The sequence below is a fragment of the Myxococcales bacterium genome (assembly GCA_016712525.1).
Classification (GTDB): Bacteria; Myxococcota_A; Polyangia; order Polyangiales; family Polyangiaceae; genus JAAFHV01.
The window spans coordinates 1892791-1950461 of sequence record JADJQX010000001.1; the positions used below are offsets into that span (position 1 = coordinate 1892791).

The 57671-nt window shown below is 69.1% G+C and carries 47 protein-coding genes and 1 pseudogene (2 of these 48 only partly in view); 28 read left to right on the forward strand and 20 right to left on the reverse strand.

Annotated features, from left to right (window positions below):
- The 10 genes and pseudogenes from IPK71_08060 to IPK71_08105 form a co-directional block, all read right to left on the reverse strand.
- Positions 1-574: pseudogene (locus tag IPK71_08060) on the reverse strand (type I restriction endonuclease subunit R) (it extends 3444 nt beyond the left edge of the window).
- 3 nt (positions 575-577) lie between these two features.
- A complete protein-coding gene (locus tag IPK71_08065) occupies positions 578-1870 on the reverse strand; it encodes a restriction endonuclease subunit S (protein MBK8213690.1) in 1293 nt (430 codons plus the stop codon).
- 43 nt (positions 1871-1913) lie between these two features.
- The gene (locus IPK71_08070; GenBank protein ID MBK8213691.1) at positions 1914-2171 is read right to left on the reverse strand and encodes an SAM-dependent DNA methyltransferase; all 258 of its coding nucleotides are present in this window, start codon (positions 2169-2171) and stop codon (positions 1914-1916) included.
- On the reverse strand, positions 2168-2767 hold the full coding sequence (locus tag IPK71_08075; protein ID MBK8213692.1) for an ORF6N domain-containing protein: 600 nt from the start codon (positions 2765-2767) through the stop codon (positions 2168-2170). The genes IPK71_08070 and IPK71_08075 overlap by 4 nt, the downstream gene beginning before the upstream one ends.
- Positions 2757-4559 carry an N-6 DNA methylase gene (locus tag IPK71_08080; protein ID MBK8213693.1) on the reverse strand — a complete coding sequence of 601 codons (1803 nt, stop codon included), beginning with the start codon at positions 4557-4559 and terminating at the stop codon, positions 2757-2759. The genes IPK71_08075 and IPK71_08080 overlap by 11 nt, the downstream gene beginning before the upstream one ends.
- A gap of 394 nt (positions 4560-4953) precedes the next feature.
- Entirely contained in the window at positions 4954-5139 is a 186-nt protein-coding gene (locus IPK71_08085; GenBank protein ID MBK8213694.1) for a hypothetical protein, read from the reverse strand.
- Positions 5140-5283: 144 nt separating this feature from the next.
- The gene (locus tag IPK71_08090; protein ID MBK8213695.1) at positions 5284-5688 is read right to left on the reverse strand and encodes a hypothetical protein; all 405 of its coding nucleotides are present in this window, start codon (positions 5686-5688) and stop codon (positions 5284-5286) included.
- Positions 5688-6086: a hypothetical protein gene (locus IPK71_08095; protein MBK8213696.1), complete on the reverse strand. Its 399-nt coding sequence runs from the start codon at positions 6084-6086 to the stop codon at positions 5688-5690. The genes IPK71_08090 and IPK71_08095 overlap by 1 nt, the downstream gene beginning before the upstream one ends.
- Before the next feature lie 123 nt (positions 6087-6209).
- Entirely contained in the window at positions 6210-7490 is a 1281-nt protein-coding gene (locus IPK71_08100; protein MBK8213697.1) for an FHA domain-containing protein, read from the reverse strand.
- 127 nt (positions 7491-7617) lie between these two features.
- On the reverse strand, positions 7618-7935 hold the full coding sequence (locus IPK71_08105; GenBank protein ID MBK8213698.1) for a hypothetical protein: 318 nt from the start codon (positions 7933-7935) through the stop codon (positions 7618-7620).
- Positions 7936-8127: 192 nt separating this feature from the next.
- On the opposite strand from IPK71_08105, the gene IPK71_08110 reads away from it, so the two are divergent.
- The 4 genes from IPK71_08110 to IPK71_08125 are packed head-to-tail and all read left to right on the forward strand — an operon-like array spanning position 8128 to position 12216.
- Positions 8128-8661, forward strand: coding sequence for a sigma-70 family RNA polymerase sigma factor (locus IPK71_08110; GenBank protein MBK8213699.1), 534 nt, complete (start codon positions 8128-8130; stop codon positions 8659-8661).
- Entirely contained in the window at positions 8658-9368 is a 711-nt protein-coding gene (locus IPK71_08115; protein MBK8213700.1) for a hypothetical protein, read from the forward strand. Before IPK71_08110 ends, IPK71_08115 begins: the two co-directional genes overlap by 4 nt.
- Positions 9365-10507: a hypothetical protein gene (locus IPK71_08120; protein MBK8213701.1), complete on the forward strand. Its 1143-nt coding sequence runs from the start codon at positions 9365-9367 to the stop codon at positions 10505-10507. The genes IPK71_08115 and IPK71_08120 overlap by 4 nt, the downstream gene beginning before the upstream one ends.
- Positions 10504-12216, forward strand: a complete 1713-nt coding sequence (locus tag IPK71_08125) for a hypothetical protein (protein ID MBK8213702.1) — start codon at positions 10504-10506, stop codon at positions 12214-12216. The genes IPK71_08120 and IPK71_08125 overlap by 4 nt, the downstream gene beginning before the upstream one ends.
- An 8-nt stretch (positions 12217-12224) precedes the next feature.
- Here the strand turns inward: IPK71_08125 and IPK71_08130 are convergent, their stop codons facing one another.
- Both IPK71_08130 and IPK71_08135 read right to left on the reverse strand, forming a co-directional pair.
- Positions 12225-13085 (reverse strand): hypothetical protein, encoded by an 861-nt coding sequence (locus IPK71_08130; GenBank protein ID MBK8213703.1) that lies wholly within the window; start codon positions 13083-13085, stop codon positions 12225-12227.
- Positions 13086-13315: 230 nt separating this feature from the next.
- Positions 13316-13693, reverse strand: coding sequence for a hypothetical protein (locus IPK71_08135; GenBank protein MBK8213704.1), 378 nt, complete (start codon positions 13691-13693; stop codon positions 13316-13318).
- A 218-nt stretch (positions 13694-13911) separates the two neighbouring features.
- On the opposite strand from IPK71_08135, the gene IPK71_08140 reads away from it, so the two are divergent.
- The 6 genes from IPK71_08140 (at position 13912) to IPK71_08165 (ending at position 22941) form a co-directional block, all read left to right on the forward strand.
- Positions 13912-14106, forward strand: coding sequence for a hypothetical protein (locus IPK71_08140; protein ID MBK8213705.1), 195 nt, complete (start codon positions 13912-13914; stop codon positions 14104-14106).
- Positions 14103-16430, forward strand: a complete 2328-nt coding sequence (locus tag IPK71_08145) for an AAA family ATPase (GenBank protein MBK8213706.1) — start codon at positions 14103-14105, stop codon at positions 16428-16430. Before IPK71_08140 ends, IPK71_08145 begins: the two co-directional genes overlap by 4 nt.
- Complete coding sequence (locus IPK71_08150; GenBank protein MBK8213707.1) at positions 16427-18772, forward strand: DEAD/DEAH box helicase; 2346 nt, start codon at positions 16427-16429, stop codon at positions 18770-18772. Before IPK71_08145 ends, IPK71_08150 begins: the two co-directional genes overlap by 4 nt.
- Before the next feature lie 193 nt (positions 18773-18965).
- Positions 18966-20183 (forward strand): hypothetical protein, encoded by a 1218-nt coding sequence (locus tag IPK71_08155; protein MBK8213708.1) that lies wholly within the window; start codon positions 18966-18968, stop codon positions 20181-20183.
- 121 nt (positions 20184-20304) lie between these two features.
- Positions 20305-21168 (forward strand): radical SAM protein, encoded by an 864-nt coding sequence (locus IPK71_08160; protein ID MBK8213709.1) that lies wholly within the window; start codon positions 20305-20307, stop codon positions 21166-21168.
- Between the two features lie 699 nt (positions 21169-21867).
- Positions 21868-22941 carry a virulence RhuM family protein gene (locus tag IPK71_08165; protein MBK8213710.1) on the forward strand — a complete coding sequence of 358 codons (1074 nt, stop codon included), beginning with the start codon at positions 21868-21870 and terminating at the stop codon, positions 22939-22941.
- A gap of 50 nt (positions 22942-22991) precedes the next feature.
- Here the strand turns inward: IPK71_08165 and IPK71_08170 are convergent, their stop codons facing one another.
- The gene (locus IPK71_08170) at positions 22992-24872 is read right to left on the reverse strand and encodes a hypothetical protein (protein ID MBK8213711.1); all 1881 of its coding nucleotides are present in this window, start codon (positions 24870-24872) and stop codon (positions 22992-22994) included.
- Between the two features lie 174 nt (positions 24873-25046).
- Here IPK71_08170 and IPK71_08175 point away from each other — a divergent pair, with 174 nt between their 5' ends.
- Complete coding sequence (locus tag IPK71_08175; GenBank protein ID MBK8213712.1) at positions 25047-25760, forward strand: response regulator transcription factor; 714 nt, start codon at positions 25047-25049, stop codon at positions 25758-25760.
- A complete protein-coding gene (locus IPK71_08180; GenBank protein ID MBK8213713.1) occupies positions 25760-26878 on the forward strand; it encodes an ATP-binding protein in 1119 nt (372 codons plus the stop codon). The genes IPK71_08175 and IPK71_08180 overlap by 1 nt, the downstream gene beginning before the upstream one ends.
- A gap of 74 nt (positions 26879-26952) precedes the next feature.
- On the opposite strand, the gene IPK71_08185 is transcribed toward IPK71_08180, so the two are convergent.
- A complete protein-coding gene (locus IPK71_08185) occupies positions 26953-28194 on the reverse strand; it encodes a hypothetical protein (protein ID MBK8213714.1) in 1242 nt (413 codons plus the stop codon).
- Positions 28195-28366: 172 nt separating this feature from the next.
- Here IPK71_08185 and IPK71_08190 point away from each other — a divergent pair, with 172 nt between their 5' ends.
- From IPK71_08190 to IPK71_08225, 8 genes are all read left to right on the forward strand, one after another.
- A complete protein-coding gene (locus tag IPK71_08190) occupies positions 28367-32146 on the forward strand; it encodes a tetratricopeptide repeat protein (GenBank protein ID MBK8213715.1) in 3780 nt (1259 codons plus the stop codon).
- Position 32147: 1 nt separating this feature from the next.
- A complete protein-coding gene (locus tag IPK71_08195) occupies positions 32148-32849 on the forward strand; it encodes a class I SAM-dependent methyltransferase (GenBank protein ID MBK8213716.1) in 702 nt (233 codons plus the stop codon).
- The gene (locus IPK71_08200; GenBank protein MBK8213717.1) at positions 32846-34030 is read left to right on the forward strand and encodes a FliM/FliN family flagellar motor switch protein; all 1185 of its coding nucleotides are present in this window, start codon (positions 32846-32848) and stop codon (positions 34028-34030) included. Before IPK71_08195 ends, IPK71_08200 begins: the two co-directional genes overlap by 4 nt.
- Positions 34027-34593 (forward strand): hypothetical protein, encoded by a 567-nt coding sequence (locus tag IPK71_08205; protein ID MBK8213718.1) that lies wholly within the window; start codon positions 34027-34029, stop codon positions 34591-34593. Before IPK71_08200 ends, IPK71_08205 begins: the two co-directional genes overlap by 4 nt.
- A 2-nt stretch (positions 34594-34595) precedes the next feature.
- Positions 34596-35678 carry a pyridoxal phosphate-dependent aminotransferase gene (locus IPK71_08210; protein ID MBK8213719.1) on the forward strand — a complete coding sequence of 361 codons (1083 nt, stop codon included), beginning with the start codon at positions 34596-34598 and terminating at the stop codon, positions 35676-35678.
- 76 nt (positions 35679-35754) lie between these two features.
- Complete coding sequence (locus IPK71_08215) at positions 35755-38268, forward strand: glycogen/starch/alpha-glucan phosphorylase (GenBank protein ID MBK8213720.1); 2514 nt, start codon at positions 35755-35757, stop codon at positions 38266-38268.
- An 85-nt stretch (positions 38269-38353) separates the two neighbouring features.
- The gene (locus IPK71_08220) at positions 38354-38863 is read left to right on the forward strand and encodes a hypothetical protein (protein ID MBK8213721.1); all 510 of its coding nucleotides are present in this window, start codon (positions 38354-38356) and stop codon (positions 38861-38863) included.
- Between the two features lie 82 nt (positions 38864-38945).
- On the forward strand, positions 38946-39803 hold the full coding sequence (locus tag IPK71_08225; protein MBK8213722.1) for a hypothetical protein: 858 nt from the start codon (positions 38946-38948) through the stop codon (positions 39801-39803).
- Between the two features lie 219 nt (positions 39804-40022).
- Here IPK71_08225 and IPK71_08230 read toward each other — a convergent pair whose 3' ends face one another.
- From IPK71_08230 to IPK71_08245, 4 genes are all read right to left on the reverse strand, one after another.
- A complete protein-coding gene (locus tag IPK71_08230) occupies positions 40023-40205 on the reverse strand; it encodes a hypothetical protein (GenBank protein MBK8213723.1) in 183 nt (60 codons plus the stop codon).
- Positions 40202-40918, reverse strand: a complete 717-nt coding sequence (locus IPK71_08235) for a hypothetical protein (protein ID MBK8213724.1) — start codon at positions 40916-40918, stop codon at positions 40202-40204. The genes IPK71_08230 and IPK71_08235 overlap by 4 nt, the downstream gene beginning before the upstream one ends.
- Before the next feature lie 183 nt (positions 40919-41101).
- The gene (locus tag IPK71_08240) at positions 41102-41716 is read right to left on the reverse strand and encodes a hypothetical protein (protein ID MBK8213725.1); all 615 of its coding nucleotides are present in this window, start codon (positions 41714-41716) and stop codon (positions 41102-41104) included.
- A gap of 295 nt (positions 41717-42011) precedes the next feature.
- Positions 42012-43562, reverse strand: coding sequence for a hypothetical protein (locus IPK71_08245; GenBank protein MBK8213726.1), 1551 nt, complete (start codon positions 43560-43562; stop codon positions 42012-42014).
- 305 nt (positions 43563-43867) lie between these two features.
- Between IPK71_08245 and IPK71_08250 the strand changes: the two genes are divergently transcribed.
- From IPK71_08250 to IPK71_08260, 3 genes are read left to right on the forward strand one after another with little or no spacing between them, the layout of a single operon-like run.
- Entirely contained in the window at positions 43868-44584 is a 717-nt protein-coding gene (locus tag IPK71_08250) for a hypothetical protein (GenBank protein MBK8213727.1), read from the forward strand.
- Positions 44581-45945 carry a hypothetical protein gene (locus tag IPK71_08255; protein MBK8213728.1) on the forward strand — a complete coding sequence of 455 codons (1365 nt, stop codon included), beginning with the start codon at positions 44581-44583 and terminating at the stop codon, positions 45943-45945. Before IPK71_08250 ends, IPK71_08255 begins: the two co-directional genes overlap by 4 nt.
- Before the next feature lie 41 nt (positions 45946-45986).
- Positions 45987-47315 (forward strand): hypothetical protein, encoded by a 1329-nt coding sequence (locus IPK71_08260; GenBank protein ID MBK8213729.1) that lies wholly within the window; start codon positions 45987-45989, stop codon positions 47313-47315.
- A gap of 93 nt (positions 47316-47408) precedes the next feature.
- On the opposite strand, the gene IPK71_08265 is transcribed toward IPK71_08260, so the two are convergent.
- Entirely contained in the window at positions 47409-51833 is a 4425-nt protein-coding gene (locus IPK71_08265) for a hypothetical protein (GenBank protein MBK8213730.1), read from the reverse strand.
- A gap of 1 nt (position 51834) precedes the next feature.
- Positions 51835-53826: a BamA/TamA family outer membrane protein gene (locus IPK71_08270; GenBank protein MBK8213731.1), complete on the reverse strand. Its 1992-nt coding sequence runs from the start codon at positions 53824-53826 to the stop codon at positions 51835-51837.
- Between the two features lie 214 nt (positions 53827-54040).
- Between IPK71_08270 and IPK71_08275 the strand changes: the two genes are divergently transcribed.
- From IPK71_08275 to IPK71_08295, 5 genes are all read left to right on the forward strand, one after another.
- On the forward strand, positions 54041-54415 hold the full coding sequence (locus IPK71_08275; GenBank protein ID MBK8213732.1) for a hypothetical protein: 375 nt from the start codon (positions 54041-54043) through the stop codon (positions 54413-54415).
- 147 nt (positions 54416-54562) lie between these two features.
- Positions 54563-55564, forward strand: coding sequence for a metallo-mystery pair system four-Cys motif protein (locus IPK71_08280; protein ID MBK8213733.1), 1002 nt, complete (start codon positions 54563-54565; stop codon positions 55562-55564).
- Entirely contained in the window at positions 55561-56793 is a 1233-nt protein-coding gene (locus IPK71_08285; GenBank protein MBK8213734.1) for a di-heme enzyme, read from the forward strand. Before IPK71_08280 ends, IPK71_08285 begins: the two co-directional genes overlap by 4 nt.
- A complete protein-coding gene (locus IPK71_08290) occupies positions 56790-57305 on the forward strand; it encodes a hypothetical protein (protein ID MBK8213735.1) in 516 nt (171 codons plus the stop codon). Before IPK71_08285 ends, IPK71_08290 begins: the two co-directional genes overlap by 4 nt.
- A 241-nt stretch (positions 57306-57546) precedes the next feature.
- Positions 57547-57671: the start of an SCP2 sterol-binding domain-containing protein gene (locus IPK71_08295; GenBank protein MBK8213736.1), read on the forward strand. 205 nt of this gene lie beyond the right edge of the window; only the first 125 of its 330 coding nucleotides appear in the window; the start codon lies at positions 57547-57549; the stop codon falls past the right edge of the window.

Consider the following 57671-nt stretch of genomic DNA (forward strand, 5'->3'; position numbering starts at 1 on the left):
GCTGCGGGACCTCGGCCTTGTACGTGTGAAGCTGCTGAATGGCGTCCCACACGTCTTGGGTCGACTCGGGGCCTTTGAGCTCGAGCACGGCGAGCGGCAGCCCGTTCACGTACACCACGAGATCGGGAATGCGCGTGGGCAAGCTCGCCTGGCGCACGGTGGCCACCTCGAGCTGCGAGGCGACCACGTAGTCGTTCTCTTCCGGATCGTCGAAGTCGAGCACACGCAGGCGCACGCCCATGACACCGCCCCCGTCGCTCGCGGGGCGGGCCACGTCGACCTCGATGCCGTCCACGAGCAGGCGATGAAACGCCTGATTTCGCAGCACCAGGGTGGGCGCCTCGGTGCGGAGGAGCACACGGAGCCCCTCAGCGAGGGCCTCTTCGCTCGCCTCGGGGTTCAGCCGGCGCAGCGCTTCACGAAGGCGCCCAAGAAGAAACACGTCCGAAGCGCTCGCCCGTTCGTCGTACACGCTGCCAGGTGCGGTGTGGGCGCTCGGGAGGTGCTCGTACCCGAGCGAGCCGAACCACCCGAGGCACGCGTCTTCGAGGTCTTTCTCCGAGGCGAAGACCATGGGTCAGAGCGCTTTCTCGACGAGGCGCATGGCCTCGGGGACACGAAGGGAGCCCGAGAGGAGCTGGGGGAGAAGGGCGTCGCGAAGGGCGGCGATGGTCTGGCTGTTCTTTCGAACCGACAGCGAGCGTGCTGCAAGGGAAGCCAAGGCAGCGCCTCCAGATTGGAGCGTCTTGCCCGACGGAAGTGCCACAATCGCACGGGTCAGATGACCTCGCTGAATATGCCCCATGGTCGTCGCCTTGTCGGCAGCGATCTGACGGAAGTCCGCCAGATGATGGAGTAACCATCCATGGTAGAACCACGGGGGTGTCGTCTTGGAAGTTACCTTGAACAGATGCTGATTTAGCGCCCCCTCGCCGCCGCACCAGACTGCGACCTCCAAGGTGCCAGACCAGGAAAAGAGCAGGTCTCCATCTTTGACGACGTATTGCATGGGCACACTGCGACTTGCGCGGTCTGCTCCATCTACTGCCCCCTTGCGCAGCTGTGCAATCTTGATCACAGGCAGAGACGGCTCGCCCGGAGCGGCCGGGAACTTTTGGAGCGCGAGTCCGTTGAGGAAGTCGGCGATAGTGTCGAGTGGAACCGCTTTCCACCCCCGCGGGATCTTCCCCATCTCCGAGTCCTCGAAGTCGTCGGGGAAGAGGGCGGCGGTCTCGGCGTCCATGCCTTCCGGCTTGCGGCCCGCCTTCTTGGCGTGGACCGGGTCGAAGTCCACGAACCACGACTTGAAGAGCGCCCGCGCCATGGCCTCGAGCGTCTCGTTCGTGCGCCGGTTCAGCTCGATCTTGTCGTCGAGGGTGCCCAGGATGTGCGCGATGGCCCGCTGCTCGTCCGGCGGCGGCAAGGTCAGCAGGAACGACTGCTGATCGGTAAGACTGACATAGTCGGCAGCCATCGAGCCGTGTGTCTTTACCGCGCTGAGATTCGCCTGGAAGTCGGCTCCCTTTAGCAGGTAGTAGAGAAATCGCGAATCTATTCGGGCGGGGTTCAGCGATCGCCAGTAGCAGACCTGTGGGGCAAAAACCACGTTGGGTTGGTCTTTGCGTATGAACCCGACTCGTCCGACCGTGCCCTTGGTAATGAACGCCACATCGCCCGTGGCAGAGAGCTTCGCCCGAATTCTGTCGGTGAATTCTTCTCGAACGTGGTCAACAACGTTGGTGTCAATTTCACCATCGGTGCCGATGTCCCCGCCGCGCACGAATGGTGTACCGCTTTTCCCGAGCTCAGCATTGGTGACTCGATAGCCGTCGTTCAGAGCGAGCAAGCCTTCGCTGACGAGCTCACGCACGCGGGCTGTCCGCCAGTGCCCGCTTTTCGTGGAGGATGGCTGTTTAGCGCCCATACCCAAGCCCCCTCAAGTTCTTCCGAATCTCCGCGTCCAGCTTCGCTCCCTCCGCGAGCTGGGCCTCGAGCTGGGCCGTGAGGCGCTTCATCTTCGCCTCGAAGGGCTCGCCGTCTTCTTCCACCTCTTCGGCGCCCACGTAGCGGCCCGGGGTGAGCACGAAGTCGTGGCTCGCGATCTCGGCCAGGGTGGCGCTCTTGCAGAAGCCGGCCACGTCTCCTCGTGGAGTGGCGTCCCACGCGTTCATCGTTCGTCCTTTCGGAAGCCTACCGGTCGTTTCGTGGGGAGGACGGGCTGCATGAGGTCGCGGATGGCGTCGAACACCACGCGGAACTGGGCGTCGTACTTCTTCTCCAGGGCGGTGAGCCTTCTCTTGAGGCCGTCATGCTCCTGGAGGAGCCCGCGCAAACGAACGAAGGCGCGCATGATCTCGATGTTCACGGCTACGGCTCGCGGGCTGCGCAGCACCGAGGAGAGCATGGCCACGCCCTGCTCCGTGAACGCGTAGGGCGCCGTGCGTCGGCCGCCCCAGGAACTTGAGGTCGCAAATTGCGACCTCAAGTCGGTCACCTCGTCTTGCGTGAGCTGGAACATGAAGTCGGGAGGGAAGCGCTCGATGTTGCGCTTCACCTGCTCGTTCAGGCGTTTTGCGGGCACCTCGTAGAGCGCGGCCAGCGTCTCGTCGAGGAGGACGCGGTGGCCTCGTAGGGCGAGGATGCCGCTCTCCACCCGCTGGGTGACGCTCTCCGAGGGCGTCCCCTTCGTCGCAGCGCCGAGGGTCCCTGCCTTCGGCCCCGCGACCACTGTGCGACGAGCGCTGTCGGTGGCTTTTTTAGCGGCCATACCCAAGCCCCCTCAAGTTCTTCCGAATCTGCACGTCGAGCTTCGCCCCCTCCGCGAGCTGCGCCTCGAGCTGGGCCGTGAGGCGCTTCATCTTCGCCTCGAAGGGCTCGCCGTCTTCTTCCACCTCTTCGGCGCCCACGTAGCGGCCCGGGGTGAGCACGAAGTCGTGGCTCGCGATCTCGGCCAGGGTGGCGCTCTTGCAGAAGCCGGCCACGTCTTCGTAGGTGTCCGCGCCCTTCTGCCCGCGCCAGGCGTGGTAGGTGCCGGCGATCTTGGCGAGGTCCTCGTCGGTGAGCTCGCGGTGCACCCGGTCGACCAGGGTGCCGAGCTTGCGCGCGTCGATGAAGAGCACCTGGCCCTGGCGCTTGCGGAAGCGCTTTTCGGCCTTGTTCTTGGCCAAAAACCAGAGGCACACCGGAATTTGCGTGGTGTAAAAGAGCTGCCCGGGAAGGGCCACCATGGCATCGACGAGGTCGGCCTCCACCATGGCCTTGCGAATGGCCCCCTCGCCCGACTGTTGGGAAGACATCGACCCGTTCGCCAGCACCACGCCGGCCAGGCCGTTGCTCGGGTCGAGGTGGTGGGCGATGTGCTGGAGCCAGGCGAAGTTCGCGTTGCCCTCGGGCGGGGTGCCGAATTTCCAGCGAACGTCGGCCTTGAGCTTGTCGCCGCCCCAGTCGCTCACGTTGAAGGGCGGGTTGGCCAAGATGTAATTGGCCTTCAAGTCGGCGTGGTGGTCTTTCCGAAAGGTGTCGCCCCAGGCGATCTCGGCCTCGATGCGTCGAATGGCGAGGTTTAGCACCGCGAGGCGCTTCGTGGTCGCGTTCGACTCTTGCCCGTACACCGAGATGTCGCCGCGTTTGCCGCCGTGCGCCTCCAAGAACTTCTCGGATTGCACGAACATGCCGCCCGAGCCGCAGCACGGGTCGTACACGCGGCCGTGGGTGGGCTCGAGCATCTCGACCAGCGTGCGCACCACCGAGCTCGGGGTGTAAAAGTCGCCGCCCAGGCGCCCCTCGGCGGCCGCGAACTTGGCGAGAAAGTACTCGTACACGCGGCCGAGCACGTCTTTCGAGCGGTGGTCGTCGCCGGCCGTGAGCTGAATGCCGCTGAGCACGTCGATGAGCTCGCCGAGGCGGGTTTTGTCGAGCGTCGGGCGCGCGTAGTCTTTGTTCAGGTTGCCTTTGAGCGCGGGGTTTTCGCTCTCGATGGCTTCCATGGCTTTGTCGATCTTTTCGCCGATGCTCGGGTGTTTGGCGAACGACTGGAGCGTCTCCCACCGGGCGGGCTCGGGCACCCAGAACACGTTCTCGGAGACGTACTGGTCGCGGTCTTCGAGGTCGTTCTCGGGGTCGTCTTCGACGATGTCCTTGCGCCGGTCTTCGAAGGCGTCGGACAAGTATTTGAGGAACAAGAGCCCGAGCACCACGTGCTTGTATTCGCTCGAGTCCATGCTGCCGCGGAGCTTGTCGGCCGCGAGCCAGAGGGTCTCCTCGAAGCCGACCACGGCCTGGCTGCTCGCCCCGCCCTTTTTGCCTTTGCTCGAGCGCGGAGCTTCGGCCGAGGGGGGAGGCTCACTTGCGGGCGCCTGGGAGCGGGCGGCCTTGGTGGGCGCGCCGGAGGGCTTGCCGAGCAGCTTCTCGAGCTTGGCCATGTGCTCGGGCTTCGGCTCGGCCTTGCCGGTCTCCCACTGGGAGACTTGGGCCTGGGTGACGCCGAGCTTGGCCGCGAGCACGGCCTGGCTGATGGACTGCGCCTTGCGGGAGGAGGAGAGCCACGCGGAGAAAGACATGGAGGACCCGAGGGTATCGTGGGCTGGGTGAGCGATGGACGGAAAAAGCGAGGCGCGGTGTAGGCCGCGTCACGCCCGCGCGCACCCCGCGTCACGCCGCTGTGCGAGACGTGACCACGGGCCCGGGGAGCGAGCGGGAGCTGCGGTTCCTACGGGATGGACGCGGAGCCCCGGGGGTATCTGACGCGCTTTTTCGGGGGGCGTTGGGGCGGAGCGTGCCTCGTCGAGCGCCGCCGAGCTCGGACGTGGGGCGTGATCGGAGGTGCCCCGAACGAGCGTTCAGGCGCTGGGGGAAGGAAGGAGCTCGGCCACGTTCGCTTCGGGGAGGCAGAACGCGACATCCTTCAGCTTGAAGTCGTCCTCGGGCGGGTCCCCGAGGAGCTCCTTCACGCGGTCAGTCGTCGCAGAAGGGGCGCTTGTCACGCGGGCAGTGGATCACCATGCGCGCGGCACCCGTGTCGTCCGTCACGACGATGGGCCCCTCGCGTTCGGCGCGCGCAATCACAGCGCGGGTGTCACGCCGGAACTCGCTTCGCGTCACCGTGCGGGGCACGTTGGCTGCGTGTCGGCGCTCACCCATGCCTCTGAAGCTAGCCGTGGAAGGCGCCGAGGCAACATCCCTTTGTGGCGCGATCTCGGGAGGTTACGCAAGCCGTTGAAATGGCTCCATGAATCCGCGGGCCGCGATGCGCGGCGGGTAGGGGCATCGACGCCTGGAGCGCGGTCAGCCTGCCGTGAAGACGATGCGGGGCTGGCCTTTGGGCCCGAGCTCGCGTTGTACCATCACGGTCGTCGCGATGGCAGCTCCGATCGCCCCGCCCACCGCCGCGCCCACCGCCGCGCCTACCTTCACGCCGGTCGGCCCGGCGATGAGCCCGCCGATGGGCCCGCCGATGGCGGCCCCAGCCACGACGCCTCCGGCAGTCGAGAACAAGACGGTCTTGAGTATGTACCTGACCTCTTCGTCGGGGACTCCGTCTAGGATGGCCTCGGCGACTTTGAAGCCGAGGCGGACGAGCTCGAGAGCGACGTCAATCGCAAGGTCGGGGGCTACACTTAGGGTTGCTGGGCCCTTCGCGGCCTTGTTCGCGAACTCCTCGCAGACGGATGCCACGGTGCGGCGAGCCATCAGCCGACCTCGATGTCGTCGTCGTTGACCTCGCGCCCCTTGGCCGAATCGGCTTGCTCCGCCGTGGCGTTGGCGGCGAGCGTCGCTCCTATCGCGGCGACGGTGCCCGTCGCGGCTCCGCCGATCCCCGCGGCGGTCGTGACGAGCGCTACGCCGCCGGCCATCCCGGCGCCACCTGCGGCGATCGCACCACCGCCGAGGGCGGCAAGCCCGGCGCTCGAAGCCGCTGCGCCCGCGAGCGTGCCCCCCGCGACGCCGAAGCCGAGGCTCGAGACCAGGGCGCCAATCGCGGGCGCCGCCAAGCTCCCGGTCGCCACACCGACACCAGCGGCTACGGCGACCGCGAGCGCCCCCGTGCCGACCTGAATGAGTACCGGCTGCCTGCCGTACCACGTCATTGCACGCCCCTTCCAGCCTCGCATGAGAACCTCCAAAGCCGTCGGTGCCCGCATCGGACCCGAACGCCTGTGAGATGGACGCAGACGAGCTCCGAAGTCTGACAACGAAATCCGCGGGGGCTGCTACTGGCCCCTGCGGTAGACGAAGGTCACGGGCCCCACCGTGATGCTGTCTCCGTCGGCGAGGTCGGCTTTTCCGTCAACGGGCATCCCGTTCAAGAGGGTGCCGCTGGAGGAGTGGTCCTGGAGGACGGCCGGTTGGCCGTCGCGCGGACCCCGTATGGTGAGATGAGACCGCGAGACCACGTCGCTGTCTACTCGTACGTCGGCGTCGCGGTGGCGCCCGATGTGGAGCTCGTCTAGGATCGCGAATCGACGGAGCTTCGAAGAAGGAAAGACGACGGCGGCGGGCTCATCCACGGCCTCGATGTGCGCGACCGTCCAGTCGGATGGGAGCCAACGCAAGATGTCCCCCAGTTGACGCAGCACTTGGCGGCTTGCACGTCGCGCGTTGGCGTCCTCCGCTCCCGCAGAGCGCGTGGGGACTGTTCCAGAAGCGTCGAGCTGGTGCACGATCCGATTGCGAACCGCGACAAATCGACCAAGAACCGAGTCCGTAGCGGAAGCATCCGCATGCAGACCCTGCGCCGGACAGACCTCGTTCGGGGAGATGCGGGAAAGCACCAGGAGGAGAATGCCCAGGGAGCTTCGACCGAGAGAAAGCGTGCTCCCGGTCACGGCTCGCACAAGCTGATCGCCCTCCATACCGAGCTGGGCGCCGACAAGTTGTATAGACTCCCTGGCGATCACCTCGAGGCGCTGCGAGATTCGGAGAATGGTGCCGATGCACTCGACCCAGCCCCACGTACGCGCGATGTCTGCTTCGTATCTGGGCAGGCGCTCGATAAGGTCCGAGCGCGCTTTCTCAAGGGCGAGCTCGGAGGCTCGAAGAAGCGCCGCTTGGGTATCGTCTTCGGGCTCCAATGCGCATGGCGGCGCTTGTGGGCCAGGCGATGGGCCAGTCTGAGGATGCCCTCGATGGGCGAGTCGCTCCTGAACCTGCGCGAGCGACGAGCGGGCCGCTCGGACGACCCCCTTCGTGTCGATGAGCCGCTGAACGGCTGGGGCGACCTCGTGTCGTCGCGTAGCGATCAGCGCGAGACCGAGGAGTGCGTCACTGTTCGCAGTGGCGCAGAGCGCGCGAGCCGCCGCTGCGGACGTGGATTCGTCGCTGCAATGCACCAGCGCCAGAAGCAGATGGAGCGCCAGATCGTTCTGCCGCTGCGCGGCGAGTGTCAGTGCAACGAACGGTGGTGTCTCGTGGGCGCGCCAGCTCGCATCGCTGGTGCCGGCTGATGCACGAACCATGAGCTGAATGAGCTCGGCTTCCACTTCCGACGGCATTTGGGACTCTACGCGCCTCTCCTCACATCGCCTCCCAACCTCACGCGGAAGGAGATGGGCTTCGTGACATGGTACCCCGAACACATGAAGAGCGCCTGGCGGACCATCCGCGCGCAGCGTTTGCGGCTCAACGTGCCACGCCGGACGACCGTGGTGCCTCTTCGTACGCCCTGACGAGCGCGTCGACGGCACCCGGCAGCGTGTCGTACGAGGTCTCGTCGATGGTTCGGCCCCAGCGTGACGTCGAGGAGAGCGTGTAGCGCCCGTCCTCCGCGGCTACGCAGAAGCCACCGGAATAGACGAGCGGCGGTGGCCCTTCCGACTTGGAGGTTCCTCCCACGATGCGAAGCGGGCTCGCGCTCGCCACTCGGACGAGGAAGCCGGCGCGTTCGAGCGTGCGCTTAGCCTCGGCCACCGTGCCGTCTTCAGCGGCAGCCTTGAACATGCGAAGCCGCTCGAGCCCTCGCGCGGCGACGGGGGCCGACGCAAGCCGTGGGGCCGGTGCATCGCTCGGGTACAGGGAGGATGGGCATCGCTTTCGCTTCGGTTCAGCCTACCACTGGGCCAGGGGTCGTCCACACACCGCCCCCGCGGTTTCCTCTCGCCCTGCACGAGACGTCACTCGTAGCATGGCGGCGTGAGCACGGACGACGAGTGGCGCGCGGTCGTGGGCGAGCTTCGAGCCGAGGAGGCTCCGTACCAGTCGCCGGCGTTTGCGCGCCTCCATGCGATGGCCGAGGGGGATGCGCGGGGGCTGCTCGCCGGCTTCGTTCGCCAGGGCAAGCTCGACGAGGCCCGAATCCATGACCTCGTCGGAGACTGGTTGCTCCGCGATGGTCGGCTCGACGCGCTGCTCGCGTCCGATCAGGGGCGGCCTCGGCAGCTCTTCGCCACGTCGATCCTACGCACCGCGCTGAGCTGGATACGCCGCAAGGCAGGCAAGGTCGTCGAGCCTGGCGCTGGCGTCGAGCTCGGCGTGCCGCCGCCAGACCACGTGTTCTTGGTCCACGCGCGTCAGAGGCTCTCGGCCCTCGCCCCACGCGACCGCGACGTGATCGTGGCCGTGCACGCCGGCGAGGATCGCGAGGCGCTCGCGCGGTACTACGGAATCTCCCGCGCCGCGATCGATCAAATCGTGAGCCGCGCCCGGCGCACCCTGGGGGCCGAGTGAAGACGTACACGTTGAAGAACGGTCTCGTCGCGCAGGTCGAGCCGATCGAGCCGTGGGTCGTGCAAGACCACCTCTTTCGGCACGCGTTCGGCGTCGAAAAGGCCAAAGCGTGGGACTGCGAAGGCTTCACCGAGCTCGGCCTGACGGCGGAGGTCCGCGATGCCGCTTTTCGTGCCGTTCGGAAGCTCTACGACAGAGGGCGGGGATGTGGGTTCGGTGCCGTGCACGGCCGTCCGCCACCCAAGGACGGCGACTCCCGGCCTCCGCACCCATGCGGGACGTGCCCGGCCCCCGTGAGGGAGGGGTGCGTGGACGCTACGGCTGCCGCTCGTGGACGGTACCTTGGGCTCTTCGAGTCGCTCGTGGCCGAGCTCGCTTCCGACGAAGCCGCGGTGCTCACGACGGTCGACTTTGCGCGCCACAGCCTCGCGTGCCTGCGGAAGCCCCGAAAGGTCGAAGGGCTCGTCGTTGGCCGGCTCGGGTGGAGCACCACGCGAAAGGAGCCCGTCTTTCGCATCGTTCGCTCCGATGGCCTCCAGGTCGACCTTTACTACCGGGCTACGCTCACGTTTCGTACGCTGTTCCGCGATGCTCAGGAGGCCTCGCGGGGGCCCCTGCAGGTGCTTCAAAAAGGCGTGGTGCCCATCCCCGGAGAAATCTTGTCAGAACGAGCCGTGGTCTCGCGTCCATTCTGGGAGGGACCATGACCCATCCTACGTCTTATGTGTGCTCGCTTACGGTCGCGTCGCTCGAGGGCCTCGCCGTCGCGCTCTCCGAGAGCGTCGAGGAGGAGAATGCCGAGCAGAGCGTGGTGGCGCTGCGCGTCTACGGAGACGCGATTCGCCTCGGCCTCGAGGCTCCGGAGCCCGTGCGAACGTGGGCGGCGAAGCTCGGGGCCGCGCACATCGACCGCGCGCTGCGCACGACCGACGCTGCCCTCACGGGGCCCGCGTACCAACCGGAGGACGATGCGGCTGCGCGCGCGATGCTCGACGACGAGGGCGTCGAGCACGTGTTCGTCGAGCGCGACTGGGCCGAGAGTGTGCTGGTGGCCGCTCGCCGTGCGATGCAGGCCGACGGCTTCGAGCGGTGCCTCGGGCGCGTGGTCCTCATGGCGAGCCTCGATCGCTTCGATGCGCTGTGGGGGAAGGTAGTCTCCCGCGAGACGTTGTTCGACCTCTTGGGCGAGCGGGCGGCGTTCCGCCCGGCGTACGCGCTGCGCTACCCCGAGGCTTCGGGCGCCGAGCTGGCCGCAGAGCCCAAAGGAGACCCGCGCGCGGCGCTCGACGAAGAGCTCCCCTCCGACGACATGATCGCTCGGTACGTGCACGGCGGTGCGTTCGCCCGCACGGTCGAGGCCGCGGCGGCGCGTGATGCCGACTTTGCCGAGACGTTGGAGGCCATCTACGACGCGCAGCTCGAGATCGGAGAAGTCACCTCGATGCGCGCGGGAGCGTGGCGAAGAGCGCGGCGCACGCCGACGGCGCGCACCAAGGTCACCCTGACCGTGAGCGCCCCGCCGGTGCGCGCGGCCGCCGCGGCCACCCCCCTCGAGGACGAGAAGCATTGGGTTCAGCTCGGGCGTGACGAGACGTTGGGGTGCGCCTTCGAGCTCTCGGTCGAGGTTCTGGCCGACTCGCTCGTGGTGCACCTGGACCTCGCCGAGACCGGAAAAATCGCCGAAGTGCGCGTGGGTGACGTGAGCGTCGCCGTGGCTGCGGACCAGGACGAGGTCGAGCTGCGGGTCGCTCGTCGAACGGAGCTCGCGTTCGTCGTGCGCCACCGCGACGGCTCCGAGGTTCGGGAGACGTTCGAGCTCGTGCAACACGACGAGGCGACCCGTTGAACCGCCTCGAGGCGATCGTCGCCCAGCTCGAGCGTGTGGACCTCTTGAAACGAAAGGCGCTCGTGCGCGAGCTCGCGGGCCACGCTCTCCCCGAGAGCCTTCGGCGGCGCGCGAACGCCGTGCTGCCCGCGGCCATGGCCCTGCCCGAGCGGCTGCCCGAGCGGGTAGGGGAGACTTGGCTCCTGCTCGCCAAGGCCGACGGACAAGGGCTCGTGGCGCGGGTGGGGACAGGGCGCAGCCATAAGCCACTCGGAGCGGCGACCCTTCGCGCAGCCCGCGCAGCGCTCGTTCATGCTGCAGGTCACGCATGCCGAGCGCTCCCGAGCGACGCGCGCGATCTGGCCGAAATCTACGTTCAAGACGACCTCGACGCCGCCGTGACGGGCCGGTCGGCCGAGCTGTCGGCAGCCGTGGCGCTCATGTCCCTCGCCCTCGGCCGGCCTCCTCATGCGCACGTCGCCGGTACGGCTCGCCTCTCTCTGGAAGGCAAGCTCGAGCCTGTCCACCACCTGCGCGAGAAGCTCGAAGCGCTTCGGCTGGAATGGCCACTCGTGACGAAGGTGGTCGTTGCGCGCGAGCAAGGCGACATCGAGGACGCGTGTGGGCTCGAGGGAATCGAGCTCGTGCGCGCGGCCGACCTCGGGGAAGCGCTGCTCGCCTACGGGCTCGACCTGCGAGAGCTCGCGCTGTCCGACATCGACGACCACGAGTCGAGGGTGAGTAGGCTCAAGACGGAAGGCGAGAAAGAGGGCGCCGACTTCGAGCGCCTCGCGAAGGACGCGTGGGAGTCGGCCTCGGTGCTGAGCGACAGTCATTCCGACCTCGCCGCGAAAGCACGCGGGTATGCCGCGCTCTTTCGCCTTCATCTGGGGGAATCTCACGAGGCGTGGACAATGCTGTGTGGCGTCGAGCGCAAGAGCCTGGCGGACGAGCCGGAAATCCTTGCGATGGTCGACACGTTCGGCGCGAGCGCGGCGATCGACGTAGGCGACTTGGAGCAGGCGAAGTCTCTCGCGAGGACCGCGATGGAAACGCTCGGGGCGCCGCGTTCGCGCGAGCACGGGGCGATGCTGGCCTCGGCACGTGGCACCTATGGGCGCGCGTACCTCCACGCAGGCGAGTACGTCGAGGCGATAGACCATCTGTCGAGGGCGGTCGATCTCCACGGTACCTACGCACCCTTCGAGGTGCCGCGGTCGCGGGGCTACCTCGCCACGGCTCTCAGGCTCGCGGGCCGTCTCGACCAGGCGCGCACGACTCTCGACCTCGCCCTCGAGCAGAACGCGCGCGACGCGAAAAAGCGGAGCGCGAGCCGTCAAACCACGCCGTTCCTCGAGCTCGAAGCGGGGCGCCTCGCAGCCGCCGAGGGCCGCCTCGACGACGCGGAGCGGCACCTCGAGGCCGTGGGGGACGACCCGACGCGCTACCCGGATCTCGGTGCACTGCGGTCACGGGTGCTCGTGGCGCTACGAAGGAACGACACGGCGCGCGCGAGAGCCCTCGCGGAGACGTGTGTGACCCTCGTCGTTCCCGGGGCGAAGGCCTCGGCGCTCCGCCAGGTCGGCGCCGTCGGCTACGCGGAGCTCGTCGTCGCGGGCGTGGCCACACCGGACGAAGAGGCCCGTGCGCTCACGCTGCTCTCGCGGGCTTTTGGGAGGAGCATCGAGATGGGCGACGTCGCGGCGATCGTGAGTCGTCAGGTGTTCTGAGCCCGAAGCTACTCGGCTTCGTCGCTCGAGCCTTCGACCTCGACGCGATCGGCGAGCACGAACGCGGGTCCGCGGAGAGGCCTGTAGCGCTCGCCGACGACGCGCGCCGAGACGCCGACCTGCGCGATCTCATGAAGCAGCTCAGGTCGAACGTAGCAGGGGATTCGTGCCTGCTTGCCGAGCACGAGGAAGCCGCGATCCAGGTCAATGGCGCGAATCACGTCTTTGGTATCGAACGGCTCTGGCGTGGCGATGTCGCTCACCACCTTGAGTACGCGTGCCTCATGCTCCCCCCGGAGGACGGCTGGCACGGAACGCGAAAGTAGCTTGCCTCCGAACGACACCGACTTGATCGACCCGCGCGGAACGAGCCTCCGGACTTGCACGGCGGTACGCGCCCGGGTCACCGGATCGTCGATGCGCAGATCGGCGACGTCTGCCTCGCCGGCGGCCCATTCTGCGATCGTCACGAAGCTCGACAAGGTGTCGCGAACCCGATCGTCAGCGATCCAGTCGGCCTGTCGCGGAGGCGAACCGAGCTTGAGCGTGACTTGCCCCGCCGACCCGTTGGGGGGCGCGTAGACGACGTCGTCTAGCGCGAAGTCTGTCGCCTCCTCGATGCTCTTGCCTGCGCGGCCCGGCCCGGGGCGCTCTCGAGCACCGGCGCGCGTCGCGCGGCGAAACTCCTCATAGTAGCCGCTCAGGGCGGCCATGGACGGAGCGCGTTCGCTATCGAAGGTGAGGCGGAGCGCTACGGCGGCATGCTCGAACGGGTCCTCTTCGCGCAAGCTCTTGTGCTGCGCTCGGGTGAACTCGTCGAGCGCGTCACGGAAAGCGGTCGCGTTAGAGGCATCGACGAGCTCGAACAACGGCGATGAAGGAGCCCCAGGGAAGCGACGGAGCAAGAACGCTTGGTAGGCTTCGAGCACGGCCCTCGGGCTCGCGAGCTCTTGCGCAGGGCGGAGGGCGAGCGCACGAATCTCGTGCAACAGCAGGACCTGAAGCTCGACCGCCTCGTTCGAGCCCCACATCCGTGGCGCTGCCAGCATCTCGGCGATGCGGGAATCGGCCCACGCCGCGATCGTGCGGGCGAGGGAGCTCACGTTTCCTCCTGAATGCCCGGGTCTACCATCTCGACGTCCACGTCCTGTACGGTGAGCGCATCGGCGTACTCCCAGTGCGTGGCCAGGTACGACGCCGAGGGGCAACCCGACGCCCCGGTGAGCGCGTCGACCACGTGCCGGTGCGTGTCAACGAAGGTGTGACTGACCCATCGTGGTGGATCCGAATGCTTCGGAACGACGAACCTCGCCGCTCCCCTCGGCTTGATCTGTCGGCCTCGAGTGGAAGGGTCGCGCGAGATCCCGACCCTGGCTACGACCCGAGCAAGCGCCGCGCACTTGCCGCTCTCGACGGGGAAGCGCTTGATGGCGCCCTCGACCTCGCTTCGCTCATCGTCGTTCCAGTCCACGCTCATTTCGGACGAGTCTAGCGCTCGTCGCCCCTCCGTGGAGGGCAAACCAGCGCTCCGGACGTCGTTCGAAAGAAAATCCACGACTGCCGTCAGAAAGCGTCGGGGCCCCGCGTCCATCCTTTGAAGGCGCGACACGGTGACCGTGAGCGCGGGGTGGAGCCGCTCGGTGCGCGCTTCGCTCGACCACACCCACGCGCCGTCCGCGGCGCCAAGGAGCCCCCATGTCCAGATCCGGTGGGAGCGCGCGTGCTCGCGCGTCCTCGTATTCCGACGCGACCTCTCGCACCTTCGACGCCGCCGTGCGCAGGCTCGAGAAGGTCCTCCCTCAGCACCACGCAGCCCTCGCCGAGCTCGTGGACCAAGGGAGATTTCACGACTTCGACGCCATCGTCGCGGCGCTCGGGGGTGACCGATGAAGCGTCTGCGGATCGCCTCCGTGAGCGTGCGCGGAGTGCGCGGGGTGCGGGACACGGTGAAGATCGCCCTTGGAGAGCGCGGGCTCGTGCTCCGAGGGGACAACGGCACCGGCAAGTCCTCCATCGTCGAAGGGATACGGTGGGCCCTGCTCGGAGAGATGCCGGCCGCGGAGAACGAGGACTATCGCACGCATCTCCGCGCGGAAGGCGCGAGCGAAGTGTCGGTCGAGTTGGCCCCGCGGGGGACGATCGTTCTCCGAGACGGCACGCTCGACGACGAGGCGACCACGGACGAGGGGCGCGCGTTCATCGACCACTGCCGCCGATCGCGACCGTTTCTACGGCGGGCCGAGCTGCTCGCGCTCTTGCAGGGAGAGCCCGGCCAAAGGTTCCAATACCTGGCGAAGTTCTTCGACCTGGCCCCCGTCGACAGCCTCGAGCGCGACCTCGAAAAGGGGCTCGGCGAGCGACGAGCACGCATCGAACAGCTCGAAAATGCGGCTCGCCGCCGTCTCGAGACGGTCGTCGAGCCTGTCTCGTGGAAGGGAGCTGCCCCGGCGGGAGTCGACGAGCTCGAGCGCTACGTGCTCGAAGAAGCAGCGCGGCTGGGGCTTGCGCGAGGCGATGAGGGCGCTCCTCTCGACGAGCTCGCGGCGAGGGCGGCCGCGACGTGTGGAAGCGGCTCCCAAGCGGCCCGCCGCAGCGAGCTCCACGCGGCCGTCACCGAGGCCGACAAGATGGTGCCGCCGGATGCTCCGAAGACCGAGCTCGAGCCCTTGAGGTCCGCCGAGCTTGCGGCGACCGAGAACGGACTCCAGTCTCTCCTCGAAGGTGCGCTCGCCCACATCGAGACGCGTCCCTCGCGCACCGACTGTCCGGTCTGCGAACAAGCCATCGTCTCGGCGGACCTCGTAGCCCGACTGAAGGCTCGCCTCGCGTTGCTGTCGGACGTTCAGCAGGCGACCGCGCGTGTGTCTGCCCTGGCCGAGCACTGGCATGAGTTCCTTCGGGCGCTCCGTCGCCTCGAGGGGGTAGCGGGGTATCCCGAGCCTTTGGATCAGCTTTCCCGTTCACGCGACCTCCTCGAGCGCCTCGACCGAGAGACGAACCTGTCTTGGGATATCCACGGCCGCCTCGAACGGGTACGAACGTCCCTCCGCAGGCAGCACGATGCGATCCCGAACGATCTGCGAGCGAGCGAAATCGAGAGCTTTCGGCGCTGCCTCGAGCGATTCGTCACGGAGCGGGACGGCCTTCTTGCAAACGAGTCGGAGCGGGCGAAGCTCGTCGCTGCGACCGGGGCACTTCAGGCGGTGGCCGTTGCCGTCGCGGCGGCCCGCAAGGACCTCTCTGCGCTGATCCTGGAGGAGCTCTCCGACGCGGCCGGTGCCATCTACGAGCGAATCCATGGGGCCGACCTGGACGACGTGACCGAGAGCCCGCGCATCAAGTTCACGCGGCAGAGCAAGGGGCTCGCGAAGCTCGAAGGCCGGTTCGCAGAGAAGAGCGTGAAGGAGCCCAAGCTCCTCTACTCGGACGGGCACCTCGATACCGTCGGTATTGCCTACTTCCTCGCGATGCAGAAGCTCCGCGAGCGAGAGGACCCGAATGGCCCGCGCATCCTCGTGCTCGACGACGTCGTGCTCTCGGTCGACATGACCCACGCACGGGCCCTCGTGAGTGTGCTCGCCGAGCGGTTCTCGGACTACCAGGTGCTCATCGCGACGCACAACCAAGCGTTCGCCGAGCTTTGCAAGCCGCTCCACCTCCGCCGCCTCCACATCCGAGGTTGGTCGCTCGAAGCAGGCCCCGCGCTCGCCGACCACGTGCCCGGCACGAGTCGCCTCGAGCAGGCGCTCGCAACTACGGGGGATGTCGAGGGCCTGGCCGTGGTGACACGCCCGGTGCTCGAGGCCTTCTTCAAGGAGGCGAGTGCCAACTTCGGCGTCAAGCTCCCTTTCGAGGCCTCGGACCTCGGCTTCGCAGACTACTGGGACGGCCTACGCCCCAAGCTCGAGAAGCTCTCGTCCACCGGGAGAATCCCTGACGTGCGAGCCATCCTCGGTCGGCTCGGAGACCCGCTCTTCTTGAGGAACGCGCTCGGCGCCCACTCCAACGACTGGGCTCTCGTCGTCTCGCTCAAACAAGCCCAGACCGAGGCTCGCGCGGCCCTCGAGCTCATCGACGCCCTGACCTGCTCCGCGTGCGCCGCGATGGTGCGCCTGCCCAATCGCCGCGACGAAAACGCCCCTCTCGCATGCCGGTGCCCACGCGGCGCCGCGCCGACCCTCACCGTCCCGTTCGCAACCAAGGAGTCTGCATGATCGCCTCTGTTTCCTACGACGAGCGCCTCGCTCTCGTCGACGCCGCCGCCCCCATCGACCCCCACGACCACCAGCGCGCCACGTGGGATCGCCTCGACAGTGCGTTTCTCGACCGGAAGCGCTCGGCAGGCATGGTCGTCCTCCCGACCGGTGCCGGCAAGACCGTCACCGCGGCCCACTGGCTTCTGCGCCACGAGATCGCCAATGGGGGCCGCGTGCTCTGGCTGGCCCACCGGCAGTCCCTGCTTCGCCAAGGGTTCGATACCTTCAAGAAGCTCGCCAACCTCGCGTACCCCACGAAGAAGTCGCTCGACCTCATCGCGGTGTCCTCGGAGTTCAAGCGCTGGTCGAACGTGAGCCGCGAGCACGATGTCGTTTTCGCCTCGATCCAGTCTTCGGTGATGGAACAGAACCGAGGCTTCGTGAAGGAGCTTCTGGCCGACGCGCGGGCGGGCGCCACCGTCGTGGTCGACGAAGCCCATCACGCCGTCGCGCCGAAAACCTACGGTCTCCTGTCGGAGATCAAAAAGGCCGGGGTTCGGCTCCTCGGGCTCACGGCGACGCCCATCCGAATGGACCCGGACGAGGACAAGCGGCTCGGCATGCTGTTCGAGGACATCGTCCACCAGGTGAGCCGGCGCTCGCTCGTCGACGCAGGGATCCTCGCCGTTCCGGTTACCGAGACGGTGAAGACCGAGGTGAGCGTCGAGCGCGAGATGAGCGCCGAGGACCTCGCCTACCTCGATCGCTACGGCGAGCTCGCCCCGAGCGTGCTCGCGAGGCTCGGCAAGAACGCGCACCGAAACGCGCTCATCGTCGAGCACTACCTCAAGAACAGGGAGCGTTACGGCGCGACCATCATGTTCGCGGCCGACACGCTCCACGCGCAGACCCTCGCCCAAGAGCTCTCGAAGCACCCCGGCGTCCGCGCGGACTACGTAGACTACAGCCGTCGCGACGCGGCCTCCGTGATCGAGCGCTACGCTCGCAAGGAGCTCGACGTCATCGTGAACGTGCAGATGCTGACGGAGGGGTTCGACGCGCCACACACGCGGACGGTGTTCATCTGCCGGCCCACGCGCTCGGAGAGCCTCGTCGTCCAGATGGTGGGGCGCGCCCTGCGGGGCCCGCGGGCGGGCGGCAACGCGAAGGCGAACCTCGTCACGTTCTTGGACACCTGGCAGCAGTACGACGTGCTCGGGCCCGAGTATGCGCTCGACTGCATGGACGTGCCGCCCCCCGAGGAGGTGGCGCGGGCCCATACGCCCATGGTGCTCATTCCGCCGGAGCTCGTGCGCGATGCGTACCGGCTCCTCCAGAGCAACGTGAAGGGGCAGCTCGTGGGTGTTCACGCGTGCGTGCCTCACGGGTGGTACCGTTGGGAAGAGATCTTCGAGGACGACGTGCAGTCGCGCACCGTCATGGTGTTCGACTCGCAGCGAGATGCGCTCGAGGCGTTGCTGGCCGAGCATACGAGCCCCTCGAGCATCCCCGAGCACGTCACCGAAGACCTGGCGTGCTCGTTGATTCGCAAGCACTTCGCCGACATCCCCGACCCCTTGCCCCGATGGGCGGACGTGAAGGCGCTCCTCGACGCGCGTCGCAAAGGGTGCGAAGTGAGCTACGTCACGTTCGAGGAGAAGCTCGCCTTCGACCCGACGGCGCTCGCGAAGCATGTCGTAGAGGGGAACCTCGGTCCCCGGGAAGAGGCCGACTTCCTCGCCGGAGTGTGGGCGAGCCAGCCCGCCTGTCCCGTCGTGTACCGGAACGACGAGGCGGCCTTCCGCGAGGAGGTCGGACGCGAGCGAACGAAGCTCCTCAACGCGTCGATCGAACGACCCCGCACGGCTCCCGAGGTCACGAACATCGTGCCCAAGGGCCCCCCGCGAGCGTTCGAGCCAGGTCGGGGAAGGGATCTCCAAGAGCTGCTCGCGGCCGTCCTCGAGCAGAAGCGCCACTTCCCCGGCGGCGCGCCCATGCTCGGATCGTTGCGGTGGATGGAGCGACCAAACCAAAGGCTTTGGGGTTTCTTTCGGTACGAGGACAAGTGCCTCGCGCTCAACCCGATCCTCGATTCCCCCGACGTCCCCCGCTTCGTGGTCGAACTGGTCATGTTCCACGAGCTCCTGCACGCCGACATGCCGAGCGCGGGCCACAACGCGTCGTTTCGTGCGCGCGAGCGAGGGTTCGTCCCGAGCGCCACGGCCATCGAGGAGGCACGAGCGCTGGGCCTTGTCCCAAGCTCGGCCTCGGCCGTCGACTTCTGGCGCGTACGCGCGGAGATGTTCCTCGACACCTTCGAGCGCTACTTCGAGTGGAAACGGCCGACACCCACGTATTGACGCTACGCGCCGGGGGTAGTTGACGCGGAGGGAGGGGGCCGAGAGAGACTTTCTCGGCCCGCCCCCTTGACGAGGTCGAAGGTCGGGGTAACTCTAAACCCCGCAGGTCGTCACTCCGCCTTCGTGGCCCGACGCCGCTCCCAACCCAAAACCAAGAACGGCCCTTCGCGGGTCGCTCTCAGTGGAGCGCGTCATGACCATGATTTCTGCCACCTGCCGTGTCACCATCCCCGTCGCCGCGTTCGACCCCGCCGTGGTCACGCGAGCCATCGAGGCGCTCTCCTTCGGGGGGGCGCTTCCTCGCATCCTGGTCGCAGGCGCCGAGCGCTCGGTCCTCCCGTCGTTGGTGGGCGGCCCCGTCGGCGCCACGTGGTTCGAGGGCTCGCTCCAGGAGCTTCTGGCCTGGCGCGAGTGCGTGTCGGAAAGTGGGCTGTGGGTGGCAGTGCCCACCGACCTCCCAGGGGACACCCCAGAATCCACGATCACGGCGCTTTCCGAGGCGCTCCGGATGCCGATCCTCGCCGAGAAGGGCGAACCACGAGCGGACCTTTGGTTCGACGCGAACGGGCGCCTGACGGGGCTCCGAGAGCTCGTTTCCGACGGTCCGACACTATGTGCTGACGGCTCGCTTGCCGGATCGTCGGTCCCCGTTTGGGAGGCCGGTGGGCTCGAGCCGCTTCGGGCCTACGCTCTCGACGCAAGCGAGCTTACCTGGCCAAGTCGCGCGGTGCGGCCAACCTCAGGGGGCGACGAGGTCGTTCGAATTTTTCGCGGCGGGGCCATGGCGATCGGGTGTCAGCTCGAAACCGACAATGCCAGCTCGGCGCTCGGTTTTCGTGAGGAGCACGAGCTCGCGGCGTGGATCGCGGTGGTCCGAGACCGTCACCCTGCCGCGTTGCCCCTGAGCCCATTCGAGGGGGCGTTGCGAAACGGAGCTCGGAAAGACGCGACGGCCGCGCATCTCCGCCTCGCGGCGCAGCTCCTTGCCGGTCGCGTCGATGTCGATTCGCCGTCGTCCCCGTGGAGTGAGGATGACGAACCGAAGCCGAGGCTCGCGGCGGCCGAAGTCGCCTTTGCGATGGCCTGCCTGCTCATCGCGGCTTCGCATGCGCCGAAGCCTAAGAAAATAGCCGCTGCACGAGCGCTCGCGTTCCTCGGGCCCGAGGGGAGGCGCCAGCTCAAACGGCTCGCGAGCCCCGAGCTCGTCGAAGCGCTGCGAAGCTTCGGCATCGACGTCTCGGAGCAGTCCCGTGTCGCCGAAGCCATGTGCAAGGCCCGTGGGGCTCGGAAGGCGCGCGATGTCGCCAAGGCAGGAGCACGTGCGCAGGGCCTCGACGATCTTGCGAAGCTCCTCTGCAAGAAGATCGCGAGCGTAGACGGAGCCGCTGCGGGGCCCGGCCCGGCGAGCTAGCGAGCCGCGCCTCTGCTTCCGTCGTAGCCACGAAACGTGGGGCTACTCGCGCGCCGTGCGGCGGCGGGGAGCCGTCCATTCTGGAAACCTTTGTCCCTTGTTCACCCGGTTGGAGGCTCGAATGCTTGGTCTTCCCGTCAATTTTCATGTTCTCAAGGCGTGCAACGCGAGCTGCCAATACTGCTTCGCTCGCTTCCCGGAGACGAGGGGGCGCCTGTCCAAGGCCGATGCCATCGAGGTCATGCGCCGCGTGCGAGAGGCGGGGGCCGAGAAGATGAACTTCGTCGGCGGTGAGCCGACGCTGCATCGTGACATAGGCGACCTGATCCTCGCGGCGAAGGAGTTGGGCTTCGTGACCGGCATCGTCAGCAACGGTGCCAAGCTCGAGGCCCTCCTCGATTCACGCGCCGGCTCGATGCTCGATTGGGTGGGCCTCTCCATCGACTCGTCGACGGACGAAGGCAACGCGCTCATCGGCAGGGGAGGCGCAGGCTACGTGGCGCAGGTCGTGACGTGCGCGCGCAAGGCTCGCTCCAACGGCGCTCTCGTGAAGCTGAACACCGTGGTTACCCGCCACAACGTTCACGAGGACATGAGTGAGATCGTCCGATCTATCGCCCCCCAACGGTGGAAGCTCTTCCAGGTCCTTCGCGTCGAAGGACAAAACGAGGCCACAGTCGACGACTTGCTCATCGACGCCTCTGCCTTCCATGCGTTCGTCGTTCGGCATCAGGGCCGCCTCGGCCAAGCCGTCAACGTGGTCCCGGAGGACAACCATGCCATGACGGACTCGTATGCGATGATCGATCCCGAGGGGCGCTTCTTCGGCAACACGGGGGGCGTTCACTGCGTAGGCGAGTCGATCCTCGAGCGGGGGGCCGTAGGAGCTCTCGCGTCGGTCGGGTTCTCCACGGACAAGCTCGTCCGCCGCGGCGGCAAGTTCGACTGGGAGCGTCCGGACCGTCGGCACCTACCCGTCCTGTAGCCCTCTCACGCGATCGAGCTGGCCCCGAACCGTCTCGAGGGCTTACCGGCTGTCCTGGTTCGCACGAGGGGCGCGTCGGGGAGGCGTGGGGGCTGTCCTGGGCCGCGCTGCGGAGGCGTCAGGAGGGCGTGGCGGGTGTCCTGGTTCGCGTAGGGGATGTCCTGGTTCGCGTAGGGGATGTCCTGGTTCGGGTAGGGGATGTCCTGGACGCGGGTTTTTGGGGGTAGGTCGGTGGTGGGGGAGGTGGGAGGACGGGCTCCGGGGTCGAAGCGATAGGACCTGTCGAAGCTGCGTGAGCACGCGGCTCGCTGACGCCCCGCGGGGCGTCGGTACGTCCGTCGCCCTCTTCTCGGGCGGAGCCGGACGGGCCACGTGGTCCGCGTCCGACGCTTGAGACGAGCCAGCTCCTGCCGTAGCGTGCTCGCCGGAAAGGCGTGACATCTCGTCGGGATGTCGAGATCGAAGAGATGAGCGGCGTGGCTCCGATCCTACCAAAAGTGCGGAGGCTAGGGTCGCCCCACTACGGCCGGCTTCAGCCTGGCTGTGACCCTCCGACGCTCGGGTGCCCGCGATGATCGAGTCTCTTCCTGTCCGCGTCGGCCTCTCTCCGAACGACAACCCGCGCGCCGCCATCGAGCACTTCGACGGCCCGCTCTTCCTCGCCACTGGGCGCGGCTTCATCCCGCAGGTGGAGGCAACGTGACCCGCAAGAAGAAGCCGTCCGTATCTCTCGTCCGCTCCTCGGCCGCCGAGTACCTGACCTTCGTGGCGGCCGCGGGCGCGGGCGGCGTCGAGGCGATCTACGCCGACGAGAACGTCTGGCTCAGCCAGAAGATGATGGCGCAGCTCTACGACGTGGAGGTGCCGACCATCAACTACCACCTGAAGAAGGTGTTCGAGGACAGCGAGCTGGAGGAGAAATCAGTTGTTCGAAATTTTCGAATAACTGCCGCCGACGGGAAGACCTACGAGACGAAACACTACGACCTCTCGGCCACCATCGCCGTCGGCTACAAGGTCAACTCCGAGCGGGCGGTGCAGTTCCGCAAGTGGGCCACGCGTGTCGTCGCGGAGTTCACCATCAAGGGCTTCGCGATGGACGACGAGCGCCTCAAGCGCGGCGGCTCCGTCCTGAGCGACAAGTACTTCGAGGAGCAGCTCCAGCGCGTCCGGGAGATCCGCATCTCGGAGCGCAAGTTCTACCAGAAGATCACGGACATCTACGCCACGTCGGTCGACTACGACGTGACCGCGCAGGCCACGAAGCGCTTCTTCGCGACGGTGCAGAACAAGCTGCACTGGGCCATTCACGGGCAGACGGCCGCCGAGATCATCGTCGATCGCGCGGATGCGACCAAGGACCACATGGGGCTTCACACCTGGACCGACGCGCCCCACGGGAAGATCCAGAAGTTCGACGTGGTCGTGGCCAAGAACTACCTGACGGAGCCAGAGCTTGCGCAGCTCTCCCGCCTGGTGAACGCCTACCTCGACGTTGCCGAGGACATGGCGCTTCGCAAGATGCCCATGACCATGCAGGACTGGGAGACGCGCCTGAACCGCTTCCTCGCGGCCACCGATCGCGAGGTTCTACAGGACGCCGGCAAGGTCACCGCCGAGATCGCCAAGGCGCACGCCGAGAGCGAGTTCGAGAAATACCGCATCGTGCAGGACCGCCTCTTCGAGAGCGACTTCGACCGCGTCGTGGCGGAGACCAAACGCCTTGGCGAGGGCGCCCCCACGCCCAAACCGAGCAAGAAAAAGCATCCCTGACCGCCCCACGCGACACCGCTCCTCACCACCATCACCACCGCGCCATCCCCTCACTCCCCCCGCCGCACGATCTTCACCCCCGTCGCATAAAACACCTCCCCCGCGTCGACCGTGAGGGCGCTCACCGGGTCCGGCAGGAGGCCCTCGGTCACCTGAGGCCCCGAGCCCGGTGTGGGGCGGGGGAAGCGGGAGAGGCCCGCCGGGCCGCCCAAAAACACGTGGGTCGTGCCGATGGCGAGCCTGTCGTACCCGCCCCCCGTGACGAGCCTGCGCGGCACACACGGGGCCGCGTCGATGGGGCAGTCGAACACCACGCGCGACGCCACCATGTCCTGTTGGACGACCACGTACCGCCGGTCCGGCCCCGTGACCTGCAGGGCCACGTCGAGCGGAGGCTCGCCGGCCGCGAGGTTCGCCCAGTTTTTGTTCGTGCCGGAGCAGTCGGCGTTCTCGCATCCGCCGACGGTCGTGCCGTTGAGCACCGCGAGGCCACTGCCCAGTTGCAGTCGCCCGACTCCACCCCCCACGGGGAGCGCAAAGGGGAGCAATGTGGGATCGTTCGAGCAATCGGCGCCGCCCCACGGGCACGTCTCGAGGCCATTCGCCCGCAAGAGATAGAGCGTGCCCGGCAATGCGGCGACGTCGTTCACGTCGGCCGTGAGCGGCACCCCCAACGACTTGACCACGCTCGTCGGGGCGCACGTGCCCGCCGAAGCCGCCTCGACAGCGCCGTTCGTGCGCACGACCACGACGCCCATGACGGGGCCCGCGGGGATGTCCTTTCGTGTCGCGAAGCCCTTGATGGGGCCCGCGGCTCTCACCTCGCATCGCACCGTCAACGGGCAGTCCGCCACGGTGCACGAGCGGATCTCGTTCGTCTCGTCGGCCCAATAGATGCGCTTGTCGGGCCCTACGCCGTCGACCAAGAGCTTCGATACTCGGCTATTCACCACGACCTCGCGCCACGGCACGCGCGCGTCCGCGTCGACCCCCGCGTCCACGATCGGGGCGGGCGCGTCGAAGCCCGCGTCGCTCACGGGGACGGCCGCGCCGACCACGCCCCAGGGCCCGCAGTTGGGCACGCGGTTCGTCTTGGGCGGGCACGCGCGGCTCGCGACGACCTTCAGGGTGCCCTTCGCGGCGCGGGTGCACACGGCCTTGGGCAACCGCACCGTCGCCCCGTCGCGCTGAAAGCCCCGCGCCCCCTCGACGAGCGGCACCACCGCGCGCCCCCCGGCGAGCACCCCGGCCCCGTCCTTCGGCACGAGGCCGACGTTCGTCACCCCCTCGAGCGAAAAAGTGCACTCTGCACCGTTCGCGACGGGCGCGACCTCGAGCGAGAGGGCCTCGTCGAAGCAGCGATCGACCGGGAAACACGTGCCGCCGATGCCCCGCTCGTTCCCGCCGCCGAAGATGGCCGTCACGTCGTATGGGTCGTCGAGGGTCACGTCCGTGGCGGGCACGCAGCTCCCGGCGGAGCAGGTCTCCCCGGCGGGGCAGGTCCCGGCGGCGGTCTCCTTCGAGGCGCCCTGCACGTTCTCGTCGCCCGTGCAGAGCCACTCGATCGGGATCTTGAGCCCCGCGACGCGCCCCCGCGGCACCTTGGAGACCGACTCTCGCACCACGGTAGGGGTTCGCCCGCGGAGCGCGATGATGCGAATGGTGATGGGCTCGTCCTTCTCGCCTTCGAGGATGCCGAGCGTCGACGGGAGCTTCACGCCCGTCGGGCCGACGGCGTACGTGTCCTCGAAGATCGTGCGCCCGCTCGACGTGATCGAGACGACCACGTGGGTCACGTCCTTCGGGATGGACATGTCGGTGTCGAACGAGAGCACGAGCTCCCCCGCCACGCGCCCCGAGCACGCCGTCGCGAGCCACGCCGCGAGCACCCACGAGCCGACCACCCCGAACCCTGTCCGCCCTCTCGTCACGTCGACCTCCTTCGCATCCGACCGAGCCCTCACCACCCGACAAAGCCTGGCACAGGGCCGAGCCCCGGCGGCCTTCACCATCGAATCGCAACACCCGCGGCTCGGTTGTTGCGAATTCGTTGCGACCGTCGAGACCTGCCCACACCCAGGGTAGCCCATTGTAGGATGACGACGATGGGTGAGCCTCTCGACGTGCTCCTCGTGGAAGACGATCCCTCCTTGCGCGAGGTGCTCGCGATCCACTTCGGCGCCGAAGGCTGGGTCGTGCGTGTCACGGGAGACGGCCTCGACGCCATCGCCCAGTGCCAGGCGCGCGCGCCGCACGTCGCCGTGCTCGACGTGTCGCTCCCGGGCGCCTCGGGCATCGAGATCTGCCAGCACCTCCGCGGCGGGTACGCTCCCGCCCCCGGTGTGGTCATGGTCACGGCGCGCGGCTCCGAGGTCGACGTGCTGCTCGGCCTCGAGGTCGGCGCCGACGACTACGTCGTGAAACCTTGCCGCCCGCGGGAGGTCGTCGCCCGGGTGCGCGCCCTCGCCCGCAGGGTGCGGCCCGAGCTCGCCGGGGCACGCGCCACCGCCGTCCGCGCGCTCGGCCCGCTCGTCGTCGACACGGGCGCCATGCGCGTCACCGTGAACGGCGCCGAGGTGAAGCTCACGGCCACCGAGCTTTCTCTCCTCGTGGAGCTCTCGGCCCGGCCCGACGTCGTCCACCCCCGGAGCGAGCTCTTGAAGTCGGTATTCGGGCTCACCCACGAGGGATATGCGAGAAACGTCGATTGCCACGTGGCGCGGCTCCGCAAGAAGCTCGAGGTCGCGGGGCTCGGGGAGAGCCCCATCCACACCGTGCACGGAATAGGGTATCGGTTCCTCGTGCCGAAGGACGCGTGATGCCCCACCGCAAGCTGCCGGTCGACGTGAAGCTCGCCGTGCTCGTCGGCGCGCTCCTCCTCGCGAGCGCGCTCGCGCAGCGGGTGCTCATTCGGTGGGCGCTCTCGCCCTACGAGACCGAGCTCCGTGCCATCGGGCTCATCGAGGCGCACTCGTCGCTCGCCGTCGCCGCGGTCCGCGAGCGCATGATCCTCGCCATCGGCGCGCCGCTCGTGGCGTGTGCCCTCGGGACCGGCCTCGTGCTCGGCGCGCTCGCGCGTCGTCGTGTGAGGCCGCTCGTGGTCGCGATGCGCGAGGTGTCCAAGGGCGCGCTCGACACCGAGCTCCCCGTGCCGCTCGATCCGGACTTCGCCGACGTGCGCGAGACGTTCGACACCATGCGCCTCGCGCTCGCCGAGGCGCTCGGGAAGCTCGCCGCCGTCGACGCCCAAAGGCGCCGTCTTTTCGCGGACTTGGCGCATGAGCTCGCGAACCCCACGTCGGCCATCATGGGCCTCGTCGACACGCTCGGCGCGCCGGCCCTGTGCGAGGATCCCGCCGTCCGCGCGCGGCTCCTCGTGTCGCTCGAGGGCGAGGCCACGCGGCTCGGGCGCCTCGTCGCCGACGTGCGCGACCTCGCCGAGCTCGAAGATCCCGACGTGCCGTGCCTGCGGGAGCCCGTCGATCTCGGCGCCGTGGTGGCCGAGGCCGCGGCCCGCTTCGCGCTGCTCGAAGGGGCCCGCATCGACGTCGCGACCGAGCCCTCGCCCATCCTCGCCGATGGCTCGCGCATCGAGCAGGTCCTCGCGAACCTCGTCACCAACGCCCGTCGTCACACTCCCCACGACGGCACGGTGCGCGTGCGTGTCGCCTCGAACGAGGGGACGGCCACCCTCGTTGTCGAGGACAGCGGCCCCGGCGTGCCCGACGAGCTCCTCTCGCGCCTTGGAGAGCGCCTCCTGCGCCTCGACCCGTCCCGCGATCGCCGCACCGGCGGCACCGGCCTCGGCCTCTCGATCGTCCGCTCGATCGCCGCCCGCCACGACGCCACGCTCACCTTCGACCGCGGCGACCTCGGCGGCCTGCGGGTCACGTTGGTGTTCGCTGCGGCGGGGGCTCGCGTGGCCACGCCGGGGTGAAGAACAAGAGTGTGCGGGTGGGGGGGGCCCTGCTCCTCTACGCTCTCTCCACTCACGGCGCAATGCCGATTCGGCTACTTCGCCACGCGCCGCACGTTGGCGCCGCTCCGGTACCAGACCTCCGTCGCGGTCAGCAGAATGGGGGCCTCGACCGCCTCGCCCGTCACGTGGGGCGCGAGTGTGCACGTGCCGGCCGTCGCGATTTCTTGCAGAGTGCACCGAGAGAGGCCGGTGGCCGTGCCCACGTAGAGGTGCGTGCCGTCGAGGTTGTACGCCGTGCCCAGCGCGCCGAGGTTCGTCCACGCGGCGCAGTCGGCCGCGGTGGGGCACGCCTCGAGGTTGCCATTCCGTAGAATGACCACGGCCGGATACATGACGCCCGCGCCGCGTTCGCTCACGGCGATCGAGGTGGGGGTGGTCGCCGGGACGGGGATGTTCGCGCCGGTCGTGCTCATTTGGGCGGGCATGAGGTTCGAACCGGTGATGTTCTGCGGCGGGCCGTAGCTCACCGTCGCGCCTACGTTCGAGTGCATCGTGGCCGTGGGCCGACCGATGCGATCCATGTTCGGGCCCGGTGGGTTCGCCGTGACGAGGCGCGTCTCGAAGCGCCCGTTCCCGACGGTGGGCACCGCGCGGAACATGGCGCGCACGTTCGTCTGGCTGCCGTCGAGCGCGTAGAGCGTCATCGAGCCATTCCAAATGTGGTTGGGCGCGTTGCGTGCTTTGCCGGTGCCGTCGAGGTTTATCGAATAGATGTCCCGTGAGAGCGTCCCCGAGCCGAAGCTCACGAAGTAAATCTTGGTGCCGGCCACCGCGAACGGATCGTTCGTGGCGCCGAGCGCGAAGGGCCCGGTGACCGTCGCGCACGCGGGGAGCGCGCACGTGCTCATGCCGGCCGCCGTGCGCATCGCGAGCGCCGTGGCGGTGATGTCGAAGTCGAGAATGCCCGCGAGCGTCGTGGCCGTGGTGGGCCTCGGTGGGGTCGAGGCATCGGACGCATCGGCGGTGCCCGAGTCGGACGCGTCGGCTGACCCCGCGTCGCTCGCGTCGGCGCCCGCGTCCCCCGTCGTGCCGTCTTCGGCAGCGTCCACGGCGCCGGCGTCTCCCGCCCCGCTGTCCGCGGTGCTCGTGTCGGGGGTCCGGGCGGCGTCGCTCTCGGCCGCGTCGCGCGGCGTCGCGGTGTCGCGAACGTCGGCGTCCGCGGTGCCCGCGTCGGGCTCTTCGGCGAGCGGCTCCGTGCACGCCGCGACGAGCGCCGCAGCGGCCATCCCCAGCCCGAGCCCCACCGTGCCGATCGTCGCCCAGGTTCGTCGCATCGTTCGCCTCCCTCTCCCCACCGGTACGCGCGCGGTGCGTGCACGTCGCGCACGGCATCCCCCGAACCTCTCAAGGTACGGCAAAGCGGCCCGCCACGTCGCGCCAGAAGCGAAAATCATGCCGAAAAAGGCCTTGTGCGGCGCGCCACAAAGGCGGACTCTTCCGGCCCGAATGGTCCTAAGGAAGGCTTCGGCGGTCGTGGCGCTCGCGAGCGCCCTCGTTTTCGTGCCCGGCTGCGCCAAAGAGGCGGCGTCTCCCAGCTCGGCGCTGGTCCGCGATCTGCGCTCCGCGAGCGGCTCGAGCGACGGCGAGAAGGTCGGGCGGTGGCTCCTCGCCGAGCTCTACGCCCCGGGTGGTGAGGCCAAACAGGCCGCCGAGGCGCGCAAGCAGCTCGACAAGCTCCCGAACCAAAAGGGCCTCCGCGCGAGCCTCGGGCGGGCCCTCGCCGACGAAGGCCACGGCCTCCCCAAGAGCGCCGCCACGCATTTCGCCCAGGCGCTCGTCGCCGCCCGCGAGGCCGAGGATCCGGAGACCGAGCTCGCCGCGTGGATGGCCGCGCACCGCCTCGTCGCCCTGCGTGGCGCCGTGCCGAGCCTCTGGAAGACCCACAAAAAGACGGTCGAAGACCTCATCGCCAAGCCCGGGCGCCTCGGCTGGCGCGCCGTCGCCGAGCTCGTCGAGTGGTGGGCCGTCGAGTCGTTCGACGAGGTCAAGGTCATCGATCAGGCTTACGACGCCGAGGTGACCGCGCGCATGGGGTGCGTGAAGGGCCTCCGCCTCGCGGGCCCCTTCGGCCACGGCACCGCCGCCGATCGCCGCCGCTCGTTCCCCGCCGAGACCGCCCCGTGGCCGCTCGTCTTCCCCGCCGATCCGCACCGCGGGAGCGCCGCGCGGGTGCTCAAGTCCGAGCAGTCCCGGTGCGTCGCCCAGGCCACCGAGCCCTCGCTCGACGGTGTATTCTACACGGAGACCTACGTCACGACTGAGGCCGAGCGCGACCTCGTCGTCGCCGTGCAGGGCGCCGTCAAGGTGTGGGTCGACGACGTGCCCATCGTCGAGCGCGACCTCCGGGGCTGGGGCGTCTGGCAGCGCTTCGGCGGCGCGGTGCACGTCGGCAAGGGGCGCCACCGCATCCTCGCGCGCATCGTGAACGACTCGGCCTCCATTCGGCTCTTGAACCTCGATGGCACGCCCGCCAAGCTCGCGAGCGACACGAGCCCCGAGGCGCCCTACGGCCTCACGCCGGCGCGCGCCCTCCCGAGCCCGAACCCGATCGACGGCCTCGTGACCGCGCTCGCGGCCGGCAAAGAGCTCGACGTCGACCCGTTCACGCGGGTGCTCGCGGCCCACGCGGCCGCCGTCGAGGGCATGCAGGACGTGGGCGCCGTGATCCTCGAGCCGCTCGTCGGCAAAGAGGCGGCCGCGTACGCCCTCGAGCTCTCGGCCTCCATGGTCTCGCGCGACCCGGCCCTGCCCGACGAATTGCGCAAGCGAAACGAGAAGATGGCGCATCAGCGCGCCACCGCCGCCGACCCGAAAATGTGGATCCCGCGGGCGTGGCTCGTGCTCGACGAGGCCGAGCAGCGCGGGCTCGTCGAGTCGGTCGAGCCGATGCGCAAGCTCGTGGCCGAGTTCCCCGACGTGCTCGAGCTTGGCGATCAGCTCACCCGCATCTACGCGAAGCTCGGGTGGCGCGCCGAGCGCATGCGGTCCGCCAAAGACCTCGCCACGCGCTTCCCCGAGAGCATGCCGGCGCAGCGCCTCTACCTCGCCGCCCTCGACGACGACGGCGCCCTCGCCGAGGCCGACACGATCGCCGAGCGCATCAAGAAGCTCGACCCCGACGTCGAGATCGACATCGATCGCGCCCTCGCCCGGCGTGACTGGAAGGCCGCGGTCGCCGAGCTGAAGAAGCTCCAGGCGCGCCGGCCCGATCGCAAAGACCTCGCCGGTCGCATCGCGGACGCGCTCACCCGCGGCGGAGATCCGAGCGCGGCCGCCGAGCAGCTCGAGAAGGCCCTCGCCAAGAACCCGTCCGACTCCGGGCTCCGCCTCCGCCTCGCCGATCGCGCGTATGCCAAGGGCGATCTCTCGGCGCTCCGCCGCGCCCTCGCCGACACCCTCCAAGCCGGCGGCAAGGGCACCGACATCCGCGAGGCCGTGGAGCTGCTCGAAGGGGCCTCGGCCCTCGAGCCGTACCGCATCGACGGGCGCTCCGTGGTGAAGGCCTTCGAGGCCTGGGAGAAGAGCGGAAAGCACATGGAGGGCGTGTCCGCCCGCGTGCTCGACTACTCGGCCGTGTGGGTCCACCCCGACGGGTCGAGCGAGATGCTCGAGCACGAGATCCTCAAGATTCAGTCGCAAGAGGCCGTGGGCAAAGAGTCGGAGCAAGAGCCGCCCTCGGGCCTCGTGCTGCGCCTCCGTGTCATCAAACCCGACGGCTCCGTGCTCGAGCCCGAGCCGGTCGGCGGCAAGCCCACGCTCACCATGCCGCACCTCGAGGTGGGCGACTACCTCGAGATCGAGCACATCACGAACCAGGCCCCCGAGAGCTTCAAGGGGCGCACCTACCGCGGCCCGCACTGGTTCTTCCGCGAGGCCGACAAGGGCTACTGGCGGAGCGAGTTCGTCACCATCACGCCGAAGGATCGCCCGCTCGAGATCGAGACGCTCGGGTCGGTGCCCGCGCCCAAGGTCGTCGAGAAGAGCACGTTCGTCGAGCGGCGCTGGCGCATGGACGAGAGCCCCCCGGCCCCCGAGGAGCCCGACAGCGTCTCCCCGCGCGAGTTTCTCCCGAGCGTGCGCATCGGCTGGGGCCAGTCCCTCGAAGATACCCTCGCGCGCCTCGTCGACGTCGCCACCGACGAGACCCCGCTCGACCCGCGCCTCAAGCGCCGCGCCCTCGAGATCGTGTCGGGCGCGAACCTCTCCGACAAGGACGCCGTCGCGAAGCGCGCGTACGCCTGGGTGCTCGAGAACGTCGAAGAGGGCCAGGAGTCCGACGGGCGCCGCTCCATCCTCGGCAAGTCGGGCTCGCGTCAGGCGGCCTTCTCACACATCCTCCGCCAGCTCGGCATCCCGGTCGATTTCGCCATCGCGCGGAACAAGCTCGCCATGCCGCCCCGCGGAAAGATGAGCGAGGTCGAGGGCTACGACGCGCTCCTCTTGCGCGTCGACACCGGTCGCGGCGTGCGCTGGATCACCGTGCGGGACAAGTTCGCGCCCTACGCCTACGTGCCCGCCGAGGTGCGCGGGCAGACGGCCGTGGTGCTGAAGCAGGGCACCCCGCGCGAGACGATCTCCGCGGCCGGCGTGAGCGACGGCATCGTCATCCAGGGCCGCGCCGATCTCCGCGAGGACGGCTCCGCCCAAGTCGAGCTCGTGCAGCAGTTCACCGGCAAGGTGGGCATCAGCATGCGCGGCATCTTCGACAAGGTGCCCGAGAGCAAGCGCTTCGACTTCGTCGAGACCCGCCTCCTCGCGCGAAACCTGCCCGGGGCGCGTGTGCGCGACGTGAAGCTCGAGAACATGGCGCAGCTCGGTGAGCCGCTCGTCATGAAGGTGAAGGCCGAGGTGTCCCAGCTCGTGCGCCCCGACGCTCGCGGGCTCGTGCTGAAGTCGCTCTTTCCCCTCCATCTCGCGCAGCTCGCCACCCTGCAAACACGGCAGACGCCGCTCCTCCTCGGGGCCTCCTCGCACTTCGAGCTCGACTTCCAGATCGTCGCCCCGAAGAGCGTGCGTTTGCCCGCGACCATCCCCTCGGGCACCGTGAAAGACGGCGAGCGCATCGTCGACGTGAAGGACGCGGTCGCCGGCCAATCGATCCGCCTCCTCCGCACCATCGATCTGCCCGCCGCGCGTGTGCAGCCTGGGGCCGAGTACGCGGCGTTCGTCGACTTCGTCCAAAAGGCCGACACGCTCGTCGAGCGCGAGATCCTCCTCGGGCGCTGACATGACCACGACCCCCATCGCGCGGGTGCTCGAGCCCGAGGTCATGGACACGGCCGAGGAGGCCCACGACTACGACGCCATGGACCACGAGGGGGTGAACGCCGCGTTCTGCGACGACCTCCTCGCGGCGCGGCCGAGCCCGCGTTGGGTCCTCGACCTCGGTACGGGCACCGCGCGTATCCCGCTCACGCTCTGCCAGAAGTGCCCCGGCGTGCGCGTCGTCGCGACCGACCTCGCGCATCACATGTTCCGCCTCGCCGAGGTCAACGTGGCGCGCGCGGGCCTCGTGGATCGTGTCACGCTCCGCCTCGACGACGCGAAGGCCCCGAAGCCCCACCCCGAGCCCTTCGACGTGGTCGCGTCCAACAGCGTCGTGCACCACATTCCCGAGCCGCAGCAAGCACTTGCGGCGTGGTGGGAGAAGGTCCCACCCGGGGCGCTCTTCTTCGTCCGCGATCTGCTCCGTCCCGACACCGAGGCCGACGTCCTCGCCCTCGTCGAACGCCACGGAGGCACGGCGCCCCACGACCCCACTGCGCGTGCCTCGCACGAGAGGCAGCTCGAGCTCTTTCGTGCGTCGCTCCGCGCGGCCCTCCGCCTGGACGAGGTGCGAGACATCGCGCGGTCGCTCGGCATCCCCGAGGGCGCCGTCACGCGCACGAGCGATCGCCATTTCACCCTCGCGTACGAGCGCCCACGATGAACGAGCTCGCCTCGGTGCGCCCGTTCCCGTGGGCGAAGGTGCCTGGGCTCTCGCGGCGCGAGCTCTACGCCACCCGAAGGCTCCGCGACGTGGCCGAGTCGTTCGTGGTCACGCGCGATCTGTCGGGGGCGCTCGGGCGCCTGCTCGGGGTGAGCGCGCGGGCCGTGCTTCGTTCGGTGAGACCCGCGGCCCCGGGCGACCTGCCCGACAACGCCCTCGGCGTGCTGCTCGCCCACGACGGCGACGGTCCCGAGGCCTCGGGGGTGCTCGTGGCGGCCGAGCCGGCCCTCGCGGCGACGCTCGTCGGTCGCGCGATCGGGCGTCCTGTCCCGGCGCTCCTCCAGCCCCGCGCGCTCCCTTCGCACGAGCTCGCGGGTGGGCTCGCGGCCATCGTGCGCGCCGTCGTCGCCACCTCGTTCGCGGCCGCGTCGGCCCCACGGATCGTCACCGCGGGCCCGGCCGACACGATCCGCCCGCAGGCGCTCCGCGCGTCGTCGGCGTACGTCGCGCGGTTCACGGTCGTGATCGACGAGCAAGCGTTCACGGGCCTCGTCGTGGTCGACGCCGAGTCGCTCCCACGTCCGGTGATCGAGGCGTTCGACCGTCGTGAGCTCGCGTCGCTCGGCAGGCTCCCGCTAGGCCTCCCGGTGGTGGCGGCGTGGTGCGGGGCTACGTACGCCGAAATCGCGACCCTCGCCCCGGGCGACGTGCTCCTCACCGGCCGAGAGGCGCGAGGTGCGCGGGGCCGCATCGGGCTCGAACCCTGGGATTTCCAGGGGGAGGTCGTCCTCGTGCCCGCGCGCGCCGAGGTCGGCATGGTGGCCGAAGCTCGGGATTCGGGCGCGGTTGTGCTAAGCGAGCACCGCGCTTCCGTCCCGCTCGTCGCCCCCGAAGCGCGGTCCCTTTCCCGCCGAGGTCCGCCCGTGAACCCGAACGACACCCCGATCGACGCCCTCGCCGACGTACCCCTCGTCGTTCGTGTCGAGCTCGGCGTCGCAGAGCTCTCGGCGAGCGCCTGGGCCAAGACCCGCCCGGGCGACGTGCTCACCCTCGGCCGCAAGGTGGGCGATCCCGTCGTCCTTCGTGTGTCGGGCACCGAAATCGCTCAAGGCGAGCTCGTCCACGTCGACGGAGAGCTCGCCGTCCGCATCCTCTCTCGCTCCGGAGATCTCGCTCGATGAGCCCCTCTCGCCTCGCGCTCGCGTCCTTCACCGTGGCGCTCGCGCTCGCGTCCGTCGCGTGCAAAAAATCCGACCCGGACGGCCCCGCGCCGCAAGGCTCGTCGTCCGCGGCGCCTTCCGCGCCTTCCGCGGCTCCTTCGTCCGCGTCCGCGACCGCGAGCGAAGCGGGCGCACCCTCGGCCAAAGCCACCGGCACCGCGTCGTCGTTCTCCGGCAAATACACGACCGAAGCCGTCACCGCGATCGCCGTCCCCGAGGGCACCAAGTGGAAGGGCGAAGAGGGCACCGAGGGCACGGGCGAAGGCACGCTCACCCTCGAGGCCGCCGCCGACGGGCGTGTCACCGGCACGGTCGAGGGCCCGCTCGGCCCCGCGCTCGTCGAGGGCCTCCTCGAGGGGGACTCGCTCACCGCGAGCTTCCGCCGCAAAGATCCGGCCGACAACGGGTTCTACGGCACCATCCTCGGCAAGGTCGCGGGCGACAAGGTCGAAGGCAGCGTCGCCGCCTCGCGCGGGAACGCGGGCCTCGTGCGCACCGGCAAGCTCACCCTCTCGAAGAAGTGACCATGGTCCGCCGAACCAAGTACCTCGAGTGGGCCGTCGATCACGTGGGGCGCAGCGAGTACGACCTCGCCTCGAGCGGCATCATGCCCTTCGCCGAGCACGAGCTTCCGCCGCTCGAGGGCCCCATCGACGCCCGCGCGTACGGCGCCCTCATCGAGGCGATCGCCGCGTTCAACCAAGTGCCCGACGCGAGCATCGTGCCCACGCTCGGCACCTCGCACGCGCTCTTCGTCGCCATGAGCGCGCTCCTCTCCCCAGGGGACGAGGTCCTCGTCGAGTCGCCCGCGTACGAGCCGCTCGTCGCGATCCCCGAGCAGCTCGGGGCCAAGGTCGTCTCGTTCGAGCGCAGGCCCGAGGCGCGTTACCTGCTCGAGCCGAACCAGGTCGCCGCCAAGATGACCGACCGCACGAAGCTCGTCGTGGTCACGAACCTCCACAACCCCACCGGCGTGCACACCCCGCTCGAGGTCCTCGGAGACATCGCGGCGTTCTGCGCGTCACGCGGGGCCACGCTCCTCGTCGACGAGGTGTACGCGCCGTTCGCGGCGTGGCCGAAGGGCGTCTTTTCGGCCTCGGCGTCGCAGCTCGGGGCCAACGTCGTGTGCGTCTCGAGCCTCACGAAGTGCTGGGGCGCGGGCCCTCACCGCATCGGCTGGGTCATCGCCTCGGGCACCATCGCCGACACCTGCCGCGCGCACCTCATGACCACCCTCGGCCACTTGCCGGTGGGCCACGCCGCGCGAGGCGTGCACCTCTTCAAGCACCTCGACGTGCTCTCGGCCCGCGCCGAGCACGGCCTCGCGAAGAAGCGCGACCTCGTCTCCGACTGGATGACCAAGCGGCAAGACCTCGCGTGGAGCGCGCCCGAGCACGGCCTCTTCGGCTTCGCCGTCCGCACGAAGGCTCCCGCGACGGACGACCTCCGGGCCCGCATCGAGCGAGGCCAGCGTGACCGCCACGTGCTCGTGGTGCCCGGGTCGTTCTTCGGCGTGCCCCAAGGCTTCCGTCTCGCGTGGTCGCTCCCCGAAGAGCGCCTCACAGATGCGTTGCGTCGGCTCGCCGAAGTCCTCGATCGCCCCGCATGACGCGATACATTAACCAATAATATCATTGGTTTACATGCGTATACACGGGCGCCCGGCGTAGGGTACTCTGCCCGGTATGGCTGACCCGAAGGACCAGACCCCGCAGATTCAAGTCGAGGACGACCGCACCGGGATGGACCCGGTCACCCTGAAGAGGGCGTTCACCGACCACCTCAACTACTCGCTCGGCAAGCGTGTCCGAACGTCCACGGCGCTCGACCGGTTCTTCGCGTTGGCGCTGACGGTTCGCGACCGCCTCTCGTACCGCTGGGCCCAGACGCAGGAGGCCTACACCAAGGCCGACGCGAAGCGGGTCTACTACCTCTCGGCCGAGTTCCTCCTCGGGCGCGCGCTCTCGAACAACCTGCACGCGCTCGACCTCTACGAGAAGGCCGCGAAGCTCCTCAAGGACGAGGGCCTCGACATCGCCGACATCCTCGAGGACGAGCCCGACGCGGGCCTCGGCAACGGCGGCCTCGGGCGCCTCGCCGCGTGTTTCCTCGACTCGATGGCCACGCTCGGCCTGCCCGGCTACGGCTACGGCATCCGCTACGAGTTCGGCATCTTCGAGCAAGAGATCAAGAACGGCTGGCAGTACGAGCGCCCCGACGAGTGGCTCCGCTTCGGCAACCCCTGGGAGCACGTCCGCCCCGAGTACGCCGTCACCGTCAACTTCGGCGGTCGCGTCGACCACGGCGTCGACAGCCAAGGCAACCTCACCACCACCTGGGCCGAGACCCAGCGCGTGCTCGGCATCCCGTTCGACACCCCGATCGCGGGCTACCGCAACAACACGGTGAACACGCTCCGCCTCTGGCAAGCGCGCTCCTCGAACGACTTCGACCTCCAGGTCTTCAACGACGGCGACTACGTGCGCGCCGTCGAGGACAAGAACGCGAGCGAGGTCATCAGCAAGGTCCTCTACCCGAACGACCACAACCAGGCCGGCCGCGATCTCCGCCTGAAACAAGAGTACTTCTTCGTCGCGTGCGCCATCGCCGACGTGGTGCGCCGCTACAAGAAGACCCACGCCTCGTTCGACGAGTTCGCCGACAAAAACGCCATCCAGCTCAACGACACGCACCCCGCGATCGCGGTCGCCGAGCTCATGCGCGTCCTCGTCGACGGGCACCGCGTCCACTGGGACAAGGCCTGGGAGATCACCGTCGCCACGCTCGGCTACACGAACCACACGCTGCTCGCCGAGGCCCTCGAGCAGTGGCCCGTGGCCATGTTCGAGCGCCTGCTCCCGCGCCACCTCCAGATCATCTACGAGATCAACCGCCGCTTCTTGCGCACCATCAAGGCCCGCTTCCCGAACGACGACGCGCGGTCCGCGCGGGTGTCGATCATCGCCGAGGGCGAGGAGCGCAGCGTCCGTATGGCGCACCTCGCGGTCGTCGGCTCGCACGCGGTGAACGGCGTCGCGGCGCTCCACACCGAGCTCCTGAAGCGCGACGTGCTGCACGACTTCGCCGAGCTGAACCCCGAGAAGTTCAGCAACAAAACGAACGGCGTCACGCCGCGCCGCTGGGTCCACCACTGCAACCCCGACCTCTCCGCGCTCATCACCGAGGCGATCGGCCCGCAGTGGATAACGAACCTCGACGACCTCGAGAAGCTCCTCCCGCTCGCCGACGACGCGTCGTTCGTCGAGAAGATCGCGGCCGTGAAGCGCAAGAACAAGGCGGCCTTCGTCAAGTTCATCCACGAGAAGCACGACGTGAAGTTCGACCCCGACTCGCTCTTCGACGTGCAGATCAAGCGCCTCCACGAGTACAAGCGCCAGCTCTTGAACGCGCTCCACGTGGTGCGCCTCTACCTCGACGCGAAGCGCGATCCGAAGGCCCTCGACGTCCCCCGGACGGTGCTCTTCGGCGCCAAGGCGGCCCCGGGCTACCGCGCGGCGAAGCTCATCATCAAGCTCATCAACGCCATCGGCGACGTGGTCAACGGCGACCTCGATCTCAAGGGCCGCCTCAAGGTCGCGTTCTTGCCGAACTACAAGGTGTCGCTCGCCGAGCGCATCATCCCCGCGGCCGATCTCTCCGAGCAGATCTCCACCGCCGGCAAGGAGGCCTCGGGCACCGGCAACATGAAGCTCGCGATGAACGGCGCGCTCACGATCGGCACGCTCGACGGCGCCAACGTCGAGATCCGCGAGGCCGTCGGCGAAGAGAACTTCTTCCTCTTCGGCCTCACCGCCGATCAGGTCATGGAGCACAGGTCGCGTGGGTACAGCCCGCGGGCCATCTACGAAGAGAACACCCGCGTCCGCGAGGTGCTCGATCTCATCTCGTCGGGCTTCTTCTCGGCCGAGGATCCGGGCCTCTTCAAGCCGCTCACCGACCACCTCTTGAACGACGACACCTACATGCTCCTCGCCGACTTCGAGGACTACGCGACGTGCCAGCAGCGCGTCTCGACGGCCTTCGCCGACTCCAAGAAGTGGCACACCATGGCGGTCCGTAACATCGCGAAATCGGGCAGGTTCTCGTCCGATCGCACCATCGACGAGTACGCGAAGGACATCTGGGGCGTGACGCCCGTGCCCGTCCACCTGCGCGACGGCAAGCTCGAGAGCTGGTAGCCGCACTCCACGACGAGACGTCGCCGCGAGGCTCACCTCAGGGTGGGCCTCGCGTGCTTTCGAAAGCCTGAGCTACCATCGGGCCATGCGCTCGAAGCTCGCTCGTGGCATCTCGGTCCTCACGCTCGGCGCGGTGCTCTCCCAAGCTGCCCCGGCGCGCGCCGACGACTGGTACGGCTACCAGACGCTCGCGGCCGACGGCGCCGCGACCGGGCTTTTGTTCGGTGGGATCGTCACGCACAAGAACGTGAGCAAGACGTTCTTCGCGCTCTCGGCGGCCACGTACCTCGTCGCTTCTCCCGTCATCCACGGCGCGAACGAAGAGCCGGGCCGTGCCCTCGGCGCGTTCGGCCTACGCATCGCGGCGCCTGCCTCGTTCGGGTTCCTCGGCCTCTTGATCGGCGCCGCCTCGGACACGCGCGGCAACTGGGGCGTCCCGCTCGCTGGCGCGGTCATCGGGTTCGGGCTCGGGGTCATCACGGCGATGGCCATCGATGCGGCCGCCCTCGCTCGCCACGACAGCCCCACGGCGCAGGGCGCGAGCGCCCTCGGCTTGGGCCGCGAGCTCTACCTTCCCATCGGCGGCTCGTTCTAACGCCCCATGACGCGCCTCGGCATTACACGCGCGAGACCTTTGTCGTAGGAACGCGAGGCGGGTTCGCCGTAGGATCGCTCGGGTGCGGGGTCGTACCTTCGCGGCGACGTTTTTCGGGCTGCTGTTCGCGGCAACCCTTGCGCACGCCGACGAATCGAAGCCGCAACCCCCGCCCGAAGAGCCCCCGCCCCCGCAGCCGCGCGACTACTTCTTGAACGCGCCGAAAGGCGGCACCTGGGCCACGTTCGACGCGTACACGGTGGGCATCCAGGCGAACCTCGAGCACCGTCACGTCATCGAGCGCGAGGACTACGCCGCCATCATCCCGCGCCTCGGCACCATCGCGAGCTTGGGCTTCGGCGAGGTCGGCGCGCACCTCGACACGCGCTTTCTCTTCTTCAACTTCGGCGCGAGCTTCGGCGCTCGTCGCGTGTGGCGCACCTACGCCTTCCCGAACGGCGTCGAGGGCACGCGCCAGGCCCGCCTCGACATCGACAAAGACAAGGCCTTCACCACGGAGAACTGGCTCTTCGGCGAGTGGCGCGTCCGCATGGTGCTGCCCGTCCACGAGAACGTCTTCGTCGCCACCGCCGCCACCGTCCGCTACGAAGACTGCCCCGAGAACTCGTTCGACTGGTTCCACACCACGATGCACGACGGCGGGCTCCTCGTCCGCTACGACGCGAGCGTGCTCTTCCGCCACCCGAGCTTCGGCGCGCTCGGCCCCACGTTCCGCGCCATGCAGCTCCCGCGCAAAGGCGGCTACGAGAGCGAGCTCGCCGCGGGCTTCACGTTCGGCCGAAGGCTCGGCATCCTGAAGCAAAACGACCTCTTGCTGCTCAACGTGCTCACGCGGCCGGGCGACGCGAACTTCGGGTTTCACATCTTGCGCATGCCGCTGTTCGTGCTGCTCGCGTACCGCGTGTCGTTCGAGCTTTAGGGGGCGGAGAAGAGAGGGCAGGGGTGCCCCCACCGCCGGGTGCTTGCGCACCCGACACCTCCCCCAAAGCCCGTTCTCGGCTTCGCTTCTCCACGTCACGTCGCGTTCACTCGCTTGCGCGAAGCCTGCGAGCGGGCAGGGGGAGGTGCAGAGCATGTGGCGCGGCGGGGGGCGCTCGGGTGAGTCGTGGGGTCTTCGTGTCCTTGGTGCGGCGCGGGGTCAGCGCGCGTCGGGGCACGTCACGACGGCTCCCGTGAGCGTCGCTTCGGAGGTGCCCTGGCTCGTCAGGTAGACGAGCGCGACGACCCCGGTGCGGAGCTCGATGGCGTGGGCCTCGAGGAGGTCGGCTTCGCCCGCTCCGAAGACGAAGCTCCCGCGAGCTCGGTCGCCGTCGACGCTCACGAGCACGCCTCGCCTTCGGCCGTCTGCGCGCTCGACGAACGTGAGCCACGTGCGCGCGCCCGACGTGCTCGCCGACACGAACGTCCGCTCGTCGCCCGCGCTCTCGAGGCCCTCGATCCCCGTGATCTCGGCCGCGTCGGCCGCCGGTCGCGCGGCTCCGGGTGCGCTCGCAAGTGCCCGAAAGAGCCCGGGTTTTGTGCCGTGGTGGCCCACGTGACGAAGCCCTCGGGCGTCGCCGACGTCGCGAACGTCCACGCCTCGCGGCCGAGCGGCGAAGGCCTCACGACGGACGGCTCGCTCCCCCGCACGAGCGCCTCGACCACGCCCCCGTCGTAGCGCGCGGTCACGAGCCCGCGGTCGCCATCGGAGACGAACCCGAGGTCGGTGAAGGCGTAGCGCTCGCTCGGCTTCTCCTGCGCCTTGAGGGTCACCTCGCGCGCGCCGAGCACGCGACCGTCGAGCACGAGCTGCGCCTCGAGCCTCGAGCCCCCGAGCGTCACTTGGCTCTCGAGCGCGCGGTGCTCGCGCCCACGCAGCACGGTGCGGCACGCGATCGTCTCCGACTCGCCCTCGGCGCCGAGCAAGAGCGACGGGCCATCGAACGCGACGTACGGCGTGCCCTCGGCGGCTCCGCAGAAGACGTGCCGCGTCTTGTCGGGCCCGAGCTCGACGGTGTCGACCGACACGAGGATGTAGAGCAGGGGTGCCCCCACCGCCGGGTGCTCGGCCTAACGGCCTGCGCGCCCGACACCTCCCCCAAAGCCCGTTCTCGGCTTCGCTTTCCCTCGGCCCGTCGCGTCCACTCGCTTGCGCGAAGCCTGCGAGCGGGCAGGGGGAGGTGCAGAGACCGTGGCGCGGCGGGGGGCGCTCGGGTGAGTCGTGGGGTCTTCGCGGGGTCAGCGCGCGTCGGGGCACGTCACGACGGCTCCCGTGAGCGTCGCTTCGGAGGTGCCCTGGCTCGTCAGGTACACGAGCGCGACGACCCCGGTGCGGAGCTCGATGGCGCGGGCCTCGAGGAGATCGGCTTCGCCCGCTCCGAAGACGAAGCTCCCGCGAGCTCGGTCGCCGTCGACGCCCACGAGCACGCCTCGCCTTCGGCCCTCTGCGCGCTCGACGAACGTGACCCACGTGCGCGCGCCCGACGTGCTCGCCGACACGAACGTCCGCTCGTCGCCCGCGCTCTCGAGGCCCTCGATCCCCGTGATCTCGGCCGCGTCGGCCGCCGGTCGCGCGGCTCCGGGTGCGCTCGCAAGTGCCCGAAAGAGCCCGGGTTTTTGTGCCGTGGTGGCCCACGTGACGAAGCCCTCGGGCGTCGCCGACGTCGCGAACGTCCACGCCTCGCGGCCGAGCGGCGAAGGCCTCACGACGGACGGCTCGCTCCCCCGCACGAGCGCCTCGACCACGCCCCCGTCGTAGCGCGCGGTCACGAGCCCGCGGTCGCCATCGGAGACGAACCCGAGGTCGGTGAAGGCATAGCGCTCGCTCGGCTTCTCCTGCGCCTTGAGGGTCACCTCGCGCGCCGAGCACGCGACCGTCGAGCACGAGCTGCGCCTCGAGCCTCGAGCCCCCGAGCGTCACTTGGCTCTCGAGCGCGCGGTGCTCGCGCCCACGCAGCACGGTGCGGCACGCGATCGTCTCCGACTCGCCCTCGGCGCCGAGCAGGAGCGACGGGCCATCGAACGCGACGTACGGCGTGCCCTCGGCGGCTCCGCAGAAGACGTGCCGCGTCTTGTCGGGCCCGAGCTCGACGGTGTCGACCGACACGAGGATGTAGAGCAGGGGTGCCCCCACCGCCGGGTGCTCGGCCTAACGGCCTGCGCGCCCGACACCTCCCCCAAAGCCCGTTCTCGGCTTCGCTTTCCCTCGGCCCGTCGCGTCCACTCGCTTGCGCGAAGCCTGCGAGCGGGCAGGGGAGGTGCAGAGACCGTGGCGCGGCGGGGGGCGCTCGGGTGAGTCGTGGGGTCTTCGCGGGGTCAGCGCGCGTCGGGGGCACGTCACGACGGCTCCCGTGAGCGTCGCTTCGGAGGTGCCCTGGCTCGTCAGGTACACGAGCGCGACGACCCCGGTGCGGAGCTCGATGGCGCGGGCCTCGAGGAGATCGGCTTCGCCCGCTCCGAAGACGAAGCTCCCGCGAGCTCGGTCGCCGTCGACGCCCACGAGCACGCCTCGCCTTCGGCCCTCTGCGCGCTCGACGAACGTGACCCACGTGCGCGCGCCCGACGTGCTCGCCGACACGAACGTCCGCTCGTCGCCCGCGCTCTCGAGGCCCTCGATCCCCGTGATCTCGGCCGCGTCGGCCGCCGGTCGCGCGGCTCCGGGTGCGCTCGCAAGTGCCCGAAAGAGCCCGGGTTTTTGTGCCGTGGTGGCCCACGTGACGAAGCCCTCGGGCGTCGCCGACGTCGCGAACGTCCACGCCTCGCGGCCGAGCGGCGAAGGCCTCACGACGGACGGCTCGCTCCCCCGCACGAGCGCCTCGACCACGCCCCCGTCGTAGCGCGCGGTCACGAGCCCGCGGTCGCCATCGGAGACGAACCCGAGGTCGGTGAAGGCATAGCGCTCGCTCGGCTTCTCCTGCGCCTTGAGGGTCACCTCGCGCGCGCCGAGCACGCGACCGTCGAGCACGAGCTGCGCCTCGAGCCTCGAGCCCCCGAGCGTCACTTGGCTCTCGAGCGCGCGGTGCTCGCGCCCACGCAGCACGGTGCGGCACGCGATCGTCTCCGACTCGCCCTCGGCGCCGAGCAGGAGCGACGGGCCATCGAACGCGACGTACGGCGTGCCCTCGGCGGCTCCGCAGAAGACGTGCCGCGTCTTGTCGGGCCCGAGCTCGACGGTGTCGACCGACACGAGGATGTCCGCGCCCCGCACCGCCCGCGGCACCACCCTGAGCACCGCGCGCTTCGCGCCTCGCTCGGGCCTCCGCTCGAGAGACTCGAGGCGCGAAGGCACGTTCCTCGGAGAGGCCACCCCGTCCGCGCCGAGCTCCACGGCGCGCGGCGTCCCGAAGGCCTTCGCGTAGCCCACGGCCACGCTCGCGCGCAGGCTGGGGAGGGCCCCTCCGTCCGCCACGATCCCGCCGTCGGCGAGGGAGGACTCTTCGTGGCCCCGCACGATCGGCACGAGGGTCACCCCGGTCTCGCCCCGCACCCCGCGATCGATCTCGAACGGAGGCACGCTATAGGTGCAGAACGCACGCTTCTCGGGCACGGCGTCGGCCCGCGAGGTCCCATCGGGCGCGCCGGCGTCCGTCGATGGGCCGAGCCCCTGGGCCCCGTCGTTCTTGGCGCACGCGGCCCCGGCGAGCGCCGAGACGGCACCTCCGAGCGCACACGCGCGGGCAAAACGGACCAACGTCGACACGCGCGAGATCATGCCGCCCCCGTGCGCGGGGGGCCAAATTCGGGGGAGGGGGAGAGGAGAGAGAAGGAGAGAGAGGTGCCCCCACCGCCGGGTGCTCGGCCTAACGGCCTGCGCGCCCGACACCTCCCCCAAAATCCGTTCTCGGCTTTGCTTCTCCACGTCACGTCGCGTTCACTCGCTTGCGCAAAGCCTGCGAGCGGATAGGGGGAGGTGAAGAGCCCGCGACGCTCGCGGCTCGCTCGAGGGAGGCCGTTGGGCCGAGGGCACCTTTGCATGCGAGCACCTGCGAGTGGGGGCCCCTCCGCTTGGCCGCCGCCGTCCTCACGAACGACGGAACGCAGGTGCTCGACCTTCTCGTGAGCCACGAAAACAGGCTCGAGGCCGGGAAGGACGTCGGCATGTCCGACACGTCCGGACGGAGCGAGCAGGCGCCCTCTCCGAGGCACGGATTCATCTCGTTCCTGTCTCCGGCGCTCGGCGGTGTCGTCGTCGCCGGCGGGAGCGACGATCGCGGGAAGCCCACGCCTTCGGTGCACCTCTACCGCCTCGGCATGGGGTGGCTCACCGTCAATTTCCCGTACGAGCTCAGTGACGTGCGGGCCGCCGTTTACTGCCCTCACGACGGCATGTTGTGGGTGCTCAACGCGCGCGACGAGGGCACGATGGAAGTCGTGCGCATGAACCCTCTCACGGGGGAAGAGCGTCGGGGCGGCACCTTCGCCTGGAACCCGAGCACGTTCGACAGCTACCAGCTCTCGCTCGACACGGAGGGCAAGGTGCTCCTCGTGGCGAGCTCGGCGACGAGCAGCCGCACGATGCGCATCGAAGAGAGCCCGGTCGACGGCGAGCTCGTCGGAACGGGGAGGCTGATGCACGAGCACCCGCAGCACATGCCGCCCATCTCCGCCTTCGGTGAGACCAGCTTCGTCCGTGAGGACGCGGACGGTCGCATCGTCGGCATCGATCGCTCGCGAAACGTGCCCACCGGCGGTACCTTCCTTCTCGGAGAGATGTTCGAATGAGACGATGGCTTCCTGGGGGTGTGGCGCTCGCCGCTTCGCTCGTGGCGCTTCGTGCTGCGAGCGGGTGCTCGGGCGAAGGGGGCACTCAGCCCGCGGTCGACGCGGGCCCCGAGCTCACCGTGCCCGACGCCGCGCGCCCGCGTGACGCCGCGCCCGACGCCAAAGACGCCGCGCCCATCCCCGGGGAGCTCGAAGGTTGGGTCCGCTGGGACGACTACGACCCCAAGTGCAATTTCTCCATCCCCTCCGAACGCAAGTACCTCCCCGAGCCCTTCGAGTGGGAGCCCTGCCAGGACACCGACGTCACTCGCAAGCTCGCCTGCCGTAGGATCAAGAAGAAGTGGGAGGGGCTCTCGGGTAGGCGCGAGTTCATCGCTCCGGACACGGTAGCGTTCTCTCGCGCGGGAGGTGCTCTCGTACTGGCTACGCTTCAATACCATGGCCGCAACGCCGTGTACTTGATGTCCGAGATCGACGGCCCATCCCTCGTCGCCGTCCGAGGGTCTCTCGACGGCTCGTGCGTGGTGTCGGGCCACTCCGGAGGCGGCGAGCGCTACACCTTCGCGATCTCGGAGCGCAAAGGCGACAACGATCTCATCAACCCGCCCGCGGCCATCGGAGGTGACCTTGGCGACTTCAAGCCGAAGCTCCTCGTCAAGAAGCCCCCAACGACATCCATTTTCCTCGACACCTTCGCCGCCGGAAACCTCGGGTTCATCATGAATGGGCCCGGGCCCCTCGAGGTGTACTCGTGGGACACCCCGCCCACCCTGCAACGCTCCCTCTCCGGCCACGGCCGCTACAGCTTCGTCCAGGTGAGGGACGACTTCTTCTTCTATGCCGCCGACCAGGCAAGCGAGAGCGAGCGTATATGGACCCCCGAAGGCGGAGATCAGCTCTTCTTGGGCGACGTGGACGCTACGCGCGGAATCGCAGACCTCAACACGGACGGGATCGATTGGGTTTGGGCTGAAGGGGAAGGCCGAACCACAGGCACCTATCCGGTCGTGAAGGTCGTCACATCTCCCTTCACCCGCGACCCGTCCAAGGTCCAAAAACGCGTCCTTCGTTCCGACCTCGGCCAAGGAATGATCGCCGCATTCCGTTTCGCCGTAGGCCACGGATATGCGGGGCACTTTGGCCAGCGCCCGAACGGCGAGCAAGGCGTGATGATCGTGAAGCTCGCCGACGGCGCGGGGTGGTTCCTCCCCGGCCCGAACGGCGCCCCTGTCATCTTCCAGCACGCTCTCGCCTTCACACGCGACGAGGTCTTCCTTCGTGTCCGCGACGAGCACGGGACCAACGTGTACCGCGTCAGGCTCGACTCGCTCTCTCCCTTCTCTCTCCCTCCTCCGAATTGACCATACGACGCTCCGCCCTCCTTCCGCTCGCCGCTTCGCTCGTGGCGCTTCGTGCGGCGAGCGGGTGCTCGGGCGAAGGGGGCACGCAGCCCGCGGTCGACGCGGGCCCCGAGCTCACCGTGCCCGACGCCGCGCGCCCGCGTGACGCCGGGCCCGACGCCAAAGACGCCGCGCCCATCCCCGGGGAGCTCGAAGGTTGGGTCCGCTGGGACGAGTACGACCCCAAGTGCAATTTCTCCATCCCCTCCGAACGCAAGTACCTCCCCGAGCCCTTCGAGTGGGAGCCCTGCCAGGACACCGACGTCACTCGCAAGCTCGCCTGCCGTAGGATCAAGAAGAAGTGGCAAGGCCTGTCTGGACAACCCGAGTTTATCGCACCTGGCACAACGATTTTTCGCGGAACGGGCGATTCGCTGCTGATCTCAACTGTGCGCTACCTTGACTCGAATCGGCGCATGAACGTCATCGAGCAGATCGATGGTCCTCCGAGGTTTGCCCTCCTCGGCAGGGCTGACGGCCAGTGCCTTACGCAGGAGCGCTACGGGCACGGGAGTCGCTGGGCGCTCGCCATGGCGGAGCGCGACGCGCAGGACCGATGGGCAGCTCGCGAGGCCGCCATCGGGGGCAGCCTCGACGACATCCGACCCCGGGCCCTGTTCCGCAAACCACCACCGTCCGGCGGTATCGTCACCAACACGCTGGGTGCGGGGAATCTCGGCTTCATCAATAACGGAAAGGGCCTCCTCGAGGTCTACTCCTGGGACACCCCGCCCACCCTGCAGCGCTCCCTCTCCGGCCACGGCCGGTACAGCTTCGTCGAGGTGAGGGACGACTACTTCTTCTACTCCGCCGACCGACTCTCCGCGACCGAGCGCATCTGGACGCCGGAAGGCGGCGATCAGCTCTTCGTCGGCAACGACGCGGACACCACCCGTGGAACATTCGACATCAATACCGACGGGGTCGACTGGGTCTGGGCCGAAGGTGAAGGTCGAACCACAACCACGTTCCCCGTCGTGAAGATCGTCACCTCGCCGTTCACCCGCGACCCGTCCAAGGTCCAGAAACGAGTCCTTCGTTCCGACCTCGGCCAAGGAACCATCGCAGCTTCTCGCTTCGGCGTCGGCCACGGCTACGCCGGCCACTTCTCACAGCGCCCGAACGGCGATCTTGGAACCATGATCGTCCGCCTCTCGGATGGCGCCGCGTGGTTCCTTCCGGGAAACAACGGCTCCCCCGTCATCTTCCAACACGCCCTCGCGTTCACCCGCGACGAGGTCTTCACGCTCGTCCGCGACGAGAACGGCACCAACGTGTACCGCGTCAGGCTCGACTCGCTCTCTCCCTTCTCTCTCCCTCCTCCGAATTGACCATGCGACGCTCCGCCCTCCTTCCGCTCGCCGCTTCGCTCGTGGCGCTTCGTGCGGCGAGCGGGTGCTCGGGGGAGGGAGGCTCTCACGCCCCTACTCCTTGCTCGACCACTCCCAGAACACCGCGGGGCCGCCTCCCGCGCGCGTCCCTCCGAGCACACCCACGCCCGAGACGACCTGCGGCGTGTTCGTGAAGAGGTAGTCGAGCTCGACCTCGCCGTCGCTCTGGCCGATCACGGGTGAGCGCGAGGTGACCTTGAGGCGCTTCTTTCCGTCGAGCGAGTAGCGCTCGGCCTCGAGGCTCTGGAAGCGCCCGTACGTCTTGCCTTGGTTCGGCTCGGCCACGGTGTTCATGCGGTTCAAGAACGCGAGGTGGGGCAGGTTCGCCGCCATGTACGCCGTGAGCCGGAGCTCGCGCACCTGCGGGAGCTGCGTCGTCTGGCTCGCGGGCGCGTCGGGCGAGGAGAGCACGCGCACACGGCCGCCGTTGTTCAGCGCGAGCGCCTCGAAGAGCCCGTCGGCCGCGCCCGAGAAGCTGATCTTCTGCCTGCCGAACGGCCCGATCATGTGGGCATAAAGAAGGGAATTGTCGGCCGTGGCGAAGTCGCGCATGGCCGCGGGGTGGGGCTCGCGCTTGAAGTGGAGGTCCAAGAACGGACCGTCGTTCGTCATGCGCACCTCGCCGTGATCGAGGTCGTGCGTGATGCCACCGACCACGAGCGAGCCCTTCTCGCACACGAGCTTGCCCGACAGCGTGCGCCCCGCCGTCGTGCGCACGATCACGACCTCGCCCTTCGCGTAGAGATCGAGCGGCTTCTGCTTCACGTGGATCGTGTTCGGGATCGCGACGTGCACCTCGAGCGTCTTCTCGGGCGGGCCGGCGTCGCTCGTTTTGGGCTTCGGCTGCGCCTCTTCGGTGCTTTGGCGCGCGAGCTTGCCGATGTCGGGGCCCGCGCCGAGCTCGATCACGTCGCCGAGCGACAGGGCCTCTTGGGCGTGCGCGCGCGGGAACCGGTCGGGGCTCGAGAGCTCGAGCGAGTCGACCGTCACGTCGACGCGCTTCACGGTGCTCGCGAGGTCGGCGTGCACCGCGAGCTTGCCCGTGAGCGACGCGCGCGGGGCGTCCGGTTTGCCGAAGTTTCCGCCGAAGACGAGCACGTCCTTCGCGTCGACGTAGAGCTCCGCGGTGCGCGTGGGGATGGCGAAGCGCCCGCGCGCCGAGAGCACACGATCGGCCTTCTCGCGGTCGTGCTCGTGGGCCTCGAGCTTCTCGATCGCGAGCCCGTCGCCCTGGCCGCGCAAGACGACCTTCACGCCGTCGAGGGTGCGGCTCGAGCCCGGCACGTGGAAGTGGGTCTCGTCGACCACGAGGGCGCCCTGCACGGTGAGCTTCTCGAGCGCGCGCTCGTCGCCCTTCACGCGCAGCACCACGTCGGCGGAGAGGTCCGAGGAGAGCTGCCCGTCGACGGCCCACGGCTCGAGCGCGGCCACGTGAGGCAGCACGTCGACGAGCTTCTGCTTGGGCGCCGCGATCGCGACCGAGATCGGCACGAGCCCCTCGCCCTTCTTGGCCTCGAGGTACGCCCTCGGCGGCACCTTCGCGGTCACGGTGACCCCCGAGCCGACGCCGATGCTCGCGCGGATCTCGTCGAGCGTGCCCTTCGCGTCGAGCGTGGTCGGCGCGGGCTTCCCGGAGAGCGTGCGCAGCCCCTCGCCCTCGAGATGAACGGCGAATTCCGGATTCTTTACGTGGCCTTGCACGGCGATCGTGCCGAGCACCGCGCCCTCGGGGGCGACCGGGCTGAGCGTCGTGAGCTTGGTCTTCGGGAGCTCGAGCTTCACGTCGATGGCCGGATCCCCGAGGTCGCCTTTGCGCGTGAGCAGGTCCTTGCCGGCGATGGCCACCTCGGCGCGCCCGGTGACGAGCGGCTCCCCCTGGAGCTTCGTCGCGAGGGTCGCCGTGGTGTGGCTCGGATCGAGGTGCGCCTCGAGCTTCGCGTCGAGCCCGTGCAGCGGACCCTTCGAGAGCCCGAGGAGCCCCACGGTCACGTCGGCCGTGACGTCGCGTCGGTTGCCCTTCGCGTGCACGACGACGCTCGCCTTCCCCGCGAGCCCCTCTTTCTTCTCCGGAGGGAGCGGGAGCTGCGCGAGGTCGGTCTCGGGCACGGTCACGTCGACGGTCCATTCGACATCGGCGGTCTTCGCGCGCGTGAGCGGGCCCGCGAGCTCGGCGTTCGCGCGCACCGAGACGGGGGCCATGCCTTCGCCCAACGTGAGGTCGGCCTTGGCGGTCACCGTCGCGCCCTTCGCGGAGGGCTCCGTGTGCAGCTCCACCACGGCCGATTGGGTCTTCGGCGCGAACGAAGGCACGAGCACCCCATCGGCTTCGACGCGCACGTCGCCCACGGGCCTCGCGAGCGTGCCCGAGACCTTCGCGTGCACCTCGGCCGACGCCGCGGGAAGCTTCTTCGCCACCTCGGGCGAGAGCAGCGGCGCAAAATCCGAGAGGGGGCGCTTGGGGATGTCGATCCGCAGATCGATGGGCGCGTCGGGGGAGAGCGTCTTGTTCGCGAGGGTCCCTCGGGCCTTTGTCTCGAGGAGCTTCTGGCCTCCGCGATCCGTGAGCGTCACGTTCGCGTCGAGGGCGCCGCCGCGGCTCGTCCCCGCGATGGCGAGCGTGCCCGCGCCTCCGCCGAGCGCCGCGCCGACCTGGAAATCGGCGTCGGGCGCCTGCGCGTTGCCGGTCACGTGCACCTTGCCCGACACCGTCCCCGACACGGGCAGCGGCTTGCCTCGGAGCTTGCCGACCGTGTCGAGCGAGACGCCGTCGAGCGTGAGCGTGGTGTCGACGGTGTCGGCGCGGAAGCGCTTCTCGCCCTTCGACGGATCTCCGGCGATGAGGTCCACGCGCCCCTCGGCGTGCACCGTCCCGCCCACGGCCGAGAGCGTCGCGTCGTCGATGTGCACGACGAGGCCCTTGTCGAGCGCCCCGTCCACCCGAAGCTTGAGCGGCCGCACGATCGCGACCGAGCCCACGAGCGGCGAGGGCGGCCCGGCGATCCCTGCATCATGCAAGATTCGCAAGGTGTTCCCCACCGAGCCGCGCGTCGACAGGTTCGCGCCGAGGGTCTTCGTCTCGGGGGTGTAGCGCACGTCGCCGCGGAGCTCTTGGCCCACGGCGTCGAGCTCGAGCGACTCGATCGTGAGCACGCCCGCCTGGAACCGCCCCTTCGCGTCGAGGCGCTCGATCGGCACCTTCTTCACGACGGTCTTGTCGAGGTGCACGGTGAACGTGGCGTCGGGTTTTCCGCTCGCGTCGTTCTTGGCGGTGGCCGAGAGGGCGAGGCCACCCACGGTCGCCTCGGGCACCGTGTCGAGCGCCACGATCTTCTTCACGTCGAGGCCCTTCGACGTGAGCGTCACGGCGAGCGCCTTGTTCGTCGCGTCGAGCGTGCCCTTCGCCTCGAGCGCGCCGCCCGGCGTCGTCACGGTGAGGCCGAGCGCGAGCTTCTCGGGTGGGCCCTCGATGCGTGTGTCGATCGTGACGTCGCCCGCGAGCACCTTCTTGCCCGCGAGCACGTTGGCCTGCTCGGCCGAGACCGTGAGCTTCGCGAGGTCGACGAGCTGGTTTCCCGAGAGCTCGCCCGCCGGCGTGCGCCGCACCTCGGCCTTCGCCACGGCGAGAGAAATGGCAGCGATCTCGAGGGCTTCGGTGGCGACCGTCAGCTCGCCCGGCTTGAGCCCGAGCTTCACGGGCGGGAGCGCGAGGGCGACGGGGTAGGGCGCCTTGCCCTCGCGCGTGACCACGACGCTCCCCTTCGTCGGGCCGAGGCTCACGGGGCCGGCGCCGGCCACGAGGCCCACCTTGGCCTGCGTCGAGAGCTTGTCGACGGTCACCTTGGTGCCCGGCTTCTCGTACGCGACCTTGTCGACGACGAGAGAGAGGTCCACGTCGAAGGTCTTCTCTTCGGGCTTCACGTCGGCGCGGCCCGCGAGGCCGAGCCCCGTGATGTCGAGCTTCGTGCCGTCGGGCTTCGCGAGCGACACGCTCACGCCCGAGACGTCGACCTTCTCGATGACGATGTGTTTGACGGGCTTCTTCTGCACGAAGACGCCGGTGAGGTTCGTCGAGCCGTCTTCTTTTCCGCGGAGGTCGACCTTCACGCCCTGGATGGCGAGGGTCTCGAGCGTGGGGGCGCCGCCGAACGTCTTCTTGAGCGACAGGTCGACGAAGATCGAGTCGATCGTGATGGCGTCTTTTTGGTCGTTTCCGACGATGGTCACCTTCTCGATGCGGATGCCCTTCGCGAGCGAGAAGGTGAGCCCACCCACCGTGGCCTTCGTCGACACGCGCTCGCCGAGCACCTTCTCGACGCGCGCCCGCAAGACGGCCTCGCCCGGCGGCGTGTGCAAGAACCCCACGAGCAGCACGGGCGTGGCCACGATGGCGCCCATGGCGCGCAGCGCGAGCTTGCGGCCGCGGCCCTTGGGCTTCGTGGTCTCGGGTGCCTCACTCATCTCAGAACGCCTCCCCGATCCGCGCGAACACGAGCAGGCCGCGCTCGGCGAGCTTTCCGGCCTCCACGAAACGGTAGCTCACGTCGACCGAGAGCGGTACGTACCAGAGCCGCAGGCGTGGCCCGAGGCCGGCCGCCACGGCGAGCCCGTCGGCGAACGGGTTCGCTCGTGCGCCCGCGCCGCCCGCGTCGACGAAGATCGTGAACCCCGCTTGTTTCAGCGGCGGAAGGTAACGGAGCTCGAGCGACGCCTCGGCGAGCGAGAGGCCACCTGCGACCTCGTCGCGGCACACCGGCGGGTCGTTCGGCTGGGCGCCGGGCACGCACGTCTGCGCGAGCGGGGACAGACGATCGCGGCCGAAGCCACGCATGCCGAACGCGCCACCGCCGAAGAGGCGCGGGCCGAGCGGCACACCCGAGCTGCCGTACCCCGTGACCCACCCGGCCGACGCGCGCCCCGCGAGCGAAAACGAGCTCGAGAGCGGCACGAACCCGCGGGCCTCGGGCGCGACCTGGAGGTACGTGCCCGCGTTCTCTCCGGGCACGGGGCTCGCGGCCGCGCGGAGGGCGAGGAGGTGCCCGCTCGTGGGCTCCACGGGATCGTTCCTGCCGTCCCACACGAGGGCGCCCGACACCTCGGCGCCGATGTAGGTGTTCTTCTTGGCGAGCGCCAAACGCGCGCGTTCGTCCTCCGAGAACGGGCCGAAGTCGATCTGCCCCGCCGCGCGGAACATGGCGTCCACGTCGACGAACACGCCCTTCGTGATCGTGGTGCGGAGGCCGGGCCCCACCGTGAATTCGCGCAGGTGGAAGCCGGGGTAGAGCTTGTCTTTGTAGGCGACCGAGAAACGCCCGTCGCCCGTGCGCCCCACGAGCCCGGGCCTCACGTAGCGGAGGAGGGCGTCGCCGTAGAGGCCCGTGGGCTGGTCGGTCTCGTCGCGGTACAAGTACCCGAAGCCCACGCGCCCACGCACGATGAGGTGGTGCTGCGAGCCGAAGACGTTGCGCAGCTCGACGCCGGCGCCCGCCGTGAGATCGATGCGCGTCGGGTCGAGCTCGGCGGTGCCGCGCAGCTTCACGCGCGCCTTCGGGGCTTCGTCCACGTGCACCACGAGGTCGATCGTCTCGGGCACGTCGCGGCGGGTGAGGTTCCCTTCGGCGTCGATGCGCTCGTCGGGGACGACGCCGCCCGAGTCGGGCACGTCGCCCAAGTACTGCTCGACGTCGGCGCTCGTCGACACGACGACCTGCGTGAAGGCGCCCGTGTCGAGCAGATCCCTCTCGGCCCGCTCCTTCTCGCCGAGCGAGAACGGATCTCCCGTGCGCAGGCCGAGCCGCTCGCGCACGTCGGCCTCGTCGACCTTCTTGCTCCCGTCGATCGTGATCGTGCCCACGCGGGTCCGCGGCCCCGGGTCGCACAAGTACACGACATGAATCTTCTTTTCGGCGCGATCGAGGTACGACCGCACGTACACCTTGGCGTGCCCGTAGCCCTCGCGCTGGAGCTCCTGGGCCATGTCGTAGCGGGCGATACGCAGGACCTCGAGGTCGTACTCGCCGCCCGGCTTGGCCTTCACGTAGGCGTCGAGCGACACGCCGCTCGGGAGGTTTCGGAACCCCACGTCGGCGAGCCCGTACCGTATGCCTGCATCGTACACGAAGGTGAGCGTGGCCTTCTTGCGGGTCTCGTCGAGGCGCACGGTAGGCTCGCCGACCACCGCGTCGAAGTACCCGAGCGTGGCGAGGTAGGTCTGGATGCGCCGCCGATCCTCGGCCACACGGAACGCGTTGTACTTGCGCGGCGTGTAGAGCGCCGACGCGACGCGCGAGCCGAGCTTGCCCACGAGGGGCCCGGTGTCCACGTCGGCCGTGCCCGGCTTCGGCTCGATCGTGACGCGGGTGAACACGATGTCGGTGTCGCCCGGCACCTTCTCGACCGGCGTCTGCGCGCAGCCGAGCGCGGACGGCACGAAGGCCGCCGAGACGAGCCACAAGGCCCACCTCGCCCCGCGACGGGCGCGCCGATCTTCGTCCGAAAGAACCACCAGGCCTGCATGATCCCTCGAAACCGGCCCCGCTCGAAGACGATTCTTGCGCCTTCGTGAGGAACGCACTGCGTCGATTGCGCGGCCGAAGGCGTTTCGGCCGCCGAGGCCTGTGCTAAATCGGCCGTAGATGGTCGCGCCGCGCCGAAAGCCTTGGCTTCTCGTGATGCTGCGTACGGTCGTGCTCGCCCTCGTGGTGCCCCTCGCGAGCTCCTTCGCGCTCCCGGCGTGGGTGGCCTTGGTCGCCCCCGAGACGCACCTCTGCCACTGCCCGAAAGACCACTCCGACTGCCACTGCGCCAAGTGCCACACCGACGGCGACGGCGACCTCGCGCTCACGACGGAGTCCATCTCCGGCAAATGCGGCGACGACGACGTCCTCTACGGTGCGTCGAAGATGATCGCGGTCCTCCCGGCGCCCGTGCTCGTGCCGAGCGTCGTCGTGTCGATCGCCGAGCTCCCGAGCGTGCCTCCTCCTGCGCTCGCCGGAGCGCCGAGGTCGCGCCCTCCCACGCCTCCTCCACGCCTGCCGAGCTGACGGCTCGAGCCCGCGTCGCGTCGCGTGCATGCCCGCGCATGCCGTGCGCCTCCGTGCGCTCGTAACCGTCGAGAAAAACGAGTCTTTTTGCTCCTTTTTCGGCGCGGCGCCGCGGCGCACGCCCATGCTCGTGTGGAGTTTTTCCAAATGACCGCTCGTCTCCTCTCGGGCGCCGTCTCGGCGCTCGCTCTCTCGTCGTTTGCCCTCCTTCCCCTCGTCGCGTGCAGCGGCGACGACACCCCGGCGACACCCGATGCCTCGTCGCCCACGCCCACGGCGACGCCTACGTCCACGCCCACCACACCCCCGACGTCGAGCTCGGTGCCCGACGCGGCCCCGGCACCGGACGCGGCCGATGCGCAGCCCGCCACGATCGACGTGACCGTCGCCTTCGCGGCCAAGGTCGGCGCGGCGGCGTGGTCGTGCACGGCCACGTACCCCACGATGGGCACGACGCCCGTCACCGTCGAACCCAAGGATTTCCGCTTCTTCGTGAGCGCCGTGCGCCTCGTGAAGAAGGACGGGACCAAGGTCGCCCTCACCCTGCCCGACGACGGCAAGTGGCAGGCGAAGGGCGTCGCCCTGCTCGACTTCGAAGACGGCACCGGCACCTGCACCGACGGAAACGCCGAGACCAACACGCAGATCAAGGGCAAGGCCCCGGCGGGCGAGTACGTCGGCCTCGCGTTCGACGTCGGGATCCCCTTCGCCGAGAACCACCTGAACCCGGCGACGCAGCCCTCGCCGCTCAACGCCATGCAGATGCACTGGAGCTGGCTCGGCGGCTTCCGCTTCATGAAGATCGACGTGCAGCCGAAAGGCGCCGCCGACGTGGTGCTCCCGCGCTTCAACCTCCACCTCGGCAGCACCGACTGCGTGGGCGATCCCGCGAACGGAACGGCCGTCACGTCGTGCGCGCGGCCGAACCGCGTGCCCGTGGAGCTCGCCGCGTTCGACGTGACGAAGCAGAAGGTCGTCGTCGACATCGCGCCGCTCCTCGCGGGGGAGCTCACCGCGAACGCGGGAGGCCCGCCGGGCTGCATGTCGGGCAAGACCGACCCGGAGTGCTCGCCTGTCTTCCCGAAGCTCGGCCTCGACTTCACGACGGGCTTGCCCTCGGGCACGCAGGCCGTCTTCAAGGCCGAATGAGCACGAAGAGCTTGGTTTTGCTGGGGAGCGCGGTCGTCGTGGCCGCGCTCGCCGCGTGCTCGTCCGAAGCGTCACCCGGCGCCGGTCCGGCACCCGACGCCTCCACGAAGCCCGCGCCGAGCGTCCCCGACGCCGCCTCGGACGGCTCCACCCCCGACGCCCAGGCCCCCGCCTACGTGTGGGATCTCCCCAAGGGATTTCCCTTCCCGCGTGTGCCGAAAGACAACCCGATGAGCGAAGCGAAGGTCGCGCTCGGCCGTCGCCTCTTCTTCGACGTCCGGCTCTCGGGGAACGAAAAACAATCGTGTGGCTCGTGCCACGACCCGGCGAAAGCCTTCACCGACGGCCGCGCGACCTCGCTCGGCTCGACCGGCGAGGCGCACCCCCGGGGCGCGATGTCGCTCGCCAACGTGGGCTACGCGGCGGCGCTCACGTGGGCGAACCCCATCTTGCTCACGCTCGAACAGCAGGCCGTCGTCCCCATGTTCGGAGACGCCCCCGTCGAGCTCGGCCTGAAAGACGAGGCCACCCTCGTCGCGCGGCTCGCCGCCGACACCGAGTACCCCGCGGCCTTCGCGAAGGCCTTCCCGGGCGCCGAGAAGGCCATCTCGCTCGATCACGTGACGAAGGCCCTCGCCTCGTTCCAGCGCACGATCGTCTCGGGCGACTCGCCCTACGACCGCTACCTCCGGGGCGAAACCTCGGCGATCACCGAGTCTCAGAAGCGCGGCGGCGCCCTCTTTTTCTCGGAGAAGGTCGAGTGTTACCACTGCCACGGGGGCTTCGCCTTCAGCGACTCCGCGGTCTCCGAGGGCTCGTTCTTCGAGCTCTCGTTCCACAACACCGGGCTCTACAACGTGGACGGCAAAGGGGCCTACCCCGAGCCGAACCGCGGGCTCGTCGACGTGACCGGCAAACCCGAGCACATGGGCCGCTTCCGGGCCCCCACGCTCCGGAACATCGCCGTGACCGCGCCCTACTTCCACGACGGCAGCGCCAAGACGCTCTCCGACGTGCTCGATCACTACGCCGCGGGAGGTCGCACCCTCCCGACGGGCCCCTTCGCCGGGGACGGGAGCAAGAGCCCGCTGAAGAGCGATCTCTTGATCGGCTTCACGCTCACTCCGACCGAGCGCGAGGACCTCCTCGCGTTCCTCGAGAGCCTCACCGACACGGCGTTCCTCCAGAACCCCAAATTCAAAGACCCTTTCTCGAAGGTCTCTCCATGAACAAGACGAAGCTCGGCGCGGCCCTCGTGGCCGCTCTCGTGGTGGCCGCCTGCCAGGCCGAAACGACCCCCCAAGACGACGTGACCGGCGCGTGCGCCGCCATCGTGAAATGCCACGGAAAAGCCGGCGCGCTCGCCGAGGAGTGCCACGACCTCGGTCACGCCGGAGACGACGTCGCGTGCGCGAAACGAAAGGACGAATGCCTCGCCGTGTGCAGCGCCGAGAGCGACGCGTCCGTCGACACGAGCGCCCCCGTGCAAGACGCGTCCGCCTCCGACGCGAGCGACGCGGCCACCCCCGCGTGTGTCGCGTACTGCGGGTGCATGGTCGAGGCGTGCCTCGGCAAACCCAAGGTGCCCTTCACCGACACGGCCTCGTGCCTCACCCGGTGCGCGGCGTTCTCGTCGGCCGAGGTCACCTGCTTCTCGGCCTTCTGCGCCAAGGCCAAGGCCGGCGGCACCCACGACTGCGAGCACGCGGGAGGCACCCTCGGCCTCGTCGAGTGCCCGTAGCGGCGCCACCGTCGACGAATGGGCGTGGCGCCTTCGCCGTCGGTTTTGGGCCGGGACCCAAAACCAGGAGGTGGGGCCCCAGCGGGCTGTGCCCGTGGGGCGGAGGACGGAGTCCTCCGGTGACCAGGCTTTTCTGCCCGAAGCCCGCGCCTCTTGACGGACGAACGCGGGGCGTGTAGCCAACTGAATCGCGATTCAGTTCGCGTGGCATTGTTCTCAAAACGAAGGCACGGAGGTCGTGATGGCCGTCGATATCAAGAAGCTGTTCAACGAGGAGCTCCCGGCGGCGCTGGCCAAGAACGCCGACGACGCGAAGACGATCGGCGCGAAGTACCAGATGAACATCACCGGCGAAGGCGAGTGGTT

Excerpts from the sequence above, each read along its gene's own strand:
- IPK71_08070 (MBK8213691.1), bottom strand. The coding sequence starts at position 2,171 with ATGAACGCGTGGGACGCCACTCCACGAGGAGACGTGGCCGGCTTCTGC.
- IPK71_08075 (MBK8213692.1), bottom strand. The coding sequence starts at position 2,767 with ATGGCCGCTAAAAAAGCCACCGACAGCGCTCGTCGCACAGTGGTCGCG.
- IPK71_08080 (MBK8213693.1), bottom strand. The coding sequence starts at position 4,559 with ATGTCTTTCTCCGCGTGGCTCTCCTCCTCCCGCAAGGCGCAGTCCATC.
- IPK71_08085 (MBK8213694.1), bottom strand. The coding sequence starts at position 5,139 with ATGGGTGAGCGCCGACACGCAGCCAACGTGCCCCGCACGGTGACGCGA.
- IPK71_08090 (MBK8213695.1), bottom strand. The coding sequence starts at position 5,688 with ATGGCTCGCCGCACCGTGGCATCCGTCTGCGAGGAGTTCGCGAACAAG.
- IPK71_08095 (MBK8213696.1), bottom strand. The coding sequence starts at position 6,086 with ATGACGTGGTACGGCAGGCAGCCGGTACTCATTCAGGTCGGCACGGGG.
- IPK71_08100 (MBK8213697.1), bottom strand. The coding sequence starts at position 7,490 with ATGCCGTCGGAAGTGGAAGCCGAGCTCATTCAGCTCATGGTTCGTGCA.
- IPK71_08105 (MBK8213698.1), bottom strand. The coding sequence starts at position 7,935 with ATGTTCAAGGCTGCCGCTGAAGACGGCACGGTGGCCGAGGCTAAGCGC.
- IPK71_08120 (MBK8213701.1), top strand. The coding sequence starts at position 9,365 with ATGACCCATCCTACGTCTTATGTGTGCTCGCTTACGGTCGCGTCGCTC.
- IPK71_08135 (MBK8213704.1), bottom strand. The coding sequence starts at position 13,693 with ATGAGCGTGGACTGGAACGACGATGAGCGAAGCGAGGTCGAGGGCGCC.
- IPK71_08140 (MBK8213705.1), top strand. The coding sequence starts at position 13,912 with ATGTCCAGATCCGGTGGGAGCGCGCGTGCTCGCGCGTCCTCGTATTCC.
- IPK71_08145 (MBK8213706.1), top strand. The coding sequence starts at position 14,103 with ATGAAGCGTCTGCGGATCGCCTCCGTGAGCGTGCGCGGAGTGCGCGGG.
- IPK71_08150 (MBK8213707.1), top strand. The coding sequence starts at position 16,427 with ATGATCGCCTCTGTTTCCTACGACGAGCGCCTCGCTCTCGTCGACGCC.
- IPK71_08155 (MBK8213708.1), top strand. The coding sequence starts at position 18,966 with ATGACCATGATTTCTGCCACCTGCCGTGTCACCATCCCCGTCGCCGCG.
- IPK71_08160 (MBK8213709.1), top strand. The coding sequence starts at position 20,305 with ATGCTTGGTCTTCCCGTCAATTTTCATGTTCTCAAGGCGTGCAACGCG.
- IPK71_08175 (MBK8213712.1), top strand. The coding sequence starts at position 25,047 with ATGGGTGAGCCTCTCGACGTGCTCCTCGTGGAAGACGATCCCTCCTTG.
- IPK71_08180 (MBK8213713.1), top strand. The coding sequence starts at position 25,760 with ATGCCCCACCGCAAGCTGCCGGTCGACGTGAAGCTCGCCGTGCTCGTC.
- IPK71_08185 (MBK8213714.1), bottom strand. The coding sequence starts at position 28,194 with ATGCGACGAACCTGGGCGACGATCGGCACGGTGGGGCTCGGGCTGGGG.
- IPK71_08190 (MBK8213715.1), top strand. The coding sequence starts at position 28,367 with ATGGTCCTAAGGAAGGCTTCGGCGGTCGTGGCGCTCGCGAGCGCCCTC.
- IPK71_08195 (MBK8213716.1), top strand. The coding sequence starts at position 32,148 with ATGACCACGACCCCCATCGCGCGGGTGCTCGAGCCCGAGGTCATGGAC.
- IPK71_08200 (MBK8213717.1), top strand. The coding sequence starts at position 32,846 with ATGAACGAGCTCGCCTCGGTGCGCCCGTTCCCGTGGGCGAAGGTGCCT.
- IPK71_08205 (MBK8213718.1), top strand. The coding sequence starts at position 34,027 with ATGAGCCCCTCTCGCCTCGCGCTCGCGTCCTTCACCGTGGCGCTCGCG.
- IPK71_08210 (MBK8213719.1), top strand. The coding sequence starts at position 34,596 with ATGGTCCGCCGAACCAAGTACCTCGAGTGGGCCGTCGATCACGTGGGG.
- IPK71_08215 (MBK8213720.1), top strand. The coding sequence starts at position 35,755 with ATGGCTGACCCGAAGGACCAGACCCCGCAGATTCAAGTCGAGGACGAC.
- IPK71_08220 (MBK8213721.1), top strand. The coding sequence starts at position 38,354 with ATGCGCTCGAAGCTCGCTCGTGGCATCTCGGTCCTCACGCTCGGCGCG.
- IPK71_08255 (MBK8213728.1), top strand. The coding sequence starts at position 44,581 with ATGAGACGATGGCTTCCTGGGGGTGTGGCGCTCGCCGCTTCGCTCGTG.
- IPK71_08265 (MBK8213730.1), bottom strand. The coding sequence starts at position 51,833 with ATGAGTGAGGCACCCGAGACCACGAAGCCCAAGGGCCGCGGCCGCAAG.
- IPK71_08280 (MBK8213733.1), top strand. The coding sequence starts at position 54,563 with ATGACCGCTCGTCTCCTCTCGGGCGCCGTCTCGGCGCTCGCTCTCTCG.
- IPK71_08285 (MBK8213734.1), top strand. The coding sequence starts at position 55,561 with ATGAGCACGAAGAGCTTGGTTTTGCTGGGGAGCGCGGTCGTCGTGGCC.
- IPK71_08290 (MBK8213735.1), top strand. The coding sequence starts at position 56,790 with ATGAACAAGACGAAGCTCGGCGCGGCCCTCGTGGCCGCTCTCGTGGTG.